This is a genomic window from Fructobacillus pseudoficulneus (genome assembly GCF_900108455.1).
GTDB classification, from domain to species: Bacteria; Bacillota; Bacilli; order Lactobacillales; family Lactobacillaceae; genus Fructobacillus; species Fructobacillus pseudoficulneus.
The window spans coordinates 55,654-112,613 of record NZ_FNWS01000003.1 but is presented as its reverse complement, the minus strand read 5'-3'; the positions used below and the strand labels follow the sequence as shown (position 1 = coordinate 112,613).

Below are 56,960 nucleotides of genomic sequence, written 5' to 3'. Positions count from 1 at the left end.
AAGAGTACTTTACCGAATCACAATTGGCTGAAGTTTACCGCGACGAAAACGGTCAAATGATTGGTGGGAAGGCCCCATCAGGTCACGAAGTCGAAAAGATTCAAGAAGAATCATACTTCTTTAAGATGTCAAAGTATGCGGATTGGTTGGTTGATTACTACAAGAGCCATCCTGACTTTGTTCAGCCCCATGCCCGCATGAATGAAATGTTGCAAAACTTCATTTTGCCTGGTTTGGAAGACTTGGCCGTGACGCGAACTTCTTCCAAATGGGGAGTGCCAGTGCCGGGTGATGAAAAGCATGTCATCTATGTTTGGATTGATGCCTTGGCCAACTATATTACGGCCCTAGGTTACGATACAGATGATGATTCATTGTTTAAGAAATTCTGGCCAGCTAATGTTCAATTAGTTGGAAAGGAAATTGTTCGTTTCCACATTATTTACTGGCCAATCATGCTTCATGCCTTGGGTCTTGAAATGCCAAAGGAAATTATCGGCCACGGTTGGTTGGTGATGAAAGACGGTAAGATGTCAAAGTCAAAGGGAAACGTGATTTACCCTGAAGATTTGACAGCCCGTTACGGCTTGGATGCTGTTCGTTACTACTTGTTGCGGTCAATGCCATTTGGAAACGACGGGGTCTTCTCACCGGAAGACTTTGTTTCACGAGTAAATTTTGACTTGGCTAATGATCTTGGAAACTTGTTGAACCGAACAGTCGCCATGATTAATAAGTATGAAGATGGCGTGATTCCAGCCTTTGCGACTGGTAAGACGGACTTTGATGAAGACCTGGACTTAGTGGTTGAAAAGCAGATTACGGAATACAACCAGCATTTGGGAGCCGTGCATACGGCCGATGCCCTCGAAGCAGTTTGGGGTGTCGTTCGCCGCGCTAACAAGTATATCGATGAAACCGAACCATGGGTATTGGCCAAGAAGGCCGATGAAGATGCAGCTGCCAAAGTGGCTTTGCAATCAGTCTTGGCTCATTTGGCTGGGGCCCTTCGGGCCGTTGCCGTGATGTTGCAACCGGTCATGACTGACGCACCTCGTCAAATCTTTGCCCAATTAGGTTTGGATTACACTGATGGTGGTGTTTCCTTGAACGGTTTGGCAATTGACCAAGTGCCTGCTGGTGCTAAGGTAGTGGCCAAGGGTGAGCCAATCTTCCCACGTTTGGACGTTGAAGAAGAAGTTGCCTACATTGCTGGCTTGGTTTCAAAGGACACCAAGGGCAAGGGCCGTGCGGCTAAGGAAGCTGCTAAGCAGGGAGCCAAGGAGCAAACAGTGAGCGAAGAAGTAGCACACAAGGACTTAATTGAATACGATGACTTTGATAAGGTAGAAATTTTGGCAGCTAAGATTACGGCCGCTGAACTCCTCGAAAAGTCAAAGAAGTTGATTAAGTTCACCTTGGATGATGGCTCAGGAAAGCCACGCCAAATCTTGTCTGGAATCCGCCAGTGGTATCCAGAACCTGAAGTCTTGCTAGGCAAGACGGTTGCCATTGTGGCGAACATGGCCCCTCGAAAGATGGCCGGTGAAATGTCTGAAGGAATGATTCTTTCGGCAGAAAAGAATGGGATTGTCACGGTCTCAGTCTTGCCAGATGTCATCGAACCTGGATCAGGAATTGAATAAATAAAGAAATAAAAAGGACAGTTGCTTAGCAACTGTCCTTTTTTGTTGGTGAGTGAACCTTACTGAAGTGGCCAAGCCCAAGGGTCTTGGTGCCACTTTGATAAGCGCTGATGGTCGTCATCTGAAATGACCTTTTGTTCGGCCAGCAGGGTGATGAGTCCGCTATAAGTTAGTAATGGCGCAAAGTCAAAGCCGGCCTTGGTAAAATTCTGGTTGGCATCCGGGAAGCCATAAGAGAAAATGGAAACGACGCCGGCCACTTGGAAGCCTTCTTTGACCACGGCTTCTGCGGCAGCGATGACAGAGCCACCGGTTGAAATCAGGTCATCAATTAAGACAACTTGGTCGTCAGGATGCAAGACACCTTCGACTTGACGACCGGTACCGTGGTCTTTTGGCTTTGATCGAACATAAACCATTGGTAGGTTTAATTCAGCGGCGACCAAAGCGGCTTGTGGAATTCCGGCAGTAGCAACGCCGGCAATGACGGTCGCATTTGGATACTGGTCTTGAATCAGCTTGGCTAAGGCCAAAGTAATGTTCTTGCGAGTTTCTGGATAAGAAATCGTTTGGCGCAAATCCGTGTAAATTGGGGACTTAATACCGGAAGCGAAGGTGAAGGTATCGTTAATTTTTAGTTGAACGATCTTGTGATCGATTAAGTCTTGGAGAATGGTGTTAGTAGTAGTCATGTGTTTATCCTTTTTGCGTTTGTTGAGATAGTGGTACTTTTAGTTGTTTTGCCAGGTTGCTTGGTAACGGTGCCAAGCGGCAACTGGGTCAGCGGCTTTGGTAATCGGGCGACCGACGACAATGGCGGATGCACCGTCCTTGGCGGCCTGGTCTGGGCTAGCGACCCGGACTTGATCACCGCTTTGGTCCGCTTTCATTCGAATGCCTGGGACGACGCAGAGGAAGTCAGGTTGTAAGTGTTGACGGAGCGTTTTTAGCTCCAAAGCTGAACAAATAACGCCATCGCAACCGGCCTGGTTAGCCATTGTGGCCAAGGCCAAGACCTGTTCTTGCATGGGGAGGGCAGCGTGTTGCTCGTTTTTCAAGACGTCATCTGAAATGGAAGTTAATTCGGTGACGGCGAGGAGGGCGGGTACCGGTTGGTTGCTTGCTGCTGATCCTTCGGCTAGTCCTGCTTTGGCGGCGCTTAACATCGCTGAACCACCGAGTGAGTGAACCGTGACGTAGTTGACGCCCAGTTGGCCGATTTGAACCATGGCCTGTTTAACGGTATTGGGGATGTCAAAGAGTTTTAGGTCTAAAAAGATTTGGCAACCACGCTTTTTCATGTCAGCAATAATTGCTGGTCCTGCCTGGTAGAAAAGTTCCATGCCGACTTTGACCGTCAACTGACTGGGGTCTGGAAAGGCGTCCAAAAAATCAGTGACGGATGAAAGATTGTCGAAATCTAAGGCAATCATTAGCGGTTTTTCCATGGTTACTCTCCTTTGTGCAAAGAAAAAAGACTATTCCCTAAAAAGTCCAGAGAATAGTCTTGTTGCGTTTAAAATAATTAGTAGTGGATCATCTGGCTTCTCTGAACCAATTAATGACTATTGAAAGTATAAACTATTGTTGGCGTTTCGACAAATTTATTTTAAAAAAGCAGGAACAAAGAACTTGTTCCTGCTGGTTCAAATTAAAGTAAGTCGCCGATGGCTGAATAACCAATCGTTGGGAAGATGGTTACTAAGCGGTTGAGTTGTGCTGGTGTGTAGCCAAATTCAATGGCTGGCAAAAGGCCGTTGATGATATCTTCAGCGTGTTCTGAAATTTCAATGGCACCAACAAGCTGATGTTGCTTGTTGTAAATAAGTGACAACTTGCCTTCCTTTTCATAGTCAACAAGGCGGTACCAATCGTCCATGATGTCTTTTTCAACGATGTCGTACTGGTCGGGGTGGGCTGCTGCTTCATCCAAAGTGACCCCGGCTTGAGCCAAACGAGGAGAAGTGAAGACGTTCGTCGCAATGGCTGGGTAGTCGATGGCAGCTGTTTCTTGACCGGTCAGCATCTTTGCCACGTATTGTGATTCGAAGGTTGCCGTTGGTGTTAACTTAGGCTGACTCTTCTTGATGGCATCACCAGTGACGTAAATATTTGAAACGGCTGTTTGCAAATACTCGTTGACCTCAATTCCGTGATCATCGAATTGGATGCCAAGCTTTTCCAAACCAAGACCGGCTGCGTTAACCACGCGACCAGTTGCGTCCAAAACGTAGTTGGCATCATAAATGCCAGTTGAGGTCTTAACGGCAAAACCGGCGGCTGTTTGTTCAACGGCGGTTGTTTCGCTGTTTTTAACGAAGGTGATGCCTTGCTTGGTCAACGATGCCAACAGGGCTTCACTATATTCTTGGTTAAATTCAGGAAGGGCACGGTCAGAACGAAGGATGACCGTAACGTCAGTGCCGGCGGCGTTCATCATGGCTGCCGTCTCCAAGCCGATGTAGCCGGCCCCGATAATCACCATTTGCTGAGGAGCTTCGTCTAATGAAAGGAAGTCCTTGGAATCGTGCATGTATTCAGCACCGGGGATGTCCAAACGGTGGGAGTGCATTCCGGTCGCAATCACGATGTTTTCAGCCGTCACCTGGCGGTCGCCAACTGTAACGGTGTGGGCGTCGGCAAAGTGACCGTCACCAAAGATAAAGTCGATACCCAAACCTTCCATACCGGATTGGATCGCATTTGGGAAAATTGAAATAATTTCTTTTTTACGGGCCATGTTTTTGGTCCAATCAATTTCACCGCTACCAGCAACGATGCCATCAGAAGCCCGCAATTCACGTTGCAGTGAAACGGCGTTTTCCAAAATCACTTTGGCATTGCAACCCCAGTTGGGACAGGTACCGCCGACCTTTTCGCGCTCAACAAAAGCGACTTTTTTACCGGCATTGGCTAAAATTGGGGCACCATCAAATGCGCCGTGACCAGCACCGAGGAATAAAACATCGTAATCATAAGTTGCCATTAATTGCAGTCCTCCTATAAACAAATTACAATCCGATTATCTCACACCAGCAGCTGAAAGAAAAGAAAATAAGGACTATACCAAAGAAAGCGTTGGTACAAAAAAAGCCCGGTTGTTACCGGGCGAAAGGCGTTAGTTTAAGGTAACGCGGTTATTCAAAGCTGGTCGAACTGCCAAAGCAATGATCAAACCAAAGGCACATTGGGCAATGTTGCCGATAATTGAAGCAAAGCCGGTGGCCCAACTGTGTGACAAGAAGGCAGTGGCAAAGAAGTAGCCAACGACCATCACGGTTGAAGCAACGACAACGGCGATTGCTTGGTTGGCAAATGGCTTCTTAGCACCAATCAATCCGGCTAGGTAACCTTCCAGGCCGTGAATGATCAAAGAGAAGGGTGCCCAGGCGGCGTAGCCGGCCAACAAGTCAAGCAATAATCCAGACAAACCACCAACAATCATTCCTGAGCGAGCGCTACCAAGCAAAGCAACTAAGAAAATGCCGGCTTCAACCAGGTTGACATAACCACCTGGCGTGGGGATGCGTACGACATATGACAATGCCAGGTTCAGGGCTGTGATCACGGCTAAAGTCGTGATGGTTTTGGTAGTGAAATATTTGTTCATTAAATTCTCTCCATTTTCCGCTAATAGTTAATAATAAGAATATTATAGTAATACAAGTTTTACAGCAAGAGTCAATTTCTTTGCAGTTATCCAACAAAAGAATGAAATGGTATGGTTAACTTTTTAAACAAATTTGCCCGAAGGGTTGCGCTGGCTTGACGGCTCTGTGTTATAATATTGGTGTTGACTTAAGTCAAAAAATTAATTGGAGGTCTACACACATGACTGTGAAGATTGGTATTAATGGATTCGGTCGGATTGGTCGTTTGGCATTCCGTCGTATCTTGGAACTTGGTGACTCAGCAGCTGATGTTGAAGTTGCAGCCATTAACGATTTAACTAGCCCATCAATGTTGGCATACTTGTTGAAGTATGACTCAACTCACGGAACTTTGGACGCTGAAGTTTCTGCTGATGAAACTGGTATCGTTGTTAACGGTAAGCACTACACTGTTTATGCAGAACGCGATGCAAAGAACATTCCTTGGGTTAAGAACGATGGTGTTGAATATGTATTGGAAGCTACTGGTTTCTATACTTCAGCCGAAAAGTCACAAGCTCACTTGGATGCAGGTGCAAAGAAGGTTTTGATTTCTGCTCCAGCTGGTGATGTTCCTACTGTTGTTTACGGTGTTAACCAAGACATCTTGAAGGCTGACGACAAGATCGTTTCAGCTGGTTCATGTACTACACAGTCATTGGCTCCAATGGCTCGTGTATTGCAAGACCAATTCGGTGTTGAAGTGGCAACGATGACAACTATCCACGCCTTTACTTCAACACAGATGATCTTGGACGGTCCTAAGTCAAAGAAGTTCCGTTCAAACCGTACTGCATCTGTTAACACAATTCCACACTCAACTGGTGCCGCTAAGGCCATCGGTTTGGTTGTGCCTGAATTGAACGGTAAGGTTGACGGTCACGCCCAACGTGTTGCTGTTGTTGATGGTTCTGTTACTGAATTGACTTCAGTTTTGTCAAAGAAGGTTTCAGCAGACGAAGTTAACGCAGCTATGAAGGCAGCCGCTTCAGACTCATTTGGTTACAACGAAGATGAAATCGTTTCATCAGACATCATTGGTGACACACACGGTGCTACTTTCGATGCCACTCAAACTCAAATCGTTGAAGCTGGTGACAAGCAGTTGGTTAAGACTGTTTCATGGTACGACAACGAATACGGTTTCACTTCAAACATGATCCGTACATTGTTGCACTTTGCACACGTATAATTCAATATTTTAAAATGAGGACGCTTCGGCGTTCTTTTTTTGTGCTGTTGAAGTGGGGTGGCCGTGTTACACTGGACTATACGAAGTAATAGAAAAGGGCACACCATGAAAGTAGCAATCTCCTCTGACAATCACCTTGATTTAAACAAGGTGGAACCGCGCTGGGCCATGACCCAGCAGGCACAATATTTAATCCAAGAAAAAATTGATGTTTATGTGATTGCTGGGGACCTGTTTAATCGCTTTGATAAGACGCTTGAGTTTGCTCGTGACCTGCAAGCAATGGTTGGAACGGCGGTCACGATTCGTTTCTTGGCTGGTAATCACGAAATGGGCACGGGCATCAGCTATGATGAATTGGAAAGCCCGGTTGATGACCTGTATTTCCACAATAAGACCCTGGATATTGGCGATGCTCGGCTGATTGGTAATAACAGTTGGTACGATTACACATTTGACGAAGGGCGCCATGATTTTGATGAAGTCCGCCGTTTTAAACGTGAATTTTGGTATGACCGGCGGATTGAGCAACCGATAACGGATCCGGAACGGCTGGCCATTAACTTAGAACAAATGCGTCAGGCAATCGTGGCGGCTAAGGAGGACCAGCGTAAAATTGTGGTGATTAACCACTTTGCTCAGGAACACGAATTCATTGACCAGATTCCTTTCCGGATGGAACGGCTGGATGTCTTGAAAGCTTTCTTGGGCAGCCAAGCGGTTGGTGATTTGATGCTTGAGCAACAGGTACAAGCGGCTGTTTCGGGTCACTTGCATTTGCACGTGCAGGCCCTGCCGTTACAGGAAACGACTTTCTATAATGCATCAGTTGGTTATCATACTCGCCGGGTCAAGGAATGGTTTAGTAATGACTTCATGACAGAATGGGCCAACCGCTTGATTGTATTAGATGTTTAGAATATGCTGCTGGCGACCCCAACTTTGGTTCGGGTCGCTTTTATTTTCGATCCGGAATTTAATGCATTATATAGGAAGAAAGTGTTAAAATGAGTTGTGACTGGGAGATAGTTTGACTATCGAAATATTTCCTGTTAAACTATTTTTATTGTGATTATCAATGAACAGGGGCCAAATAAAACGGCCATTAAGAAAGGAAACCTAATGCCAGTACTTACTACGACTGAGATTATGGACCTCATCCCAAACCGCTATCCAATTATTTATATGGACTACGTTGAAGAAATGGTTCCAGACGAGTCGATCGTTGCTGTGAAGAACGTGACGATCAACGAGCAATTTTTCCAAGGACACTTTCCAGGCAACCCAGTTATGCCTGGTGTGTTGATTATTGAATCGTTAGCACAAGCAGCTTCGATTTTGATTTTGTCTTCACCACAATTTAAGGGGAAGACGGCTTACATGACTGGAATTAACGACGCTAAGTTTAAGAAGATGGTCGTTCCTGGTGATGTGTTGAAGCTACATGCTACATTTGGCAAAGTTCGAGAGAACATGGGGACCGTTACGGTCACGGCTAAGGTAAATGATAAGGTCGCAACCAGCGCGGAACTAATGTTCGTGGTGGCGCCTGATGAGCACGAATAAGCTGGAAAACCAGCAAGTGAATTTAAGACAGGTCAATCAAGACCTGATGGAAATGTTCACAAACGTTGTTTGGGTCGAGGAATACGAGCTCAAGCAGAGCCCCTTTGCAGCTTTAACGGTTAAGGAGCTTCATACAATCTATGTCATTTCGATGTATGATGAAAAGACCGCCTCTCAGGTGGCAAAGGCCGTTCATCTGAGCCCCAGTGCGATGACGACGGCCATCGACCGTTTGGTTGATAAGGGTTATGTAGAAAGACGCCGTTCAAAAGAAGACCGCCGGGTCGTTAAGCTGGGCTTAACGCACCAAGGACGAGTTCTCTACCGGGCACATCGGCAGTTTCATTATAAGGTGACCAAGGCTTTGATGGAGGATATGTCCACTGAAGAAGCTTTGGCAATGGAACGGGCGGTGCATAACTTACAAACTTATTTGAAAGCCTTGCTTAATAGTTAGGCCTAGGGATTGTGAGAAATTATGGAAAACATTAAGATTGTCACGACGGCTATGCATGTTCCTGAGCACGTCGTTACAAATGATGATTTGGCCGAGATTATGGATACCAGTGATGAGTGGATTTATCCACGAACTGGGATTCACCAACGTCATGTTGTTACAACTGAAAATACTTCTGATTTGGCAACAAGCGTTGCCAAAAATTTGTTAGCACAAGCCGGTTGGGATGCCGCTGACTTGGACTTTATTATTGTGGGGACGATGTCTCCTGATGCTTTGTCACCACACACGGCGGCGATTGTTCAGGGAAACATTGAGGCACCAAACGCCTTTGCCTTTGATTTGAACGCAGCTTGCTCTGGCTTTGTTTACGGAATGTCGGTTGCTTCATCATTCTTGTCTTCTGGTCGCTATCAGAAGGGGATGTTTATTGGTGCAGAAGTCCTCTCAAAGCTCGTTGACTGGAAAGATCGGACTGTCTCAGTTTTGTTCGGGGACGGTGCCGGTGGGGTTTTGCTGGAAAAGACTGATGAACCGGTTGGCCTGATTGCTGAAGAATTGCAGTCGTTTGGTGACCGTGGTGAAGCTATCTTGACCGGTCGCTTTGCCAACAAGAATGCCTTTACAGGCGAGATTTCACCATTGGATCCATACTTTCACCAAGATGGTCGCAGCGTTTATGGCTTTGCCACGCGTGAAGTACCAAAGGTGATGAAGAAGGCGTTGGAAAAGGCTGGCTTAGAAGCCGGTGATGTTGACTTTTACTTGGCTCACCAAGCCAATAAGCGAATCGTTGAATCAATGGCCAAGAACTTTGGTCAATCAATGGATAAGTTCCCAACCAATATGGAAGAATATGGGAACACTTCGGCTGGATCAACTGCGATTTTGTTGGATGAACTCCGTCAAAGTGGCCAGATTAAGCCGGGAATGAAGATTGCCTTTGTTGGCTTCGGTGGTGGTTTAGCCATCGGTGTCCAAATTTGGCAGGTTTAAATTAAACATAAAACTGCGGTGTAGTAGACTGCACCGTAAAAATCTAACGTATTGCAATACGAAACACTATATAGGAGAGCATGCTCATGACTAACGAAGAAATTTTTGACAAGGTTAAGGAAATTTTGATCGACCAATTCGACTTGGAAGACTCAGAAGTTTCATTGACTACTAACATGACTGATGACATCGATGCCGACTCATTGGACTTGTTCGAAGTTTTGAACCGTGTCGAAGACGACTTTGACATCAAGTTGGAAGAAACAGAAGAAGTTAAGACTGTTCAAGACTTGGTTAACAAGATCAAGGACCAACTTGACAAGAAGTAAGCATCAGGCGGTTTTTAACCGCATACATAGTTAGAACATAGCGAAGAGGCAGATGATTATGACATTTAAAATTGATAACCCTATTTTTGATAAGTTAGGTATGAAGTACCCAATTGTTGAAGGTGGTATGACATGGGCTGGAACAGGTGCATTAGCTGCCGCTGTTTCTGAGGCTGGTTGCCTTGGTTTTATTGGAACTGGTTACTGGCATGGTGATGAAGTTCGCCGTGAAGTTCGCCGCGCGAAGGAATTGACGGACAAGCCATTTGGTGTCAACGTGATGTTGATGTCACGCCACATCCGCGAAGTCTTCGACGTCATTTTGGAAGAAGGCGTGAAGGTGGTCGCAACTGGTGCCGGTGATCCATCACCATTCTTGGAAGAATTACACGCTGCCGGTGTAACAGTTATCCCAGTTGTGCCATCTGTCTCAATGGCAAAGATGATGCAACGTAAGGGTGTTGACGCCGTGGTTGCTGAAGGTATGGAATCAGGTGGTCACATCGGTCAAATGACGACGATGGCTTTGGTACCACAAGTGGTTGACGCCGTTGATATTCCTGTTATTGCCGCTGGTGGTATTGGGGATGGCCGTGGTGTTGCTGCTGCCTTTGCCTTGGGTGCCTCAGGGGTCCAAATGGGAACTCGTTTCTTGACGGCTACTGAATCTGAAGTTCACCCAAACTACAAGGCTAAGGTCTTGAAGGCCCGTGATATCGATACGATTATCACTGGTAACATTGTTGGTTCACGTGTCCGTGTCTTGAAGAACAAGATGGCTAAGGAATACGTGAAGCGCGAAGTCGAAGAAATCGGTAAGCCAGAACCTGATTATGAAACGGTTGAAAAGCTTGAATCAGGAACCTTGCGTGCCGCCGTTGTCGACGGTGACAAGAATGGCGGAGCCTTCATGGCTGGTCAAATTTCAGGAATGGTGAACGACGAAAAGCCTGTTGCTGAAATCTTGGCTGAAATCTGGGCACAAGCAACCGACATTATGGGCATCGAAAACAAGGCAAAGTAAGCGGGGACTTCTAATGAAAGTAGGATTGTTATTCAACGGTCAAGGATCGCAGCAAGCCGGTATGGGAACTGACCTTTACGAAAACTTGTCTGGATACAAGGCTTATATCGATCGAGCTTCTGAAATTTTGGGTTACGACCTGAACGAACTTGATCAAGATGAAGAAAAAATCCGTCAAACGCAATACGCACAGCCTGCGATTGTTGCAATGGATGCAGCACTGGCCGCTTCTTTGAAGGATGCTGGTTTGACAGATGTTGTGGCTGGTTTGGGATTGTCTCTTGGGGAATACCCAGCCTTGGTTGCCACTGGTATTTTGACTTTTGACCAAGCAATTGCTTTGGTTAAAGACCGTGGCCAATACATGCAAGAAGTTGGTGACCAAAACCCTGGTAAGATGGTAGCGGTTTTGGATGACAACCAGGACATGATTGTCGAAGTCGTGGAACGTTTGCAAGAAAAAGGTTTACAAGTTTATCCCGCTAACTTTAATACTTTTTCACAGCTGGTTATCGGTGGTGTCAAAGCTGATGTTGATCAGGCAGTTGAAGCCTTAACGGATGCTGGCGTGAAGAAGCACGTGGAACTACCCGTTACGGGTGCCTTCCACACACCATTGCTGAACGAGGCAGCCGATAAGATGGCTGATCGTTTGGCCGGTGAAAGCTTCGGGGAACCGGCTTACCCGGTTTACTCAAACACAACCAAGCAGGCCTTTGCTCCTGCGGCTGTTAAGGAAACATTAACTAAGCAAATTGTCTCACCAACTTACTTTGCCCAATGTATGCAAGCTATGGTCAATGATGGTGTTGATACCTTGATTGAAATTGGCCCTGCAGCTACTTTGGTTAAGTTTGCTAAGAAAATCGCGCCAAAGGAAGTCACAAAGTACACTGTGACGGACTTGGCTTCCTATCAAAAAGTCGTTGAAGCAATCAACGCAGAGAAAGGATAATCACTCATGGACTTTACCAATCAAACTGTCTTGGTGACTGGATCATCACGGGGAATCGGTTTAGCCGTTGCCCACGCCTTTGATAACGCTGGTGCGCGTGTGATTTTGCACGGTCGCTCAGCTATCAAGGAAGAAATCATTAATTCTTTCAAGCAAAAGCCAATGACTTTGCAGTTCGATGTTGCTGACGCTGAAACAGTTGAAGCAACTTTCAAGTACTTGTACAAGCAAGAAGGCTTTGAGGGAATCGATATTCTGGTGAACAACGCCGGAATCACAAAGGACCAGTTGGTGATGGGGATGAGCCCAGCCGACTTTGCCCAAGTGGTTAATACCAATTTGAATGGAACGTTTAACGTTACGCAACCTGTCTTCAAAAAGATGATTCGTCAAAAACACGGTGTCATCTTGAACATGGCTTCGGTTGTGGGTCAAATGGGAAACGTTGGTCAAGCCAATTACGCTGCCTCAAAGGCAGGAATTATTGGTTTGACGAAGTCCTTGGCCAAAGAAGGGGCAAAACGCAATATTCGCGTGAACGCCATCGCCCCTGGGATGATCGTTTCGGATATGACTGATGAGTTGTCTGACAAGGCACGTGAAGCAATCCTAAACGAAATTCCTTTGTCACGGTTTGGTTCAATCGATGATGTAGCCGATGTTGCGCTATTCTTAGCCGGCAACGACTACATGACTGGACAAACAATCACCGTTGACGGTGGCCTTTACATCTAATCATAGATAATTTTTTTGATGTTACGTAGAAAGGAAGCGGCAATGACACGAGTCGTAATTACTGGAATGGGTGCTGTTACCCCATTAGGAAACGATACAAAGACCTTCTTGGATGGCCTTTTTGATGGAAAGTTGGGCATCAAGCCAATCACAAAGTTCGACGCAACTGAAACTGGTATTTCAGTTGCCGGACAAGTTGACGGCTTTGATCCTGCTTTGCGGGTGGGAAAGCGTGATGCACGTAAGTTGGACTTGTTCTCACAGTACGCCATCGATGCTTCATACCAAGCTTTAGACCAAGCTGGTTTGTTGCCTGATGAAGGTTCAGAGGCAAAGTCAAAGGTTGCTAACTCAGAACGTTTCGGTGTGATCTTGGGTAACGGAATTGGTGGTTTGACGACTATCCAAGAACAAGTTATCAAGATGCACGAAAAGGGACCACAACGAGTTTCACCTTTGTTCGTGCCAGAATCAATTCCAAACATGGTTTCAGGAAACGTATCATTGCGCTTTGGTGCTCGCGGTGTCAACTTTACGGTTGTGACGGCTTGTGCCTCTGCTACAAATGCGATTGGTGAAGCTTTCTGGCGTATCCAATCAGGTCGTGAAGACGTGATGTTGACGGGTGGTTCTGAAGCCACTGTTAACGAAATTGGAATTGCTGGTTTCGCTGCCTTGACTGCTTTGTCAAAGGAAGAAGATCCAGCCCAAGCTTCAAAGCCTTTTGATAAGAACCGCCATGGTTTCGTCTTGGGTGAAGGTTCAGGAGTCCTTGTTTTGGAATCTTTGGAACACGCTGAAGCACGCGGTGCTAACATTTTGGCTGAAGTCGTTGGTTACGGTGCATCGTCTGATGCCTACCACATGACTTCACCAGCTCCTGATGGTGAAGGTGCTGCCCGTGCCATGAAGGCTGCTTTGACTGATGCGAACATCAAGCCTGAAGACGTTTCTTATATTAACGCTCACGGTACTGCTACTGGTGCCAACGATTCTGGTGAAGCAGAAGCCATTTCTTCAGTCTTTGGACCAAACTCTGTTTTGGTTTCATCAACTAAGGGAATGACTGGTCACCTTTTGGGTGCCGCCGGTGCCATTGAAGCGGTTGCTTCAGTTGGTGCAATCGACCGTGGTCAATTGCCAGCAAACGTTGGATTTGACGAACCAGACGAACATACTAAGTTGGTTAACTTGGTAAATGATTCAAACAAGAACACAGCTCCTGAATATGTCTTGTCAGCCAACTATGGTTTCGGTGGACACAACGCAGCGGTTGTTTTCAAGAAGTGGTAAGAGGGAAGTTCAATAATGAATTTAAATGTAAAAGAAATTCGTGAACTAATGGCTGACTTGGAAAAGTCAACCTTGCGCGATGTTTTGATTCAAGATGGCGAATTTTCATTGCACTTGTCAAAGAATGAACAGGTACAAGGACCAGTTGCACCAGCTGCTGCTCCAAGTGCACCAGCTGCCCAACCTGTAGCTAGCCAAGCGACACCAACACCAGCTGCGGCTGCTGAAGTTGTGCCAGCACCGGTTGCTGCCGCAGGTAAGGAAATCAAGGCACCAATGGTTGGAACTGTTTACTTGCAACCAAAGCCAGGAGAACCAAACTTTAAAAACGTTGGTGATCACGTCGAAAAGGGCGAAACAGTTGCCATTATCGAAGCGATGAAGTTGATGACTGAAATCAAGTCAGACGTTTCTGGAACGATTGCTGAAGTTTTGGTTGATAACGAAGAAGTGGTTGACTTTGATAAGCCACTTTACCGCGTTACAACTGATTAAAAGATTAGACAGTCGCAAAGCGGCTGGTCGTCTTGTCCAAGCTTGGCTTGGATATACATAGACAGCTAAAAGGAGAAAAGCTATGACTCAATTGAACACAAAGGAAATTCAAGAAATCTTGCCACATCGTTACCCAATGTTAATGTTGGATACGGTTGAAGAATTGGTTCCTGGTGAGCGTTGCGTTGCCATTAAGAACGTTTCAATCAACGAAGAAATCTTCCAAGGTCACTTCCCTGGTAACCCAACTTTCCCAGGGGCTTTGACAGTTGAAGCTTTGGCTCAAGCTGGTGCAGTTGCTTTGCTTTCAATGCCAGAATTCAAGGGTAAGACGGCTTACTTTGGTGGAATCAAGAAGGCTCGTTACCGTCAAATGGTTCGTCCTGGTGACCAAATGCGTTTGGAAGTTGTTTTGGACCGTTTGCGTGGCCCTGTTGGTTCAGGTAAGGGAATTGCCTGGGTTAACGGCAAGAAGGCAACAACTGCTGAATTGACTTTTATTGTTGGAGATTAAAATGTTTAAAAAAGTATTGGTAGCCAATCGTGGCGAAATCGCCGTGCGGATTATCCGGACGTTGAAAGAAATGGGCATTGGAACGGTGGCCATTTACTCAACTGCCGACAAGGATTCTTTGCACGTTCAAGTAGCAGACGAAGCCATCTGTGTCGGTGGTCCAAAGCCTGCTGATTCTTACCTAAACATGAAAAACGTTGTGACGGCCGCTCTTTTGACGGGTGCCGAAGCAATCCATCCCGGTTATGGTTTCTTGTCAGAGAACTCTTTGTTCGCGGAAATGGTTGGCGATGTCAACATTAAATGGATTGGCCCTCGACCTGAAACAATTGATTTGATGGGAAATAAGGAACACGCCCGGGCCGAAATGACCCAAGCCGGCGTGCCCGTCATCCCTGGATCAGATGGCTATATTCACAATGTGGATGAAGCCATCGAAGTTTCAAGAAAGACCGGCTTCCCATTGTTGTTGAAGGCCGCTGCCGGTGGTGGTGGTAAGGGAATGCGTTTTGTCTATTCAGAAGATGAATTAGCAGAAAACTTCATCAACGCTCAAAGCGAAGCCAAGTTGTCATACGGCGATGATCACATGTATATTGAAAAGGTGATGACTGACGTTCGTCACATCGAAATGCAGGTTATCCGTGACCAATTTGGTAATGTGATTTGCTTGCCTGAGCGAAACTGTTCTTTGCAACGCCGTAACCAAAAGGTGATGGAAGAATCACCTGCTGCTTCTGTTACGCCAACGATGCGTGAAGAGTTGATGGATATCGTGACAAAAGCGGTTAACGCCATTGACTACGAAAACACTGGTACGATTGAATTCTTGCAAGACCAAGAAGGTAAGTTCTACTTCATGGAAATGAACACGCGAATTCAAGTTGAACACCCGGTAACCGAAATGGTGACTGGCTTGGACTTGGTTCGTTTGCAAGTTGAAGTAGCCGCTGGTGAAGAATTGAAGTTAAAGCAATCAGATGTGAAGATTAGCGGCCACGCCGTTGAAATGCGTTTGACGGCTGAAAAGCCTGAAGCAAACTTCGCACCAAGCGCTGGTAAGGTTGACTTTGTCTTCTTGCCAACTGGTGGACCTGGGGTGCGTATCGATTCTGCCCTCTACAATGGGGACACTATTCAGCCATTCTATGATTCAATGATTGCAAAGTTGATTGCGCACGATGAAACGCGTGCGGAAGCTTTGGCAAAGTTGGAACGAATGGTTGACGAAACATCCTTGGTTGGTGTTTCAACATCACAATCTTTCCAAAAAGAATTGTTGCTGGACGAAAATGTCTTGACAGACAACTTTGGGACGAAGTATCTTGAAGATACATTTATGCCAAAGTGGGAAGAAAAGATGGCTGAAACGGCTACCAAATAAATTTCTTGACGAAAGCCGCCTTTGAGCGGCTTTCAATTGCTTAAGAAACGTTAGACCCAAACGGTGATGAGGGGGAGAGGGCATAGCCCAAAATAATTATGGATTTATTTAGTTCAAAAAAACCTGAACAAAACAAAATTAAGGTAACCGATGCAATTAAAGATCGGATTCCTGACGGCTTGTTTTTGGCCTGCCCTTACTGTGGCACGCAAATTTATAACAAAGAGTTGGGCGCATACCGTGTTTGCCCGAACTGTAATTATGGTTTCCGTTTGCAGGCGCACGAACGCGTGGCCTTGTTGACAGACGACTTTGTTGAAATGAACGAAGAGTTAACCATTGACCATTCTGATTTTCCTGGTTATGAGGAAAAGTTGGCCCGGGCCAAGAAGCAAACTGAGATGAATGAATCAGTTTTGACTGGAACGGCCACAATCGAAGGTGAAAAGGTTGCCTTGGGTATCATGGATGCCTACTTTATGATGGCCTCACTTGGTTCAATGACCGGTGAAAAGATTACCCGCCTCTTTGAATATGCGACCGCCAACCGGTTGCCAGTTGTGATGTTCACGGCTTCCGGTGGTGCCCGAATGCAAGAAGGAATTAATTCTTTGATGCAGATGGCCAAGGTATCGGCGGCTGTCGCGGCTCATCAAGAAGCAGGGCTGCTCTACCTCGTTGTTTTGACTGATCCAACTACTGGTGGTGTGACCGCCTCATTTGCGATGCAGGGTGATGTGACATTGGCTGAACCACATGCCTTAGTCGGCTTTGCTGGGGCGCGTGTGATTGAATCAACCATTCATGAAAAGTTGCCAAAGGATTTCCAGCGCGTTGAAACGCTGTTGGAAAACGGCTTTGTAGATAAGATTGTGCCTCGTCAAGACATGGCTGGTATGATTGCTGCGATTGTCGGCATGCACCAACAGGAGGCTGAATAATGTTCGAATTTATCAAAACATTGTTTAAAAAAGACATCGACCCCGCTGAAGTGGTGAAAAAGTCACGTGAAGACCGCTTTATGGCTCGCGAACTCATCAATGGTATTTTCGATGACTTTATTGAATTGCACGGTGATCGTTTGTATGGTGATGACAAATCCGTCATTGGTGGCTTGGCCCGTTTGAAGGGGCAACCCGTCACGGTGATTGCCATTGACAAGGGAACCGATATCAACGATAAGTTGTCAAAGCGTAATGGTTCACCACAGCCTTGGGGTTATCGTAAGGCGCAACGTCTGATGGAACAAGCAGCTAAGTTTCACCGGCCAATCGTTACCTTTGTGAATACACCAGGGGCCTTCCCAGGGAAGGATGCCGAGGCCTTGGGCCAAGGGGAAGCGATTGCGCAATCAATTTTGAAGTCAATGAAGTTGCCTGTTCCAATCATTTCAATCATTTATGGTGAAGGTGGATCGGGTGGTGCTTTGGCATTGGCCACCGCAGACCAAGTTTGGATGTTTGAGAACGCAACTTATTCAATTCTTTCACCAGAAGGCTTTGCTTCAATCCTGTGGAAGGATTCCAAGCGGTCAAATGAGGCCGCTGGTATCATGGGCCTAACTGCTGCGGATTTGATGAAGAAGGAAGTCATCGACTTGGTGATTCCTGAAGGTCATAACCATGCGAAGATTTTTAACGGCATGAAGAATAAGTTGAGTGACGAAATCCAAGAATTGAGCGAATTGTCAGACGATGAACTGATTGCACAACGTCGCAACCGTTTCCGTAAGTTTTAATTGATTTTGCTTTAAGGATAAACAGAGATGTTTATCCTTTTTTTGTTGCTTTTAATCGATTTGTCAAAAAATCATAAAGTCTAGTTCTTCTTAATTTTACAAATGAAATAAAAGAGTCTTTTTCGAGACATGCTATTGACATAATTGAAACTTTAGAATAAAATGACAGTGAAGAAGTTTTAGATAAGAATGACTAAAACTTGAGAGGATTAATTTTTATGAGGATGCAAGTAACTTACAAACTATACAAAGCAAAGAAGATTTGGGTAACGGCTTTGGCTGCGACGGCTATTTTTGCGGTGGCCGGCATGCAGCAAAATGTGGTTCATGCAGATTCACAAACTAATGCCAGTCAAAGTACAAATAGTTCACAAAGCGTTACGGATGACAATTTAAAGGTAACGGTTGATCAGTCAAACTTTTTGCAGTACTTTAAGTTGGCGGGTACTGCCACTTATGATTCATCAAATAATTTAACTACTTTAACCACTGATGGAACTGGCGAAGACGGAAATGTGACGCTAAAGACCAAGATTAACGCTAACGATGCTTTTGTTTTGCACGGCACCATTAATATTGGGACTAAACTTGATGGTGGTGGCGGTGCCGATGGAATTGGGATTGCCTTCCATCACGGACCTGTTGGTGCGATTGGTTATGATCCCGGAGGGATTAGTGTTAAAGGTCTTCCAACATCAACTGGATTCGTTTTTGATACTTGGGTGCTGAACAATGGGGATCATCACGATGTTCGACCACAAGGGGGGAGCTATCCTTACTTGGCTGGATTCAATAGTGATGTTGATCAGACGTATCCTGATGATCCGTTCCGTTATTCAGGACAACCCTATGACATTGAGCCAACAAAAGTGAGCGGGAAAGATGTACCCTTTACGCTATCATATGATGGCAATGGTCACATGACGATGTCTTATTTGGATGCGAATATTACGATTCCAGTTACTGATTTTAAAGATCCATTGGCTCTATCGATTGGTGCTTCAACAGGTGCATTTAGTAACCTTCAGACTGTTCGGATTAACGATTTCACTTTTGATCCTGCACAGAATAATACGGTTTCGCGGACGGTTAATTACGTCGACCAGAATGGCAATAAAATTGCGCCATCAACGGTTCAATCAGCTATCTATCGTCGGCAGGGAACCTTAGTGAATGGTCAACCTACCTACACGGATTGGTATCTAGCTAGCCAAACTGGTAGTGACCAGTTTGATCAGGTTAATGCGCCAGCAATCTCTGGTTATAATCTTCAATCTGGCCAAACCACGTCTTATGCCGCCGAAACGGTGAACCAAGATTCAGGTCAAACGGAGTACAACATTGTTTACAACCGTAATACTGGTCAGAGCTTGTTGAATGTGCAGGACAGTACAATTGTAGCTGGACCAAATGCAAAATGGCAAAAGTCCGATAACTTCTTGAGTGGCTACGATCAGAATGGTAATCAGGTTAATGTTAACAGCAATGGTCTCACGGTGAGTGGCAATGTTGATCCGAAAACGCCTGGGGACTATCCGGTAACTTATAGTTACAAGGACTCTGCTGGTAATACGATTACCAAGACGGCAACAGTTCATGTGGTAGCTAGTCAAGCATCACTATCAACAAGTAATAGTACTTTATTGGTCAATTCGAAATGGAATCCGGCTGATAATGTTAGTGGAACAGATGAGAATGGTAACGGTCTCAATATGAGTAATGTTCAAGTGTCTGGAACAGTTGACACGACAAAGCCGGGTGCTTATTCCTGTTACCTACACTTATACTGATCCAAGTGGCAACGTCAAGTCTGAAACAGCTACCATTACTGTGGTTAATAATGAAACTACGTTGAATGTTAAAAATGATGTTATTACAATTGGTCACCCATGGGATCCATATAAAGAAATTACTTCCGTCACGAATTCACTAGGTCAAAAAGTTGATCCAAAGTCTGTGACCTATGCAGGTACCGTTGATACCAATAAGATTGGTACTTATAAGGTCGATTATACGTATCAAGATCAAGGACAAACGGTTCATGGAACATCAAACATTCAGGTGGTTGGTAGTCAAAGTGTGATTAATGCCAATAGCACAACCATTAACCAGGGTGATAAGTGGAATAAGTATGATAATTTCGTTTCCGCTAAGAATGTTGATGGCTCTCCAGTAGACAAATCAATGGTTACTGAGACGGGCGATGTTGATACATCACGCCCTGGGCAATATGTTGTCGAGTATTCGTTTGATGATATGAATCATCAACCAATCACTAAGCGAGTTCTGGTAACAGTTTTGGCTCCTAAGCCAGCCGCTACAACACCAACCAACCAAAACAATGGTACTAATGGTGGTGCAAGTAATGGTACAACAAGTACGAACACTAATACTGCGAATACCGCAAATACTGCAAATAGTACAAATCGTGTAAGCAAGTATGATGATACGCCGGTAAAGGCAAAGAGCAAGGTGATGTTGCCAACGACAGCTGCACAGGTCGTTAAGTCGCCAATCTTCTCATACATTGTTGCTGGCGTTCTAGCTATCGTAACGTTGGGTGTCATTGATTTGTGGCGCGAAAAGAAGAATCGTCAATAATCGCTGATAGGGCGAGACGAATTTGGAAGATAATTTGTTATAATAGAAGTCGGGGAAAGTGTTCCTCGATTTTTATTTTGGGTCTGTTTATGGAATTCGACAGGCTGTTACGAGCATTAGCTGCATTCCGCCGTCCGGGCGTTAAGCGGGCAGACATTTAACTGCAAAAAACAATAACTCTTACGCAGTCGCTGCCTAAAAACCAGTGATTCGTAGGCAAAGCCGTTAGGCTGACATGGTGGTTTTGTCTTAATAAATGGTCAGATCGAAATAGTGACGATGCCTGCGCGACTATTTTTAAATCAATTAGGTTCCCAGTCAAAGTCAAGTTCTGGACAATGACTGCTTTGGCTGTGGTAATAATCATTGCCCTATGAATGTAGACGCTAGTGTGGCGGGCGGTTTGGACAGGGGTTCGACTCCCCTCAGATCCATTTAGGCCTGCAATAGCAGGCATTAGCGGTTAAAAACTGATAAAAGTACCACTTTAGTACCAAGGGAAATCGCTGACAAGTGACAAAAAAGCTTACGATGTATAAAATCGTAAGCTTTTTTTGTTAAAAATGATTATTTTTATATTTTGTTATGAGGTATTGTTTACAAGGATAATCTTTTTTTGTTATTGTGGAAGGAATTAGAGGCAGAAATTAGAAGAAAAAGGAAAAAATATAAGATGTTCCCTTTGCTATTGGTTTTACTAACCATCGTATTTTTTATATTAGATGTGAAGTTTAAAAATAGAAAATATTATATTTGGATTTTTACAATGCAGACTAGCATTGGATTATGGATAATCATAAACGGTATTGTTTCTGATGTTAATCCCAAAAATTCATTGGTAATGGGTATTCTAATTATTGCAACTGGTGTAACCAATTCTGTTCATAAGATAAAATCAACTAATAATTAGTCCGATTTCTATTTTTTTTGATCCAATGTTAGTAGTTACTATAATTCTTTTGTTCTGTCATATTTTTTGTGGGGAAAGGGACTCAACAATACACTTTAGCGGATTAAACAGATTTTTCACTATTACAATGCCAAACAAATTAAGAGCAAAAAAAGGACTGACACCGATTGAATATCGGGTGCCAGTCCTCAAGACCGTTCAATGACCTGTCCCAATTTTCGGGTTCATATCATTTTAGGGATAGTTTTCTACTTTGACTAAAGTACATTATAACGAACAGATCTCAATTTTTGATATAAAATAAAAGGGAAGAATACGCCCATCGATATAAAGGGGAATTATTGATACCAACTCTTCGTTTAATTTGTCGAAACAGATTTATTATTTCTTCGTATGCTGAACTTTTTTCAACATCTTGCTTACTTAAGTTTAAGACAAATAGTCTATTCGGCTTTGACCATTCAACAAAAGCAATACGATAAAATTCGTTTGTTTCAATAAGTCCCCATATCAAATAAGTTTTTTTTATTCTGGACAAAAAAGGAAATTTTTTATTTTTTTGTGGTTTGAGTAATCGTTGGAAAAACTCGTATTCTTTGTCAGAACGATATAAATTTTCGGCTGAATTGTTGCAGGCTGTTTTAATTGATTGAGCAATGTGATTATAGTACTTTAGCCAAAACAGCAGCAGTATGGTCATAGCCATCAAAAAAACTAGGCAAGAGAATATTATAGTACTATAAATAGTATTGTCGCGGGAAACAGTATAGATAATAGCCACGCAAGTAACGTAAACAATAAAACTAATCATTACGACGAACTGCCATTTTTTATTTTTTTGAGCCTTAACGGCAAATTTTTTTTGTATTTTTATAATATCATCCATACTAAGAATCATCTCCGGAACGAAAACGCTACTATAATGCCAAAGATTCCCGTCTAATAAAGCAGCAAACGTAATAGTTAATAATAAAAATACCTACTATCTATCAGAGCGGGATCGACAACAGTGGCGACAGCTAAAATTTGTTTAGGCACTTATCTTACCATATCTAACAATTCAGCAATAGCGCTAGCTATAGCCAATAAAATTTAATTCATGATATTAAGCCCATTTTTTACCAATCAATAATAATCATTTGTGATAACCTAATGGTCATCTGGGCCATTTAATTCACCTAAATTAGTTGTTTTTCAGCAGGAATAAGTTCACCGAGAACTCTCTCCGAACAGGTCATTTACATGAAGAATCCTGCTAAATATATAAAGCCTTATATTAATAACATTAAGAAATTGGCAAAAGAGATCTTACCTATTTTCCGTACTATTTTAAAGTTAATAGAAGCTAGGCTTATCCATCGTTTCACTACCTGGTTCGTAAAGGCCAACACTAGCTTTGATATCACGGTCTGGATGAGCTAGCAAATCCAGTACATACTGAACAATGGCTTGCCGAGTAATTTGAGCCCCGATAAAAGGTTCGCCCTTTTGTGTCGTAGCATAGGAGATATTACCCGGTTGATTATATAACCAAGTCATCCGCATATAGGTATAGTCCAGCCCAGATTGTTCAATATTTTTAAGATTGTTGCGTCGCTGAGTCGAAACATCGCCAATCATTGAGCGATCCCATTGACCAAATTTACCGCCGACTTCGCCATAAACGCCCAGTACACCGGCAATGATGATTCGTTTAGTACCGGTTACTTTCATCGCCGTGATGATGGAATTTGTGTCATGGTCAGAATCAACAAAAACGGCATCTTGTCCAGGCATTACCCGTTCAAGCAGTGCCTCGTCGGTAAAGTCACCGTCAATTATTTGCACACGGTCATTGTTGGTGTACTGATTCAAACGTGTATGCGCATTACGGGCATACAAGGTTAGATGTTTGTTACTTTCTTTTAACAAACGTTCAGTTAATTGGCTGGCAATCTGTCCAGCTGCTCCTAAAATTAAAATATTCATTAGTTCTCACCTTCTTGCTGATTTAAACGTTTTTCCGCATTTAGCATATGACTGTTATAATTATCGATTTTATACAGCAGATGGTCATGAGCGGCTTGCATTTTATTAATCCGTTCTTGCATTTCGTTCGCTTGTTCTCTTAACAATGTGGTCCGCGCTGGAATTGTTTTATCATCATCGTCAAAGGCCATCTTTACATATTCATGTAATCGTTCAACTGACATGCCTGCAGTGCGCATCGTTTTGACAAAATTTAATTGGTTGAGATTTCGTTCATTGAAATCGCGCAATTGGTTTTCTTTACGTGCTGCCGGTATAATCAATCCGGTTCGCTCATAATAACGAATGGTGTCATTGGATAGTCCAGTCCGTTTGTATGATTCAAGATACTCAAATCATTTTTTATTTCGTTACTATTGAACACCTTGGAGTTCACTTCAAGTCAAGAATGATTTACAAAAAGTAAAAAGCTTTAGCAGGAAATTTATTAAAATGAACTTTAGAAGTAAGAAAAATTGATAAGAGGTAAACAGTGTTTTCACAATTTCTATCAAGACGAAAAAAAGGAGAACTTTTTCAGTTCTCCTTTTTATTTTGAAATTTAATTGGTTCGACTGTAGTGCTCAAGTAATTCAGCCATGAAGGCTGATCCCTCGACGAAGTCTTGGATACGAATGTGTTCATTAGGGGCGTGAGGACCACTGCCCGCGTAATGAACACCCACCATGATAATAGCATCGTTTAAGACATCATAAAATGGAAAGGCGGGGCCGCCGCCGGCCATATTTGGGACAAGAGCGACGTGGTCACCGTAGACCTCGTTGGCAACCGACTGAGCTAATTTCACAAACGAATCATCAAGATTCGTTCTGAACGGCTGGACGCTGGCAGTCTTTGTTAGCTTAATATCGTTAAAACCGTTTCGGTCCAGGTGTTTGCGAACAAGGTCGAAAATTTCATCGGGATCCTGATCAGGAACTAAACGGCAATCCACCTTTGCAGATGCGGTTTTTGGAATGATGGTCTTGACGCCTGCTCCTTGATAGCCACTTGAAAGTCCATTGATGGTCATGGTTGTTCCATTCACCAAGTCGTATTCTGGTTGATCTGAGACTAATTCGGCTTTGATGCCGGCATTTTCAATTGCTTTTTGCCGATTAAAAGTTGTCTCTTGTACAACATTTTGTGTAGCGGCTGGCAGTTCTTTGACTTCGTCATAGAAGCCATCAACCAAGACATCACCATCAAATGATTTCATTGAGTTCAAGGCTTGAACGAGACGCCAGGCGGCATTTGGTGCGTAGGCTGCTAATGAAGAATGGATATCTCTTGCAGCAGTAGTTACTTCCAAATCAAAGGCAATGATTCCTTTGAGGCCGCAGGTAATTTGAAAGTCTTCATTTTCATCTTTACCGCCACCTTCCCAGATGCAGACATCTGAGGTGAGTTTATCTTGATGGGCCTTGACGTAATCACCAACTTTGGGGCTACCGATTTCTTCGGCGCCCTCAACGAAAAACTTGAGATTGACTGGCAGGCCGCCGTTTTCCATAAAGTATTTTACGACAGTCAGGCGGGAAATCAGCTCACCCTTATCGTCGCAAATACCGCGGGCATAGATTTTGTCGTCCTTGACGGTTGCTTGAAATGGGTCTGTGTGCCATTCTGGCAGGGGATCAGAGGGTTGGACATCATAATGGTTATAGAATAGAACGGTCTTATCACTGTTACCTTTAAAATAAGCGTAAACAACGGGATTAGCACCTTGATCATGCCAAACTTCAGTTTCTGTAGCGCCTAATTGATCAAACTGTTCTTGTAACCATGCTGCGGTTTCTGGGATGTTTTTATTCTGAGTCGAGATACTTTCAAGGGCTAAATAAGGAAAGTAATCGGTCAAATGTTGATTAACGTAGTTATCAAATTTTTCTCTATTCATAAGTTCTCCCATTTACAGCAACTTGATGAATACTGAAGCAATGATGACGGAGGCAACTGAAACGGTTGCAAAACCACCAACCAACATCTTTGGCATCATCTTGTTCAAGAGGTAATTTCTTTCTTCTTCAGTGTTGGACATGTTATGAGCAACTTCGCTGGTCATAATGTAATCCGCTGGGAAACCAAACAAGGCAGTCAAAGCACAGGCGAAGGCCATTTGCCATGACATGCCAAATGGCTTAGCCAAGGCCCAAGAAGCCAGGAACATACCAAGCATTCCAAGAGCAATCAAGACAATGATTTCAACAATGATTGAAAGCATTCCGTTTGGAGTGACAACGCTCAATTGTGAGAAGACGAAGGCAATCAAACCATACATCAACCAGTTGGCAACGCCGGCCTTTTCCAAGACCTTGTCTTCCAAGAAACCAAGTTGGTGAGCCAAAACACCAAAAATCAAATAAACGACGTTCACGTTTAAGAAGTTGTGAGTCAACATACCAAAGAGTTGCGCTAACAAAGCAACGGCAGCAACCTTGGTAATCATGTAGGCTGAAGTGCGGTAAGAGTCAGGAACAATTGACTTTTTCTCGACTTGGTTTTCGTCTTCTTCACGAACAATTAGGTCAGGGTTTTCCTTCTTTTCTTGATCGAAGTTTTTAAGCAATCGCTTACTTTCAGACTTTAACAAAGCTGATGTTAGTGGGTACCCGAAAATTGAATGGGTAACAAACATTGTCACTGGCAAAGCGATGAAAGCCGTTAGGCCCTGTGCCTTTAAACCAGTAATCATCAATGTGGCAGAAACTAATCCTCCAGTTAGTGGTGGGATAGCGGCGATAACTGATTGCCAGTTGAAGAAGAAGCGACCAACGATCATTGTCAGTGCGATGGTTCCACAGACTCCCAAAAGTAAGATACAAACAGCCTTCCATTGCTTCAGCAATTGGGTAAGACTCATTAGAGTCCCTAAGTGAACCAGCAATAATGCAATACAGATTGGGGCAAATTGTGCTCCAAAAGAAGCGGATGCTACAAACGTCTTTGGGAGGAAAGTCCAAAAGCCAAGCACGAACAAGATTGCTGTGACAAAGACAGAAGGAATGTAGGCATGACTCGCTTTTGATACCCATTCACCAATGAAGATGAACAGCATCACCATGAAAATTGAAAATACAAAAACCATTTAACGCACCTCTTTTTTTCTTTTTTATTTGCCAAACAACAAAAGAAAAATCCGTACAAACAAGAGGTTTGCACGGATTGATAAAAAAATATCCGTACAGGAGATTCACTCTGCCTGTACGGATGGTTAAGCTAACGATGAAAAAACTAGCTAAGCGTTCGTACACGAAACCAAATGATAATTGACAAAATCGCAATAATCAAAATGATTTGCAAGACGACGACAGCTAGAGCAGCAATCAATTGAATTTGAAGGCTAGATTTTCGTAGCATAGCTTTTTCCTTTTCGTTATTTTTTAAATTGTAATCATGATAGAACGATTATAAAACAATTGCAAGTATTTAATCTAAAAAAGTCTGAAAAAACTAATTTAGAATATTTTCTTACATTAATGGCACTAATAACTTTTAAATAAACAAAAATAAGGGGTTTACAAAAATATAATTAAGAATTATCATGTGCGAAGTATTAAAAAATAATTAGAAAGAGGGCGATTGCATGACGGAAGTTAGTTTTAAGAACTTTAATTTATTTGATGGTGAAACGGACAAAGTGACTGAAAATAGTTGGTTAACTGTCGACCAGGATACGGGAAAGATTGTTGATATGGGGACCGGTAAGGCACCGGAAGACGCAGTCGATTTTCAGGGGAAATATATAATGCCCGGTTTGATGAATTGTCATACTCATATTGTGGCTGACCCAACTCAGGGGAGTGGTGGATCAAACACAAATGAAACGGAAATTGCTGTTCGAGCAGTTGACAGTTTGCGGACGTTGTTAAAGTCAGGGGTTACCTACATTCGTGAGTGTGGTAGTGCTTATGATGTTGATATTACTTTCAACCGAATGAGCCGAGAGGGTAAGTTGAAGAAGGTACCACACATTTTGCCATCAGGTGGGGCATTTTCAATGACTGGTGGCCATGGTGATATGCCCAATATGGGAACTTTGGTTGACTCACCAGATGCAATGCGCCATGAAATCCGGGTTGGTTTGAAAAAAGGTATTAAAGCTGTTAAGTTGATTGCTACTGGCGGTGTTATGACCGAAGGTGATGATATGCCTAGCACTCAATTAAGTGTTGAAGAAATGCGGACCGCAGTTGTCGAATCCCACCACCAAGGTGTGCCAGTTGGTGCTCATGCCGAAGGGAATCTAGGGATCATGAACGCCTTGGAAGCAGGGGTGGACTCAATCGAACACGGTTTTTATGTTAACGATGAGGAAGCCGACATGATGGTCAAGAACGGGACCTATTTGACGCCAACCTTGACTGCCGCATGGGGAGTTGGTGTCTTGGCCAAGGGCAAAATTCCTGAATGGGAAACTAAAAAGATGGAGGTAGCCTTGGAAGATGGCTTTGCCAACATTAAAAATGCCTGGAAAAAGGGCGTTAAGGTAACACTTGGAACCGATGCAGGAACACCTTTTAATGACTTTACATTGACACCGGTGGAACTTGAATTAATGGTTGAACATGAGGATGCAACGCCATTTGAAGCATTGAGAACTTCATGGAATGCCGCTGAATTGATGAAAGTTTCAAACGAATATGGTTCACTAAAAGTTGGAAAGTATGCTGATTTCTTGGTCTTGGATGACAATCCATTGGAAAACATCAAGGCTGTGCAGCAAGAAGATAAGCAAGTTTACTTATCTGGAGCCCGTCAGTTTTAATTGAATTAGCCAATTAAAAAAGCCAAAAATTCTGATTGAATTTTGGCTTTTTTGTCAGGCACTAAAAAGCACTGGAAGATTGGTCAAAAATAGGCTAGAATAAAATAATATAAAAATGAAATTTATACAGTGACGCTGCTGTTTTGTGATGAAAATGAAAAAACCGACCAATCTTATTAAAAGGGTTAATCGGCAAACAGTTAAAATCATGGTTGTTTTCGCCCTGCTTTTATTGTTGCCCTACGCCTTTCATAAACTTTATGTTCCGCCAAACTACTATGCAGCATATGAAAGAGCCAAAAAATATAATGATAAGCAGTATCTATCAAGGCAAGAACTTTATGATCGTCTAACGGTCGAATCAGACCGTTACCATTATTCATCTAATGCGGCTAATTATGCGATTGATCGTTTACACTTGAACTGTAAGGCAAATGCGCTTCGGCGAGCCAAGCAATATCCATTTGATGGAACTTCGGAATCATTAACGAATATTCGCTGGCGTCTGTCGGTGAACGTCAATGGTGATCAATTTACAAACGATGAAATTGATTATGCGATTGCGCATTTGGATACGAAGGATGCCAAGGTAGAAGAGTTAACTGCACCAAATAAGTAAATCAAAAGTAAAAGGCACAACCCCAATCGGGGTTGCGCCTTTTTTATTATATTACTTAATTTAATGACCCACGACTTGTTTGAAAACATGGTAGTCGTAATTTGATTCGGTAAGAGGGTCTTCTTCGTGATTGGTGGTTGTTTGGGTTGGATAACCATCTTCGCGTTCGATTTGGAAGAGAGGACGTTGCTTGACTTCGGTAAAGATCTTACCAATGTAAGTTCCAACAACGCCAAGTGCAATCAAGTTTAATCCGCCTAACAACCAAATGGAGATCATGAGCGATGACCAGCCGGCAGTGGGGTTACCGACAAGTTTTTCAAAGAGGGTGTAGAGAATTTCGACGCCGGCAAAGCCGAGAACTAAAATACCAAGGTGGAGCAGCAACCTAATCGGTTGGATACTGAAACTGGTAATGCCATCAATGGCAAATGAGAGCATTTTCTTCAATGGGTACTTGGACTTACCAGCCTGACGTTCACCACGTTCGTAGTAGACCTTATCTGATTGGAAGCCAACCAGGGGAACCATCGCCCTTAGGAAGACATTCCTTTCGGGCATTTTGAGCAAGGCCTGAACAGCCACTCGACTCATTAGACGAAAATCAGCGTGGTTAGGGACTAGTTTAACCCCGAGCCAACCAGCGACCCTGTAAAAGGCCATGGCGGAATTCCGCTTAAACCAAGTATCGGTTTTCCGGCTGGAGCGAACGGCATAGACGATTTCATTACCATTTAGGTACTTTTGTACCATTTGACTGATAACGTCGGGATTGTCTTGCATATCAGCATCGAGGGTGATGACGATGTCTGCTAGCTTGATGCTTTCGGTCATACCGGCTAATAGAGCAGATTGGTGACCAAAGTTTTTGGAAAGCTTGACGCCAACTACGTCCCGATTTTGTTGTTCTTGTTGTTGAATCAGCGACCAAGTTTTGTCTTTTGAACCGTCATCAACAATTAAAATGAAACTGTCGGAACGGACCATTTGCTGTTCGATTAATTCAGCCTTTATTTTGCGTAAAACGTCTAATGTCGTTGGCAAAACTTCTTCTTCGTTATAGGCCGGTAAAATCAGGCCAAGTCTTGGAATTCTTGTTCTTGAAAGCAACATTTGGCACTCCTTTCGTCTACGGTGTGGGTTAATGATTAATGATTAGTAAATGGATGATAGGTCATAAAGAGTAGAGCTTGTATTGCCGCCCATACCACCGGCACCCATTGTACGAGTACCCATGCCTCGTCCGGTTTGAGTAGTTTGCTTTGTGCTAGTTGAGCTGGTTGATTGAGATGAGTCATAGGTAACGGTCTTTCCGTTTGCCTTGACCCAAGCCAAGATCTTCTTGATTTGGCCATCAGAACTCTTACTACGGTCACTCATGACAAAGTACTTCAATTGACCACTCTTAACCAGGTTCTTGAACTGCTTAAAGGTCATGGTTGGATCAGTTCCGTTATAACCACCAAGGGCCATGACGGCTTTACCAGACTTAATGATGTAGCCTGAGGCTGAGTTTGAATCAGTTGTAGCAAACAGGTACTTGGCTGAACCTTGATTCTTCTCGGTATAAGCCAAGAGCTTCTTGTTAACTGAGCCACCCATATCCGTGCCACCCTTAGAAAGTAGTGATGGACCAGCTGCTGGGATGGCGGCTGACGTGTGTGAGATTGTTGGTGTTAAGGCCCAGAAGCCACCCATTGCTAGAACTGCAACGGTTGTCAGGATTGCCTTGATTTTGTTTGCTACAAGCTTTGGGAAGAGCCAAAGAGCGGAGAGTGCAATTGCAGCAATAATCAAGATAACGGTGATGACTGGGTAGTAGGATGAAACATAGTAGGCTTGCAGCAAGAGTGTTGCTAAGACGGTCAAGCTAATGAGAATACGTCCGACAAATGGTTGAGTCTTATCAACGGTTTCGTCTTCAGTTTCAACATCAACCTTGAGCATCTTGTGAACAGCTGCGACACCAATTGCTGCCAAAGCGGCAATGGCTGGTGCCAACATAATCGTGTAGTAAGGATGGAAGAAGGAAGCGACGGAGAAGAATCCGTAAACTGGGACGAACCAGCCGGCCCAGAGTAAAACATCTTCTTGTTCGGCGCTAACGTGGTACCACTTGCTACCCTTCTTACGGAAGCCAAGCCAACCGGCAATCATTCCAAGAATGGCAAATGGTAAGTACCAACCAATTTGTGATCCCAAATCGACACCGAAGAGTCGGAATGGGCCAGCAGTTCCAATAGCAAATGCGCTACCGACACCGCCGCCGCCCATTTTACCGTTCTTACCGCCCATCTTACCGGTTGGTTTCTGACCAGTCATGCCTTTACCAGTAGGAGCTTGTCCCTTTTGTCCAGTTGGCATTGTTGGTGCATTACCGTTCTTACCAGTAGGGGCTTGTCCGGTTGGTGCCTGACCGGTAGGAGCTTGTCCACCGGCCTGAGTAGTGTTTCCTTGAGTGGTGTTGGTGTTGGTATTACCAGTTTGACCACCAGGTTGTTGCATTTGTTGGTTCTTTGTACCACCGGTACTCTTGGAACTCTTTTTGTTACCCATTCCGGCAAAAGTTCCACCAGTACCTGTAGATTGTCCAAGCAAACGTTGAGTTCCGTTATAACCAAAGGCTAATTCGAGAAGAGAGTTTGTTTGTGAACTACCAATATAAGGACGAGAATTCTTGTTGACTGAGTCAACAGCGGTTGGATAAGCGAGGGTAAAAACGGCTAGGGAAATTAATCCAAGACCAAACCAGCCAAGCTTTTTCTTCCAAGGAACTTTGATGGCAAACCAGTAATAAACAAACATTGCTGGTAGGATCATAAAGGCTTGGAGCATTTTGATGTTAAAGGCAACACCGATCAGGCCAAAGCTGACCAGAACGAGCCAGAGTTTTTGTTTTGTAACGGCCTTTTGTAACAAGAAGACAGCTAATAGTAGGAAGAAAACAAGGATAGCATCCATGTTGTTTGTTCGACTATTGGCTACAACTGTTGGTGTCAAAGTCATCACGAGGGCGGCAACACGGCCAGCCCAAGGGCCAAACTTTGGTGTCAAAAGTCGATACATTAAGTAAACGGAAGCAATTCCAGCCAAGACACTTTGTAGAACAACGGACCAGCCGTGGACACCAAAGATTTTAGCAGAAATGGCCATGAACCAGAGGGCTACTGGTGGCTTATCAACTGTAATAAAGCCGGCGGGATCAAATGCCCCGTACCAGAAGTTTGACCATGATTTGGTCATTGAAGTGATGGCTGCTGTATAGAAACTGTTGGCGCTGCCAGCATCCCAAATGCCCCAGCCATAAAGAAAGGCGCTGAGCACGAGGATACCAACGAGGTACCAATCGAGTTTTTTAATCCTAAAGTTTCGCAAAAGCGAGGACCTCCTTGTAATGAATAAACATAGCTTAAACCCGGTTGCCTATATAAAAATTAACTGAGCATCAAGTGAATATTAAATTACTAGGCAACAACGGGGTGCCCCTGGCACCTTCATTGTAGTTTATTTGTCTTGAAAATGCTTTGATTTGTGACAAATCGATTGCTTTTTACATCCTCTTGTCAAATTTGTATATAATTAGAAGAAAGTAAACTTTGCTTTTCAGCTTGTCCGAAATTGGCCTTGCTTAAGAGCTAGTCAAAGGGGGAAACAACATGAAGATGTTAATTATTCAAGGTCACCCTGACCAAGAATCATTTACCCATGCTAATGCGATGAGCTTTGCGGCTGTGGCGAAGGAAAAGGGCCATGAAGTTGAGGTTGTTGATTTGGCCACCGCCAAATTTGATAGTGTCTTGCGCTTTGGTTACCGTCAACATATGGAAGACGAGACTTTCCCAAAGAAAGTTCAGGAAAAGATTGCTTGGGCCGACCGGATTTCATTTTTCTTCCCAGTCTGGTGGTCAGCTGAACCTTCTGTTTTGAAGGGGATGATTGACCGCGTCTTTACTCCGGGATTTGCTTACAACCGCCGTAACGGTAAGATTGTGAAGCATTTGACCGGTAAAAAGGCAGATGTCTTCACTAGCTCGAACTTTGGTGGCTGGTACTACAAGATGTTTGGTAATTTGGTTAGTCGCTACAAGCTGGGAATTTTTGCTTACACGGGGATTAAGTTGAATAAGGCTTACGTTTTGGGACACATGGATTCAGGTGTGACACAAAAAGACCGTGAAGCTTACATTGAAAAATGCGCTGCAACAATTAATTAAAACAAAAAAGGACTTGTGCTTCGCTATGGAGCACAGGCCCTTTTTACTTATTGTTTTTGTAGCTTTGAGTGGTGCACGCTGTAGACAAAGTAGAAGATGACACCAATGACTAGCCAGATTCCAACGGAAATTTTGGTGATATTTGGCAACATAACGATAAAGAAGATGCTGCATAGTCCGGCAATGATTGGCAAGAATGGGTACCAGGGCATTTTAAAACCGGTGTTTTTGATGTCTTTACGTTGACGTAGCTTAATAATACCAAATGATATGAATGTAAAGGCAATCAGTGTTCCGGCATTAATTAAAGAAGCGAGTTGCGTCAATGGTACTAAGCCGGCAAAGATTGCTTGAACGACGGTGGCAATTATGATGGCATTAGTTGGCACGGCATGCTTTTGACTGACGTTGCCAAGTTTTTTTGGCAACAGACCATCACGACCGAGGGCATAAACCAAGCGAGAGCCACCGATAAACATGGTGACCATGGCGGTAAAGATACCAAAGAGGGCCCCAATGGTGATGAGTTTATTCCAAGCAGTCAAATGAATCAGTTGCAAAGCGTAGGCGGCGGGATCATCGACGTTTAAGTCTTTGTAATTGACAATTCCGGTTAAGACGAATGAAAAAGCGACATATAAGACAACAGCGATAATAACTGTCCCTAAAATTCCCTTAATAACATTTTTACCAGGGTTAATAGTTTCGGCAGAGTTTGATGCTAGCGCGTCAAAACCGATAAAGGCAAAGAAGACGGTTGCGGCCGCGGTGAAAATACCACCCATGCCAAAGGGAACACTATGAAACTCCTTTGGATAGAAAGGAACATAGTTGCTGGTTTTAACATAGAAAAAACCAACACCAATAAAGAGAATAATAATCGCAACTTTGACGATGACGGCAAAATTTTCAACTCGTTTTGATAATTCAGTTCCAACCATCAAGATAGCAGCAATTACTAAAACAACGATAACCGCTGTCAAATTGATCAAGCCACCTTCCATCGGACTGGCCTGTAAGGCTTTGGGCAAGTTGATACCCAAGCCAGCCAAAATATTGTTATTAAAATAGGCGGCAAAACCGGTGGCTTCGGCGGAAACAGCCAAGAAGTATTCCAAAATTAATGACCAGCCTAAGATCCAGCCAATGAACTCCCCATAAATAACAGATCCAAATGAGTAGGCAGAACCAGCAATCGGCATTGCTGAGGAGAATTCAGCATAGGCCATGCCGACCAGTCCTGATACCAAAGCGGCAATCAAAAAGGCGATAGCCACTGCGGGACCGGCATGGCTAGCTGCTTCGTGACCGGGCAAAATGAAGATTCCGGTTCCAATCACGGCACCAATGCCCAGGGCTACCAAGTCTTTGGCGGTCAGTGTTTTTGCCAAACGTGAATCGGCCTGCATAAAGTTCGCGACAGATTCTTTTTTAAAGATGTCCATATTTATACCTCGAATGATTTATTTCTATATTTATTACTATAGAAGAGATGGTAAAATAAGTACAATTAATAAATGAGATACTTGCATAAGGAAAAACGATTTATGAACCGCTTACTTGTTCTTGAAAAAATCCTACAAATGAATAGTTTTACCAAGGCCGCTGCAGCTTTAGGCTACACGCAATCATCCGTTAGCCAGATGGTGACGAGTTTGGAAAAGGATTTTGGCATTCAATTACTAAAACGTTCAAGGCAGGGTGTTTCATTAACGCCAGAAGGACAAAAACTCTACCCTTATATTGAACAGTCGCTTCGGCAATACCAAACGCTACAAGAAACAGCGGGGGCTATTCGCGGCTTGAAAACAGGGACAGTACGAATTGGGGCGATTACGAGCGTTAGTTGTTATTGGTTACCCGACCTTTTTAAACGTTTTCAAGAAAAGTACCCGGCCATCGAATTTGTGTTGCAGCAGGGGGATTATGGCACAATCGTCAACTGGATTCGAAATGGCACGGTTGACTTTGGTTTGATGACCGCTGACTATGGGGATGGTTTTGCTAAACAAATTATTCACACGACAGAAATGAAAGCTTTTGTCGCAAAAAGCCACCCGTTGGCAAAGTTAGAGAAGATACCAATCGCTGCATTGGCGGAGGATCCGTTCATTTTGGTCGAGGGTGGCGGTTATAGTGAACCCTTAGAATCCTTTAAAGAGGCTGGGCTTCAGCCAAATGTGCGTTATCGCATTCAAGACGACTACACAATTATGGCGATGGTCGAGGCGGGTTTGGGCGTGAGCATGTTATCCGAACTGGTTGCGACTCGAACGGATTTTAATGTGGTGACCAAGTCAATCGATCCTGTGGTCAAACGTCCCGTTGCCATTGTTTATCGGGAAAAGGAAGCGTTGCCAATTGCCAGTCAGTACTTTATTGATTTTCTAGTGGCTAATCAAAATGAGTTAATTTAAAAAGGCCCCACTAGGCAGTGGGGCCTTTTTTATGTGAATTATTCTTTGTCAAAAAAATTATCTGGCATCGTATTGACCAAAAAGTCAGCCATTTCTTCTGGGCTTTCCTTAGCCCCGTTTTGCAACCAGGCCATCATAACGTGAAAGGAAGCACCAAAAACAAAGATATGTTTATAATTAAAGCCATGCTTTTTTTCAGGATGTTTAGCCTTGATAATTTCGCCAAAGTTGACAAAAAATTCATAAATATGGCTGGAAAGCCCTCTGTCGATTAACAGCATAAAGCGTTCTTCCTGGCTTTTAAATGCAACAAAAGAATCAGTAAAGCGCATCTTCATGGTTTCCCGGGTGCGATTATGGGGGATTGAACTTTGTTTCTCTTGCTCATGGTGTTGGGTAACCAAACAGGTTAAATAAAAGGTGAGAATATCCTCAATACTATCAAAGTTGCGATAGTAACTGACCCGGGCGACTCCCGCTGACTTAATGAGTTGAGCAACACGAATTTCTGAAAAGGGTTGTTCTTTCAATTGATCAAAAAAGCCGTCAACGATTTGTTGCTTTACTCGGATGTTTTCTTGTTGACCAAATTTCATATTTTTCCTCCACGACAAGAGTGCCGTTTTGTGATTAAAATCGTTTATTACTAGGAATAGTATAGCAGATAAATTATTTTAGTGAAACAGGTTGACTCAGTTAAAATTAACTGTTACACTATGTTCCACAAAGTAACTGGTACAAATTGTACCACGAAAGGAAATAACGATGGAAGCAGTTCAAACAAATAATCGAACTTACAATCGAACACTTGTCGTCGTCGTCATGATGATTGCCATGGCGGCTGGTGCTTTGATGCAAACATCATTAGGGACGGCTATTCCTTCCCTAATGAAGGCTTTTGATATTAACCTGTCAACTGCCCAGCAAGCAACAACATGGTTCCTTCTCTTTAACGGAATGATGGTCCCATTGTCTGCTTACTTAGCAAACCGAATTCCAACAACGGTTTTGCACATGATTGCCTATGCCTTACTTTTTGTAGGGGTTTTGGTCACAATGTCAACGCCAGAAAATAGTGGATCTTGGTGGATCTTCATTGTTGGTCGGATTATCTCAGCCATGGCATTTGGAATTATGATGCCAATGATGCAAATTGTTATCTTGAACATGTATGCCCCCGAAGAACGAGGAGCAGCCATGGGAGCGATGGGATTGGTCATTGGAATGGTTCCTGCCATTGGTCCAACATTGTCTGGCTGGATTTTGAAGCAAGACCACACTTTCTGGGGCTTCACTTTGTCAGATAGTTGGCGCTCAACTTTCCTAATTCCTTTGGTAATTACTGGAATCGCCTTAGTTCTAACACCATTTTTGATGCGCAACGTTGTGCCAACCAAGAAGGTTAAGTTGGACTTCTTATCACTATTCCTCTCAACCATTGGTTTTGGTTTGTTCTTGTGGGGCTTCACCAACGTCGGCTCACACGGATGGGGTAACGTGCCAAATGTGCTTGTGCCAATCTTTGCCGGGGTATTCCTCATCGTCATCTTTGTTTGGCGTCAGTTGAAGTTGTCAAACCCATTCTTGGACGTGAAGGTTTTCTTGACGAAGGACTTTACTATTCCATCTGTTGTCGGAATTTTGGCAATGATGGCCATGTTTGGTGTTGAAATGATGTTGCCAACGTACTTGCAAAACGTGCGTGGCTTGTCAGCCTTTGATTCTGGATTGACTTTGCTTTGGGGAGCTTTGTTGATGGGAGTCTTCAGTGCCATCTCTGGAGCCTTGTACAACAAGGTTGGGGCAAAGGTATTGGGAATGGTTGGTTTTGCCATCCTTGGTTTGGGAACTTTCCCATTCTTGTTCCTAACACCTGAAACACCAACGATTATCATTAGTGTCTTGTATGGTGTCCGAATGGCTGGAATTGCCATGGCCATGATGCCAATGACGACCAAGGCGATGGCTGCTTTGCCTGATGCAAAGACATCTCATGGTACTGCCGCTAACAACACTTTGCGTCAGGTTGCCAACTCAGTGGTTGTGGCTTTGTTGACTTCTGTTGTTCAAAACGTGATTAACAACAACACACCAAGCAACCACATGAAGGTGACGGAACCATTGCGTTATGCAAGCAAGATGCTCGATGCTTCTTTGGACGGTTTCAAGATTGCCTTTTTGATCAGTCTTGGCTTTGCCGTTCTTGGTTTCATCTTGGCATTCTTTGTTAAGTCAGAAAAGGAGGAAGCTTAATCATGATTTTAGTAATTATTCCGATTTTTGTTGTCTTAGCTGCTGCTAGTTGGTTCTTAATTTCTTCAAAGGTTTTAAAGTCAATTTTTGGAACTATTTTCACCATTGGCGCTGTTGCTTCAATCGGCTTGCTATCGGCTAACATGGATAGCCATTATGGAATGAAGAAGGAAACGACCGTTACGACCACACAAGTTTATTCAGCTGCACCAGCACAAATGCCAATTGGCATGGCAGCTGCTAAAAAGATTGGTACGGACGACTATGTTCTTGTTTATAAGGACAAGCCTTCTGATGCACAGGCAACGGCTCACTTTGCTCCTGATACGAGCGATATCGTGAAGTCAGTCAAGTCATCGGCAACCTTCAAGAAGACCGATACAACAACTGCTCAAGTTAAGACAAGCACGACGAAGTGGGTTTATAAGAATGACACTTACAAGTGGCTCTTTAAGCAAGATAAGGAAGATAACTTGGTTAAGGCAGTCCATACTTTGGAAGTGCCAGCCACTTGGCAAGTTGCTATCAAATAACATACGTTAAGACAATTTTGCTTATTTATTCTTCTTTCTCCAAAACACCCGGGTTCTGCTTCCCGGGTGTTTTTATGTGTAATGAAAGTGTCTTTGCTATAATCGAGATAAGAAAACCTGATTGGGGGAGCTGCAATGTTGACACCATTGGCTTATTTTTTAATTGTGATGATCTTGGTGGCTGCCGGTGCAGTGGTATTAGATCAACGAAATTTTATTTTTGGTAGCTTGTTGATTTTTTCGATGATTTTGGGGGTGTTGGCAGCTTACCTGAAATTGACTGGTTATGTGATTGATCAACATTGGACCGCCTTGGCTTTGGCTTTGCTGGCTTTTCCGGTTGTTGCGTTACTGGCCATTATTGTTTGGTTAGTTCACAATACCAACATTATTTCGCACCGGGAAGGAAAGAGTTTTACGGCTAAGCTTTCCTTATTTTTGGCGCTGACGCTGGGCTTGGACTTCTACCTGTTATTCCTAGTGGGTAACGTTCATGGTGCTTACGCACGCTTTGCCTACATTTCGGGCTTGGGCGTCTATAATACCTTCCTGCTGTTGTTTATCAGCTACTTACTGTATTCCTTTGTTTACCAAATTTGGCCAACGCCAAAAAAGGCCGATTACATCATTGTGTTAGGAAGTTATATTCACAACGGCCGGGTTACACCCCTGCTCCAAAGTCGTGTAGATAAGGCATTGGCATATTATCGGGCGGCCGCTGCAGACCACCGTCCAAAGCTCGTGGTTTCTGGTGGCCAGGGTGCTGATGAAAGTACTTCTGAAGCCAACGCGATGAAAGAATATCTCTTGTCAGTTGGGGTGCCTGACCAGGATATTATTGTCGAAGACCAGTCGCGCAATACTTTTGAGAATTTTATGTTCTCCAAGGAAAAGATTTTACAAGATTGGCAGGGCCAGAATGGGCAACAGCCGGTCATTTTGTTTGCCACAAGTAACTACCACGTGATGCGGGCCAGCCTTTACTCCAAGAGAATTGGATTTCGGGCTAGAGGGATTGGGGCACCAACATCCTTTTATTTCTTGCCAACGGCTTTAATTCGAGAATACGTTGGTATTTTATCTTACTATCGCATTATTGCCTTTATGCTCTTTGTTTTTGAGGCTTTCTTAGCCTATCTACTTGCATTTTAAAAGGACGGCCCAAGCGGACCGTCCTTTTTATTAGGCGATTAAATTGTAAATGATAAAGACGAGGCCGATTAAGAAAAGAAAACCGGCAATCATTAGCAGTGGAAACATGCTGGTATCGCCTTCTTTTAAGAGTTTAAAGCCGTGAGCGGCGGCAAAAGCGATAATCAGTAGGGCAAAAGCAACAACGAATAGTCCAACCAAGGCCATGATGGTCTCCCTTAAAAAATATAATTATAGTCAATATTATAGCGCGTTTGCCGGGCTCATTTCGCATCATTAGTTAAAAAAGTTAGCGAAAAATGGACCAATTTGCTAATAACTGTACGGTAATAATCCAAAACGGCAGTGCTAGGGTGGCAAAAATGGTGGAAATCAGGGATGCGTTTGAGGCCAGTAAACTTTGGTGATTAAAGGCGATGGCATAATTGACGGCCACTGTCGCGACGGGAGTAGCCATCATGATAACCATCGTGGCAAAGGCCACGTGATCAATCGTTAGTAGATGAGTAGCTGAGCCAGCGGCTAAGAGGGCAATCATGATGATTGGCACCAAGATAATCTTATTAGTAGAGTAGTACCAAGCGGTTTTGTTTTTTAGCGCAGCAGATAGCGGCATTTGAGCTAAGTTAGCGCCAATGGCAAGCCAGGCTAGGGGAGAAGCTAGTCCAGCTAAGAGTTTGAACCAATTAAAAAGCCAGGGCCAGGTCACGTCGATTCGATAAAAAGCAACGGATTGGGAGGGAACATGAATGGTGGGAACATTGTTTTGAAGCAACCACAGAACTAAGCCAATTAAGGTAGCTAAGACAATCGGGTTCACAAACATCTTTTTGATGTGTTCGCCTCGCATCTTTTCACCAGACATTTTGATATAAGCGTATGAATAAAGAAAGACCCGGTAGCCAATATTAAAGACGGATGCATACATTATGCCTCGGCTGCCATAGATAGCTCCAGCAATTGGCAGGCCAAAGAAGGTTGTTGAGCCAAAACTAGTCAGTATACCTAAAACGCTTTGCTCATCCTTTGAATAGCGTCGATAAAAAAGAAAGGGCAAAGTTGGAATTAAGATTGGATAAATCGCCAGTCCCCAAAACAAAACGGCAAAACTTTGTACCATGGTTTGATGGTCTAAGGGAGTCATAAAGGCAGTCAGGGCTAATAAGGGCAAAGCGACGGTCATGGTGATGGTTGTTAGCGCTTAGACCGCATGCTCGTTGATTTTTCCTTTCTTGCGCAGCCAAAAACCTAGTAAGATAGTCCCTAGGGTTTCTAAGATTGCGGTTAAAATTTGTGAATCTGTTAGTGTTTTATTGAGAACATGTGTTAAATTCATATTTTCTCCCTAATTAGAATCGTTTTATTATTTGAATAATAATGTACCACTCTTTTCAGGGGAGGTTGATAATTTGGTTACCATCTTGGGCCTTTGTAACAATTTGTAATATTAAAAAGCAAGCGAAAACTTGTTCGATTATCGAAATTCTTGTATAATTAACTTATTCTTCATGAGCGACATAAAAGCCCCAACCAGCTAGGTTGGGGCTTTTCTTTTACTTACTAAAATCAACAGTTGGATTACTCTGAGCAGAACTATCTGCGGCGAAGTAATTTAACTTGTGATGATTTGTCATCGATGCCACTAAGGAACCTGGAAATGAAACAACTTTATTATTGTAGTCTTGAACAGCTTGGTTGTAGACCTTGCGTTCATAGGTGACGCGGTTGTTGACGCCTTCCAGTTGGGCCATCAAAGTTTGCATCTGATCAGCAGACTTCAAGGTTGGATAGTTTTCATTAATGGTTGAAACCATCAAGTTAAAGGCCTTATCTTGACTCTGCATGGCAGATGTTTTTTGATCTTGGCTGTTAGCGGAATCGTAGCTTTGCTTTGCTTGATTATACTGAGTCCGGGCTTCAGCAATCTTGCCATAAATGGCAGATTCTTGTCCCTGAGACCCCTTAACAGCGTTGACCAAATTGGGAATTAGATCTGCTCGATTTTGTAAGGCAGTCTGGATGCCACCGGTGGCGGCATCAACTTGCTGCTCTTTACGAGATAGTCCATTAGCGGAACTAATAAAGCCGCCAATCAGCAAGATGAAAACGAGGACGACTGCCCCGGTTACCTGCCAAGAACGCTTCCTATAAAAGGGCGTCGTTTCATTAATGATTGTCATGGTTGTTATCCTTTGCTATGATTAGCATCATTTTACTGGGCTTCAGTGCAAGTTGCAAGCGGCACTTTAAAAATCAGAACCACCACCACCAAAATCACCGCCGCCACCGGAGTCGTTCCCGCCGCCAAAGTCGGAGCCACCATCAAAGCCATCAAAACTATCGAATTGATTTGGGTTTTGATAGTCATCACGGTAAGAGCGCGGACCAGAAAAGAGGTCTGATAAAAACCAGCCTCCTAAGAGCCAGTTCCAGGGTGAAAAACCGCGGCCTGGCCGGTAGTGGACGTTTGGACGTTGCCCTTGATAACTAGCACTGGCTTGTCCGTTCATTCGCCGCATTGATAACCAAACAAAGCAGATGATGGTCAACAAAACGAGAACAAGGATGCTGGCAACTAGTAGGCTGGAACCACTGTTTTGGCTACTTGCTTGCTTTGTCGTCGCTGTTGTTGGCAAGGTGGCCGCTACTTCCGTAAAGAGTTGGCGGATACCAAGGTCCACAGCGGTTGAATCTGACGACTTAAGCTGGTCTTTATGAGCTTGAAGTAGCTGATAAATTTTACCATCGGGTAAGACAGATTCGGCGCCGGTTCCGGTCACGACGCGGACATTGTTTTGCCCGTTGTTTTTAGCAAAGACAATAATGACGCCGTTGTCTTGGCCTTTTTTACCGGCATGCCAAATTTGCCGTAAGGTTAAGTCGTTGGTGAAATCACGGATGGACTGACCATCGGTATTATTGACCGTTAGGACCGCAACTTGTGGCTGTTCTTTGGTCTGCTTGAAGGTCTGTTCTTGCTTCAAAATGGTTTGCTTGGTCTGCTCGGATAAAATGTGGGCAGAATCAGTGACAACAAAGTTAGCACTCGGTTTGATTTGGTGGGGGTCTTCAGCCGCAGCGTGGAGATTGTTGGCACCAAAGAGCATCAGCAAGAGGGCTGTTAAGAAAAGTAAGCCAGTTTTTGTTTTGGAAAGAGCCATTTGTATTACCTTTTTACCTTATTAGAAGCTTAACGTTTGATGCCGGTACTATTATTTTTTGCTTGTTTTGGTGCCAATCGATCACCGTTGTTCGAGTTTTCCAAAACAAGTTCGCGAATTAAGTTAATTACTTCTGGGTTTTCTGGCAACTTGGAGTGGCCCGCATTGTCTCCAGAAACGGTGGTTTGCGTATATTTGGCCACGTTCTTTTGGAAGATGTATTTACCAGAAAGTACGGACTGGACAGGGACGGTTCCGTCATCTGTATAATCTTCTGAACCGGCAACCGAATAAACGACCAAGTCACTTGGTAGGTTATCGGCGTTATCAATCATATCCGATAACATCGTTGTTTGACGGGTAGTTGACGTTTCAGAGAAGTTGTATGGCGTACCAAGCGTCATTAAAGTCCGAATGTGGAAGTTTGATGAATTATAGTAGTTTTCCAAATAATCCGTCCAAATTAAGCCACCGTTAGAGTGGCCAACGGATGAGAATGTCCGGAAATGGTACTTGCTTTGCAAATCAGTCATGACCTTTGAAAGGGCTTCTGAATCTGCTTGAATGGTTGGATAATTATCTTGGTTCCGTTCAAAACCAACGACAATAAATGGTCGACGGTTATCGGTAGAAAGGTGACCTGAATAAGTCAGGCTACCATCCTTATTAACCTGTACCTTCAAAACGGAGTGAGTACCCTTATCGCGGTCTTCTGCGTTGATAGTGGCAAAGAGGTCGTCAAAGCGACGAACGGTCGCACCAGAACCAGGAACGAAAATGACCGGTTCGATTCGTGACCGCTGAATTGCTCGGTCGTTATGGTGTTCTGATTGCATCCAAACGCGGCCAAAAAGAGCCATTACTACCGTCACCAGTACCGTCAGGAAGAGCATAAATTTTGCACTTTTAGTCATTTTCTTCCTCCTCTACTAGCATATCTTTGACAAAGGGCCAGTAAATGGCGATTGATCCGGCAACAACTAGCAAGGACACAATAAGTGACCGCCAAGGAGTTTGACTGGCTAAAAAGCCAAGAAGGAGGTGGGGGGTTCCATTTGGCGTACTAAAGACAACTGGTCGGATAAAGTTTAACTTAATGGCTAGGCCAGCGGCTGTGGCGCCCCAAAGGGAACTCAAAATCATTGGCACCAATGTTAGTGGCCGGAAAAACAATGGTAATCCGTAAGCTAAAATACGATTGCTATCAAATAAGGCAGGGAGTAGCGCCCACAAACCAAGACGCCGTGTTTTCTTTGCCTTAGCAAAAATTAACAGCAAAGCCAATCCAAGTGTGGCACCAACACCACCAATTAAGGCTGCGGCAGTCAGAACTGAATATGGGTTTTGTGGTTGTGGCAATGTTGCCATCACTGATTGATAAACGGCATTCAGGTTCGTGTTGAACTGGGCCAAATCAGTAACCCCGGTGGTCAAGTCTAGGGGAATGCTAATACCTAAGACCATCAAAATTGGTGCAAGTACCGCTACTAAAGCCAAACTATAAAAGTGAGCAAAGAAATCAGACGAAAAGAAGGTCGTGTATGTTCCTTGGGTCACGAGATTTGGTAAGAAAGAGTAAAAAACAGTCACGGCAACACTAATGATTGCTGCCCAAACCAGGTAAGCAAAGCCCATGTCTTGTAATCGGTTTTTACTAATCTTAGTTAATCCTAAGTATGAAAGATTAATCAGGTAGGCAACTAAAAGCGAAAGGCCAAGGTGAATCGTTAGTTGTCCTTGGCTTGAAACGGTTGAAAAAGTTTGAACCAAAACAAGGCCAAAGTTGACTGTGACCGGAAGAATTGTATCTCGATTGGCTGACAAATGAGCGGTCAGATACTTTTTGGTCCATAAAGCCACCACAAAAGCGACGATTAGGTAGTCAAGAATGTTGGTGATGCCTTGTGAAAACTGAGGGCTGTTAAAAACGTGCACCTTATAATGAAAGATGGCAGCAAATAATGCGCCGGGGTCTAAAAATAATCGAGTAATCAAACGCCAATAAACATCAATAATTACCAAAGGTAATACAAGTTTAAATGAAGAAAATAGATTTTTAACGGGTAATAAGTTAACCCAAGCTCGATCCCATTTTTGAACTTTCACTAGGATCTTTGCGAACATATGCTGAATGCCTCCAAACTTTCCCAAAAATTTGGGTAGTATTGTCAAAATTGATATTGTGCTATAATAGTAAAAGTGTTTTACTAGTTAACACTGATAATATGCCAATAATTATAACACTAACCGAACAATTTTGGGGGCGTCACGCGATGTTCAAGCGTTTTATTAGCAGGCCCTGGGTGGCATTTCTTGCCAAGACCTTGGCCTATTTTTTAATCATTTTAGCCTTGATTTACCTGTACGGCTATTCCGGCGTCACCGGGGGCCACTTCATTTATAACGAATTTTAATATAATAAGAGGAAGCGACAAATGATTGATAACATTTACAAGAATATTGATGCCTACGCAGTTGAGCATCCTGATGCGGTTGCTTACGATGGCCTAGGTCATACTTATACTTATGGTGACTTGAAGTCTTATTCAGATTCATTGGCAGCATTTTTGGACGAGCAAAACTTGCCAGAAAAGGCACCAATTATGGTTTTTGGTGGGCACCAATTTGAAATGGTTGCCTCATTCTTAGCTGCGGTCAAGTCTGGTCACGCTTATGCGCCAGTTGATAAGGATTCAGCGAAGGATCGAATTGAAAACATTTTAGAGATTGGTCAACCAGCAGCGGTAATTGCACTGGATGAATTGCCATTGGCAATCGATTCAGTACCAGTCTTTCAAGGTGACGAGTTGCAAGCAGCCTTTACTGCTAAGCGCTCTTACGAATTAACGCACCCAGTATTGGGCGATGATAATTACTACATCATCTTTACTTCTGGAACGACTGGAAAGCCAAAGGGTGTTCAAATTTCACACAAGAATGCCTTGTCATACTTGAACTGGTTGTTCTCTGATGAATTTGATTTGCACCGTGGTGACAATGTCTTGACGCAGACACCATTCTCATTTGACGTTTCTGTGATGTCATGGGGTGGTTCACTGTTGATGGGTGGTGTAATGAAGCCATTGTCAAAGGAAATTGCCGATGACTTCAAGCAACTCTTTACGGTCTTGCCTGAAATGGACTTGGACTTGTGGGTTTCAACGCCTTCATTTGCCAACGTTGCTCTTTTGAGCCCTGACTTTAAGCAAGAAAATTACCCTCGTTTGAAGAAGTTCTTGTTCTGTGGTGAAGTTTTGACTGCCACAACGTCAAAGAAGTTGCGTGAACGCTTCCCTGACGCGCGAATCTTCAACACTTACGGACCAACGGAAGCAACTGTTGCCGTTTCAGCCATTGAAATTACTGATGAAGTCTTGGCGAAGTACGACAAGTTGCCTATCGGTTACATGCAACCAGAAATGAAGGCAACCATTATGGACCAAGATGGTTCAGTCTTGCCTGCTGGTGAAGCCGGTGAAATCGTTTTGTCAGGAGCTGCTGTTTCAAAGGGTTACTTGAACAACCCCGAAAAGACGAAGGCGGCCTTCTTGACGGTTGATGGTGAACCTGGTTACCGGACTGGTGACTTGGGTTACGCCGATGAAGATGGCCTTTTGCACTACAAGGGCCGAGTTGATTTCCAAATCAAGTTGCACGGTTTCCGGATTGAATTGGAAGAAGTTGCCCAACACTTCTTGAAGTCAAAGTGGGTTGAACAGGCTGCTGCCGTTCCTCGCTATGATGCTGATGGAGAAGTTAAGCAGCTCTTGGCCATTGTGGTTCCAAAGGAAAACAACTTTGAAAAGCCAATGGACTTGACCAATGCCATCAAAAATGACTTGAAGGATATCATCATGCCTTACATGATGCCATCACGCTTTATTTACCGTGACGCAATGCCTTTGACACCAAACGGCAAAGTCAACCTTAAGGGCTTGATTGCCGAGGTGAATGGTAATGCCTAATTTACAACCCTATGCCGATCCGACCTATTTCTTTTACCTCTTAGTGGCCTTAGCGCCATTAGCCATTGGGCTTTACTTTGGTAAGCGCTTTGTCTGGTATGAGATTTTGGTCTCATTGGCTTTTATCTTTTTAATTTTCGATACAGGTCAGTACGTTAAACAGGGTGTAGCCATTCTGGTTTATAGTATTTGGCAGTTCTTGCTGGTTACCTTTTATTCGGCTTACCGCAAGAACAGAAATGCTAACTGGGTCTTCTATTTGATGGTTGCCTTATCAATTCTGCCAATTACTTTGGTCCGGTTTGGGGCCATTGGTGTCTATAAGCCAGAATTCACCCTGCTTGGTTTCTTAGGAATTTCTTATTTGACTTTCCGGTCAACTGGGATGATTATTGAGACACGGGATGGTGCGATTAAAGAGTTTAAGCCAGTAATGTTCTTGCGCTTCATGCTCTTCATGCCAACCCTGTCATCAGGACCAATTGACCGCTATACCCGTTTTGCGGGGGATGCGGGTTCAGTTCCTGACCGTGCCGACTATATTGAAATGTTGGCATATGCCGTTAAGTCTTACTTCTTGGGCTTTGTTTATAAGTTCATTTTGTCTTACTACTTCGGCCAAATCGTCTATCCTTTCTTCCAAAGTTTGGCAATGGGCGATAACCACCACGGCTTTTCTTGGTGGTTAGTAGCAGTGGCTTATTCCTACGGAATGTACTTGTTCTTTGACTTTGCGGGTTATTCTCGCTTCGCCATAGCAACATCTTATCTGATGGGGATTAAATCACCAATAAACTTTAACCAACCTTACCGTGCTCACAACATTAAAGATTTCTGGAATCGTTGGCACATGTCTTTGTCATTTTGGTTCCGTGATTTCGTCTTCATGCGCTTCTCATTTTTGGTAATGCGTAAGAAGTGGATTAAGAGCCGTAACGCGGTGTCAAATGTGGGTTACTTGGTCAACATGATGGTCATGGGACTCTGGCACGGTTTGACTTGGTACTATATCCTCTATGCTTTGATGCATGGAACTGGAATGATTGTTAACGATGCTTGGTTACGCTACAAGAAAAAGCATCGCGATCAGATTCCTCACAACAAATTCACGGAAGTGTTTGCCATCTTCTTGACCTTCAACTTCGTGATGTTAACATTCTTGGTATTTTGTGGATTCTTGGACAAATTCTGGTTCCACCATTAATAAAGGAGAAATACAATGGACGTAAAAGCAGGCGTATTAGAAGTTTTGAACAACATCATTGGCGAAGACATGTCTTCACAAATGGATGAAAACTTGTTTGATTCAGGTTTGTTGGACTCAATGGCAACAGTTGAATTGTTGCTTGATTTGGAAAACAAGTTTGGTATCCAAGCACCTGTTTCAGAATTCAACCGTGAAGACTGGGACTCAGCTAACAAGATTATTGCTAAAGTAGAAGCATTGATGGGATAAAACCTCATGTCTAACAAGAAAAAATTGTGGCAGATCTTTGGCCCGGTGCTAGCTGCGCTGGTGCTTATCGGCCTGGTCTTTTTTCTGCCCTTCCCGTTGACCCACTATAGTCAACAAGACTTGCGGGAAGCATCCGTTTCTTTCTCAAGTCAGATTGTTAAGGGTGAGGCGGTTAAAAACGCTGCCTTTAATGATAAAAAAGTAAATTATATTCCGTTCTTTGGTTCTTCAGAATTGTCTCGTTTTGATTCATTACACCCTTCTGTCTTGGCAGAAAAGTATAACCGCTCTTACCGACCATTTATGCTCGGTAAGGCTGGTTCTGAATCAATGGTTCATTTCTTGGATATGCAAGAAATGCCTAAGGCCTTGGACCACAAGAAGGCTGTCTTTGTGATTTCACCACAGTGGTTTACGGAAAAGGGATCGACTGGTGCCTTTTCAATCTTCTATTCACCATTACAAGTGGTGGATTGGTTGTTGAACATGGACAAGCCAAGTCAGACTGACCAATTTATGGCTAAGTCATTGTTGAAGCAGTCACTTGTGCGTGATAAGCCAATGTTTAACCGGATGCTGCATAATGTTGAAAATGCTCAAGGCCCAAGTGACGCTGACCGTTCAGCATTACGGATTCAACACCAATTGTTGTCACGACAGGATGCTTTGTTCTCAAACTTCCAGACTAGCAGCAACTATCGCGACAAGGTATTGAAGTACGCGAAGGACTTGCCAGCCCAGTACCAAGAACAGCCTTTGAGCCAACTTGGTTATGAACAAGGTGAGAAGAATACCGGTTCAAACCGCTTTCGCATCAAGAACTCGTTCTACCGGACTCGTGTTTGGGCAGAAGAAAAGATGCTAAAGGACTCACAAGTCGACTATGACTACCGTCAGTCCGTTGAGTACTCTTACTTCCAAGCAGTTCTTGAGAACTTTGCTAAGCAGCATACTGATGTTGAATTTGTGATTACGCCCGTTAACCAACGTTGGGTAGCTTATACAGGCTTGTCTGATCAAATGTATTATCAGGCAGTTGATAAGATTAAGTATCAGTTGCAAAGCCAAGGATTCAACAACATTGCCGACTTGTCACACCGTGGTGGTGAAAACTTCTTTATGCAAGACACCATTCATATTGGTTGGCGTGGTTGGTTAGCCTTGGATCAGTACTTGAACCCATTCTTGTCTGGTTCTTACCAGGATAACGACTATAAGATTAACAATCGTTTCTTGTCAAAGGAATGGCAAAACTTTAAGCCGCAAGATCAGGCATTAGATACATTTTCATAAAAAATAAACCGATTTGAACAATTTCTGTTCGGTCGGTTTTTTTTTATTTATTTTGTTAAAATAAAGCTATGATTATTGGAATTGGAAATGACATGGAATCAATTAGCCGGATTGAAAAGGTATTAGAACGCCGGCCCAATTTCTTGTCAACAATCTTAACACCGGCTGAAGAAGCGGCAGCGCGCGAACGCACTGGGAAACATTATCTAGAGTTTGTGGCGGGCCGTTTTTCAGCCAAGGAGGCTTATGCCAAGGCTTTGGGAACTGGAATTGGTCATGCGGTTTCCTGGCAGGACATCAGTATTTTAAATGTGCCTTCTGGTCGGCCGGTCATGACCGTTTCTGGACAGAAAAACCGCATTGCGGTGGCGATTACTCACAGTGGTGACTATGTTAATACCGTGGTGACCATTGAAAAATGGTCATTGTGGCAGCGCTTATTTGCCGGGGATAATCACAAAGAGGGATAAAAATGACAAAAGAAGATGCTTATTCTGAGCGCGGAGCTGCTTTTTTTCGTTCCAGTTCCGCTTTAGTGGCCAATGCCAAAGCAATTATGGCCCACACTGGTGCCAAGCGCTTAATTGCTGTGATTAAGGCCGATGCCTATGGTCACGGTGCAACTTGGGCGGCCACCACTTTAGCAAAGCAGGCAGCCGTTCATGACTTTGCTGTGGCAACGGTCGTTGAAGGGGAAGAGGTTCGTTCAGCCTTACCGGATGATTCTTACCATATTATCCTGTTGGGCGTGCAAAATGTGGCCTTGGCTGCCAGAATGGCCAACCAACATTTGGAACCGGCAGTCGGCTCGCTTGATTGGCTCTTAACTGCCCGTGATAACCTGGTCGATAGCGCAGCAACCTTGCGCGTTCATTTGGCCGTTGACACAGGCATGGGTCGGATGGGTGCGAAGAGTAAGGCTGAATTATCATCCATGTACCAGTTGGTGATGGCAGACCCACACTTTGAACTAGCTGGTGTCTTTACCCACTTTGCCACGGCAGACGATGCCAACCAGGCCTATTACGACCAACAAAAGGCCGACTTTTTGTCAGTTGTCCAGGCGTTGGGCATCGACCAAAAGTATTGGCACTTAGCTAATTCTGGTTCGGCCTTGTTGCATCATGATGAAATTCCAACTGAGACAATTCGAGTTGGTTCCGTTTTGTATGGCTATAATCCGGCCTATCCAGCTTATGAGTCACCAATCAAATTAGAGCCGGTCGGACAGTTTGTTGGTAAAATTTGGGGTGTTCACCAATTGCTGGCAGGTGAGGCAGTGTCCTATGGTGCCACCTATGTCGCCAAAGAAGATGAGTGGGTGGGAACGGTCCCCGTTGGCTATGCCGACGGTTACCGGCGGACTTTGTCAGGAATGTCCGTTTTGATTAACGGCCAACGTCAAAAGATTTTAGGCCGGGTCACTATGGATCAAGTGGTGGTTTCCTTACCAGGACCGGTGCCAATTAATACGGATGTCACGTTTATTGGTCAAGATGGGGCAGAGAGAATCTCGGTGGAAGAACTAGCAGAGTATGGTCAAACTATTCCCCACGAGATTTTAACCGGTATTGGTCGGCGAATTCCTAGAATTGATGTCAAATAAGAAAAATAGCGGTAAAATAGAAGTAATATACGGGCAATTGCCCATACATAAGAGGTTAATATGGTAGCAGATTACGAAAACGTTCGCCGTGGCGATGTTTTTTATGCCGACTTGAAGCAAGGGATTGGTTCAGAACAGTCAGGCCTACGGCCGGTTTTGGTCGTGCAAAACGATATTGGTAACAAAAATTCACCAACCACGATTGTGGTGGCAATTACTTCCAAGATGGCGAAGCCAAAATTGCCCACTCACATCCTACTGCCCGCAGAATTTAGTGGTATTAAGCGGGATTCAATCATTTTAGCGGAGCAAATTCGGACAATCGATAAGCATCGCTTACGAGATCGAATTGCTCACATCGAGCCAAACTCACCGCTTTTGCAAGATATCGCAAAAGCCCTTAAAATCAGCGTTGGAATCTCCTAAAGACCCGGCGCATTATTTTTAATATGACCTTAATCTATTCTTGATAAAGTAACTTTACTGAAAAACTTTACAAGTCATGCAAGCACTAAAGGAGAAGGACCATGGCCAAAGCAATCAAAATTCTATTAATTGAAGATGATAAAAACCTGGCCGATAACGTTGTCGGCTTCTTGGAAGACTTTGCCGATGTCACTGCTGTGACGGATGGGCAAGATGGTGAATACGAGGGGAAAGAAGTTCCCTATGATCTCATTATCTCGGACTTAATGTTGCCAGGCGAAAATGGTTTGGAAATCATTAAAAATCTGCGTGAAGATAAGGTGGATACGCCCGTTTTGATTTTAACGGCGAAAGCCTCTTTGGATGATAAAATCGAAGGCTTTAACGTTGGGGCCGATGACTATTTGACCAAGCCATTTCACCGTGAAGAATTGTTAGTGCGGGTGAAGGCCCTGCTGAGGCGGACAGGTGTCTACTCAGAAGATAACATGATTACGGTTGGTGAATTGACCATTAATCTGGAAAATCGTGGTGTCCAAGTTCACGGGCAAAGCGTCAAATTGGTCGGAAAAGAATTTGATATTCTGACTTACTTAGGCCAGAACAAAAACATTATCGTCACTCGTGATCAAATTTTTGACCGGGTCTGGGGAATTGATTCGGATACAACCATTAACGTGGTGAACATCTACCTCAACAATCTACGACGTAAGCTAGAAGCGGTTGGTCAGGGTGGCTTAATTAAGACACTCCGAAACATCGGCTTTATTCTTGAGGTACCGGATGCCAAGACTGATTAATCGTAAGCAACAATTAGATAATTTTTCGACCTTGGCCTTAGGCCTGATGGTGATTTTTGGATTTTTGGCTGGGGTTATCTTTTGGGTCTATACCTTTACGATTTATGATAGCTCTGACCGGGTAATCAACCAGTACGTTGAGTATTATCAACGAAATGGTTGGTTGGACGGTGGTGTCTCGGCAAAGCAAAAGGAAGCATCGATGCGCCGGTTGACCGATGATTTTCGTGGAAATTTCTTATACTTTGATGAAAAGGGTAAGCAAATTGAAAATCAAACCAACAATAATGGGTCCAAAAATGTTTTAACCCGTCGTTTTGGTCTTACATTTGATTCAAGCGACTTAGATTTGGCGCCGCGAACGGTCCACGTCAAAAAGACTTACCTGCGGATACAGGCAGTACGCTTTAAGCCAAATACTGTCCTAGTACCTGATGGGCAGGGATTAAAGTCAGCCACCTACGGTTACGTCTTCGTCGATGTGACGGATACGGTTGTCAATTTGAAAAAGTTCCAAGACGTGATGATTTGGTCCTTTGTTTTCGCCTTTACCTTTGCGCTCTTCTTTGCCTTCTTTGTCTCTCGCCAGAGTATGAAACCAATCTTGCGCGCCTGGGATCAGCAGCAAGACTTTGTCAACAATGCGGCCCACGAATTGCGGACACCGATGTCAGTTATTCAGGGTAAGCTGGAAACAATGCTGACCAAACCGACTTCGACCATTCGGGATCAATCGGAAGCGATTATTCTGTCCTTGTCAGAAGTGCGGCGGCTTAATTCTTTAACCAATAATATGTTAACGTTGGCCAAAACTGGTTCGAACATGACGACGATTGAAAAAGAAGAAACGGACATTGGTGACTTCTTGCGTGGCATTTTAACACCATATGTTGAAATGGGTGAAATCTCCGACAAAACCGTGTCCATCAACAATGATGTGCACCAAAAGGTTTCGGTTGATCAAAAGCGATTGCATCAGCTATTGGTCCTGTTGCTGGATAACGCGTTGAAGTATTCGGATACCGGTGACAAGGTTGTCGTTTCAGCTGCCATTGAGAAAAAGCGCTTAATCTTAGCAGTGGCCGACACTGGTCGCGGTATTTCAGATGAAGCTAAGAAGCATATCTTTGACCGTTTCTATCGAGAAGACAAGACAGGAAACCGCGAAACTGGGGGAACTGGTCTGGGACTCTCAATCGCGGAATGGATAGTCCAGGCTCATAATGGTAAGATAACGGTGAGTGATAACGAACCAAAGGGAACGATTTTTAAGGTCAGTCTTCCAATTTAGTTTGAAAAAGATTTTGAAAGGGTATTGGCGATGCCAAAGAGAATACCAAAAAAAATACATGCCATCACCTTAATGATGCTGGTCGCCTGCTTATTTGGTGCTGCCTTAGTCTTTGCTGGCTCGATGCCTAATTCTTGGTACCAAACGAAGTTAGCCCAGGCAACGCACACGAATGCAGCCGGAACGGCAACGGTTGCCGCAACGGCCTATCAAAGTTCGGACCAAGCCATCAGTGCCTATAACAAGGTCAAAGATGCCGTGGTGACGGTGCAGAATTTGCAAAAATCAGCATCGTTGAGCGATGGTGCTTCGGCCTTTGATGATCAGAGTAAGGATAAGCAGCAAGACCAGTACCAGAAAGCCTCACAAGGCTCTGGTGTGGTGGTTAAAATCAGCAATAACACCGCTGATATCGTGACCAATTATCACGTGATTGAAGGATCAGCGGCGATTCAGGTTGTGGATGCAGATGGGAAAAAAACCGAAGCAACAGTGATCAAGACGGATAACGCCAAAGATCTGGCCTTGATTCGGGTAAAGTCATCGGCCTTCAAGCAGGTGGCTAAGCTTGGAAACAGTTCGAATTTGAAGTCTGGTCAAACGATCTTGGCGTTGGGTTCACCGCTTGGAGCGGCTTACGCCTCAACGATGACTAAGGGAATCGTTTCAGCACCAAATCGGACGCTTTCAATCTCACAGACTAATAATCAAAACGTCCAAGTTATTCAAACCGACGCGGCGATTAACCCCGGTAATTCCGGTGGTGCCTTGATTGATTTATCAGGAGAAGTAGTTGGAATTAGCTCTGCTAAGATTTCAGCCGGCGCTTCTGATACAACTAATATTGAAGGGATGGGCTTTGGTATCCCGGCAAATACCGTGGCTGCCTTTATTAAATAAATTAATGCAAAAGAAAAAGCAGGCTAAATGCCTGCTTTTTTTTGTTAAAATAAAATAGTCTTAAGCCAAAGTAGCTTCGTACCAGTCGGTAATCTGCTTTGGTGTCAAACGTTCACCGTGACCGATTTGGTCAACCTTCTTGCCATCTTCGAAGAGGACAAATGAAGGAATGCCGCGCAAACCATAGTTCGTAGCGAGGTCCAAGTTGTCATCGCGGTCTGCATCAATCCAGCCAGCAGTCTTGCTGACTTCATCTTTGATGCCTTGAACAAAGGGCTTGATTACTTTACAATCGCCGCACCAGTCGGCTGACAAAAACATCAGTTGACGACCTGGTTGGTCGATGAAAGCTTGAATTTCATCGTTAGTGTGCTTTTCTGGTTGGTACATAATTGACCTCCAATTCTTTTCTCAAATTATAGCACATTTGCCGTCAATAAAAAATTGGCCTAGTTGTCATTCTCTAACAATCAGAGGAAACAAATGCAAAAAATTTTAGATGATTACCGTGAACAAAAGCAAACAGTCATTTCACAAGAGTTGATTGGGGATGAAAAGAATCGGCCCCGAGCCGCCTATTATTCTCTAGTGAACCACAGCCAAGATGCAGCAGCCTTTGAACAGTTGTTGCAACGAGCCGAGAAGTTGCAGGAGGAAAGTCAGCAGCAGATTTTACTGCATTTGCGGGCATCAGATATTGGTCGAAAGACGGTGGCTGCTGACTTTGCTCAGCTAAAGCAACACGGCTTGGCGTCCTTTTTAGTAGTGGGTGGCGACCGGCAGGCGGGCAGCGATACTTTCAGTAGTTCACTGGACCTGCTCCGGGCAGTCCAGGCAGTGGGCTTGTCGGCTGATTTTTTGTTGGCTAGCACGCTTGATGTCAACTTGTCGTCAAAAAAAAACGTCGAGATGGTTGTCGACCAGGCACTGGCAAAGGAAGCGGCCGGGGCTAAAATTTTAATCACTCAAGTTTTCTTGTCGGCGAATGATTTTTTGCGGGTTCGCCAGGCCTTAAAAGAAGTAGGATCAAATTTGATTTTGGTAGCGGGGGTCATGGCCAATCCCAGCCAGCAACAATTAAACTGGGTTGAAAAGCAGCTTGGCTTGGCCGTTTCTGACCAGTGGCGGGAAAATCCAGGGCAAGCCAGTCAAGATTTGGTGGCGACTTTACAAGCACAGCAAGTTGCGGGCATTCACTATTTTGCGGCGCCAAAAGTAGTACGGCAAAGATAAAATTTGGCATAACTCGTCTTGAACGGCTTGTTTGCTTTTTTTATCCAGTCATTCGCGTTACAATGGATTGACTATAAAAATCACGGAGCACAAAAATGTTTAGAAACTTGAAGCGGTTCATCATTGGAAAGCCGCTGAAAACACTAGAAGCATCAGACCAGGCACTGTCAAAGTCAAAAGCCTTAGCCCTGCTATCTTCAGATGCACTTTCTTCCGTTGCCTATGGTACGGAATCAATCACAGCCGTCCTATTGGCCGGCGGTGCTGCGGCCCTGTGGTTGCAATTGCCAATTGCCTGCTTAATTTTGGTTTTGTTAGCAGCAATTGTTTTATCCTACCGGCAAATTATTCATGCCTATCCCAACGGGGGTGGGGCTTATACGGTGGCCAGCCAAAATTGGGGCGCTAATGTTGGCCTGGTGGCTGGTGGTTCACTCTTGGTTGACTACATGTTGACGGTGGCCGTTTCAGCTTCGGCTGCGGCAGATGCGATTACGGCAGCAATCCCATCGCTGTTACACTTCGCGGTGCCAATGTCGATCGTGATTATCTTGATTTTGACCTCGATGAACCTTCGTGGTTTGCGTGAATCGGCTAACTTCTTGATGGTGCCGGTTTACTTCTTTATCGTTGTGATGGCGGTGACGGTTGCCTATGGTGTTTACCAGGCAGCCACGGGGGCGATTCCTTACCATGCCGCTGCGCGAATCGGGACAGACTTTTCCGGGCTCAGCTTGATTTTCTTTTTGCGAGCCTTTTCATCAGGTTCTTCTTCCCTGACAGGGGTTGAAGCAATTTCAAATGCGGTGCCAAACTTTAAAGCGCCAAAAGAAAAGCATGCCGCTAGCACCTTGACGATGATGGCCATTATCTTAGCGAGCTTCTTCTTTGGGATTACTTTCTTGTCTTATTGGGACGGCATTCGACCAAATGCCAGTTCAACCGTTTTGTCACAGATTGCTTCCATCACCTACGGTGGCCATGGCTTTGGCTTTTACATGGTCCAACTGGCAACAACGTTGATTTTAGCCGTTGCGGCCAATACAGGCTTTTCTGCCTTTCCGGTGCTAGCCGTTAATTTGGCTAAGGACAAATACTTACCACACCTGTTTATGGACCGTGGTGACCGCTTGGGCTATTCCAACGGAATCTTGTCATTGTCAATTGGTGCGATTATTCTGACTGTGATTTTCCATGGTTCAACCGATAATTTGATTCCGCTATATGCGGTCGGGGTCTTTGTACCGTTTACGTTGTCGCAGTCGGGAATGATTATCCACTGGTACCGCAATCGACCAAAGTTCTGGTTGGGCAAGGCAACGATTAACTTTGTTGGGGCCTTCATGTCGGCCGCCTTGGTCCTCGTACTCTTCTTCACCCG

The 56,960-nt window shown here is 44.0% G+C and carries 58 protein-coding genes, 1 other RNA gene and 1 pseudogene (2 of these 60 only partly in view); 39 read left to right on the top strand and 21 right to left on the bottom strand.

What is annotated here, in order from left to right; translation table 11 throughout:
* On the top strand, window positions 1-1,646 hold the 3' portion of the coding sequence (gene metG, locus BLW39_RS04050) for a methionine--tRNA ligase (RefSeq protein WP_059378337.1). Its footprint begins 397 nt before the window's first position; only the last 1,646 of its 2,043 coding nucleotides appear in the window; the start codon falls outside the window, past its left edge; its stop codon occupies window positions 1,644-1,646.
* A gap of 59 nt (window positions 1,647-1,705) precedes the next feature.
* On the opposite strand, the gene pyrE is transcribed toward metG, so the two are convergent.
* From pyrE to BLW39_RS04030, 4 genes are all read right to left on the bottom strand, one after another.
* Window positions 1,706-2,338, bottom strand: coding sequence for an orotate phosphoribosyltransferase (gene pyrE, locus BLW39_RS04045; protein WP_059378338.1), 633 nt, complete (start codon window positions 2,336-2,338; stop codon window positions 1,706-1,708).
* Between the two features lie 39 nt (window positions 2,339-2,377).
* Window positions 2,378-3,094: an orotidine-5'-phosphate decarboxylase gene (pyrF, locus tag BLW39_RS04040; protein ID WP_059378340.1), complete on the bottom strand. Its 717-nt coding sequence runs from the start codon at window positions 3,092-3,094 to the stop codon at window positions 2,378-2,380.
* A 203-nt stretch (window positions 3,095-3,297) separates the two neighbouring features.
* Entirely contained in the window at window positions 3,298-4,632 is a 1,335-nt protein-coding gene (locus BLW39_RS04035) for a dihydrolipoyl dehydrogenase family protein (RefSeq protein WP_059378343.1), read from the bottom strand.
* 132 nt (window positions 4,633-4,764) lie between these two features.
* Window positions 4,765-5,256, bottom strand: a complete 492-nt coding sequence (locus tag BLW39_RS04030) for an ECF transporter S component (RefSeq protein ID WP_059378345.1) — start codon at window positions 5,254-5,256, stop codon at window positions 4,765-4,767.
* Between the two features lie 221 nt (window positions 5,257-5,477).
* Between BLW39_RS04030 and gap the strand changes: the two genes are divergently transcribed.
* The 18 genes from gap to ssrA all read left to right on the top strand — a co-directional run bounded on the left by gap (window position 5,478) and on the right by ssrA (window position 21,012).
* A complete protein-coding gene (gap, locus tag BLW39_RS04025) occupies window positions 5,478-6,488 on the top strand; it encodes a type I glyceraldehyde-3-phosphate dehydrogenase (RefSeq protein WP_059378346.1) in 1,011 nt (336 codons plus the stop codon).
* A 105-nt stretch (window positions 6,489-6,593) separates the two neighbouring features.
* Entirely contained in the window at window positions 6,594-7,406 is an 813-nt protein-coding gene (locus BLW39_RS04020) for a metallophosphoesterase (protein WP_059378348.1), read from the top strand.
* A gap of 204 nt (window positions 7,407-7,610) precedes the next feature.
* Window positions 7,611-8,054: a 3-hydroxyacyl-ACP dehydratase FabZ gene (fabZ, locus tag BLW39_RS04015; protein WP_059378350.1), complete on the top strand. Its 444-nt coding sequence runs from the start codon at window positions 7,611-7,613 to the stop codon at window positions 8,052-8,054.
* Window positions 8,041-8,511, top strand: a complete 471-nt coding sequence (locus BLW39_RS04010; protein WP_059378354.1) for a MarR family winged helix-turn-helix transcriptional regulator — start codon at window positions 8,041-8,043, stop codon at window positions 8,509-8,511. Before fabZ (BLW39_RS04015) ends, BLW39_RS04010 begins: the two co-directional genes overlap by 14 nt.
* A 21-nt stretch (window positions 8,512-8,532) precedes the next feature.
* A complete protein-coding gene (locus tag BLW39_RS04005) occupies window positions 8,533-9,507 on the top strand; it encodes a beta-ketoacyl-ACP synthase III (protein ID WP_059378357.1) in 975 nt (324 codons plus the stop codon).
* A gap of 86 nt (window positions 9,508-9,593) precedes the next feature.
* Window positions 9,594-9,836: an acyl carrier protein gene (locus BLW39_RS04000; protein WP_047974605.1), complete on the top strand. Its 243-nt coding sequence runs from the start codon at window positions 9,594-9,596 to the stop codon at window positions 9,834-9,836.
* Between the two features lie 58 nt (window positions 9,837-9,894).
* The gene (locus tag BLW39_RS03995; protein WP_059378360.1) at window positions 9,895-10,860 is read left to right on the top strand and encodes a DUF561 domain-containing protein; all 966 of its coding nucleotides are present in this window, start codon (window positions 9,895-9,897) and stop codon (window positions 10,858-10,860) included.
* 13 nt (window positions 10,861-10,873) lie between these two features.
* Entirely contained in the window at window positions 10,874-11,815 is a 942-nt protein-coding gene (locus tag BLW39_RS03990; protein WP_059378361.1) for an ACP S-malonyltransferase, read from the top strand.
* A 6-nt stretch (window positions 11,816-11,821) separates the two neighbouring features.
* Window positions 11,822-12,550, top strand: coding sequence for a beta-ketoacyl-ACP reductase (locus tag BLW39_RS03985; protein ID WP_059378363.1), 729 nt, complete (start codon window positions 11,822-11,824; stop codon window positions 12,548-12,550).
* A gap of 42 nt (window positions 12,551-12,592) precedes the next feature.
* The gene (gene fabF, locus BLW39_RS03980) at window positions 12,593-13,843 is read left to right on the top strand and encodes a beta-ketoacyl-ACP synthase II (RefSeq protein ID WP_059378364.1); all 1,251 of its coding nucleotides are present in this window, start codon (window positions 12,593-12,595) and stop codon (window positions 13,841-13,843) included.
* A gap of 15 nt (window positions 13,844-13,858) precedes the next feature.
* Entirely contained in the window at window positions 13,859-14,338 is a 480-nt protein-coding gene (accB, locus tag BLW39_RS03975; RefSeq protein ID WP_059378365.1) for an acetyl-CoA carboxylase biotin carboxyl carrier protein, read from the top strand.
* 82 nt (window positions 14,339-14,420) lie between these two features.
* Window positions 14,421-14,852, top strand: coding sequence for a 3-hydroxyacyl-ACP dehydratase FabZ (gene fabZ / locus BLW39_RS03970; protein WP_059378367.1), 432 nt, complete (start codon window positions 14,421-14,423; stop codon window positions 14,850-14,852).
* Window position 14,853: 1 nt separating this feature from the next.
* Window positions 14,854-16,236 carry an acetyl-CoA carboxylase biotin carboxylase subunit gene (locus BLW39_RS03965; protein ID WP_059378368.1) on the top strand — a complete coding sequence of 461 codons (1,383 nt, stop codon included), beginning with the start codon at window positions 14,854-14,856 and terminating at the stop codon, window positions 16,234-16,236.
* Window positions 16,237-16,334: 98 nt separating this feature from the next.
* Window positions 16,335-17,177, top strand: coding sequence for an acetyl-CoA carboxylase, carboxyltransferase subunit beta (accD, locus tag BLW39_RS03960; RefSeq protein WP_059378370.1), 843 nt, complete (start codon window positions 16,335-16,337; stop codon window positions 17,175-17,177).
* Entirely contained in the window at window positions 17,177-17,974 is a 798-nt protein-coding gene (gene accA, locus BLW39_RS03955; protein WP_059378372.1) for a carboxyltransferase subunit alpha, read from the top strand. The genes accD and accA overlap by 1 nt, the downstream gene beginning before the upstream one ends.
* Window positions 17,975-18,192: 218 nt before the next feature.
* A complete protein-coding gene (locus BLW39_RS03950) occupies window positions 18,193-19,764 on the top strand; it encodes a lectin-like domain-containing protein (RefSeq protein ID WP_074717762.1) in 1,572 nt (523 codons plus the stop codon).
* The gene (locus BLW39_RS03945; protein ID WP_082138839.1) at window positions 19,694-20,575 is read left to right on the top strand and encodes a bacterial Ig-like domain-containing protein; all 882 of its coding nucleotides are present in this window, start codon (window positions 19,694-19,696) and stop codon (window positions 20,573-20,575) included. Before BLW39_RS03950 ends, BLW39_RS03945 begins: the two co-directional genes overlap by 71 nt.
* Window positions 20,576-20,654: 79 nt before the next feature.
* Window positions 20,655-21,012, top strand: a transfer-messenger RNA (tmRNA) gene (gene ssrA, locus BLW39_RS03940).
* A 756-nt stretch (window positions 21,013-21,768) separates the two neighbouring features.
* On the opposite strand, the gene BLW39_RS03930 is transcribed toward ssrA, so the two are convergent.
* From BLW39_RS03930 to BLW39_RS07155, 6 genes and pseudogenes are all read right to left on the bottom strand, one after another.
* Window positions 21,769-22,371, bottom strand: a complete 603-nt coding sequence (locus tag BLW39_RS03930; RefSeq protein ID WP_059378378.1) for a hypothetical protein — start codon at window positions 22,369-22,371, stop codon at window positions 21,769-21,771.
* A gap of 449 nt (window positions 22,372-22,820) precedes the next feature.
* Complete coding sequence (locus BLW39_RS03925; protein ID WP_059378379.1) at window positions 22,821-23,453, bottom strand: NAD(P)H-binding protein; 633 nt, start codon at window positions 23,451-23,453, stop codon at window positions 22,821-22,823.
* Window positions 23,453-23,815, bottom strand: a pseudogene (locus BLW39_RS03920) (MerR family transcriptional regulator); the annotation flags it as partial. The pseudogene BLW39_RS03920 and the gene BLW39_RS03925, both read right to left, overlap by 1 nt.
* A gap of 239 nt (window positions 23,816-24,054) precedes the next feature.
* Window positions 24,055-25,392: a M20/M25/M40 family metallo-hydrolase gene (locus tag BLW39_RS03915; RefSeq protein ID WP_059378385.1), complete on the bottom strand. Its 1,338-nt coding sequence runs from the start codon at window positions 25,390-25,392 to the stop codon at window positions 24,055-24,057.
* A 12-nt stretch (window positions 25,393-25,404) separates the two neighbouring features.
* Window positions 25,405-26,580: a hypothetical protein gene (locus BLW39_RS03910; RefSeq protein WP_059378386.1), complete on the bottom strand. Its 1,176-nt coding sequence runs from the start codon at window positions 26,578-26,580 to the stop codon at window positions 25,405-25,407.
* Window positions 26,581-26,726: 146 nt separating this feature from the next.
* On the bottom strand, window positions 26,727-26,852 hold the full coding sequence (locus BLW39_RS07155) for a hypothetical protein (protein ID WP_275936412.1): 126 nt from the start codon (window positions 26,850-26,852) through the stop codon (window positions 26,727-26,729).
* Window positions 26,853-27,078: 226 nt separating this feature from the next.
* Between BLW39_RS07155 and BLW39_RS03905 the strand changes: the two genes are divergently transcribed.
* Both BLW39_RS03905 and BLW39_RS03900 read left to right on the top strand, forming a co-directional pair.
* Entirely contained in the window at window positions 27,079-28,260 is a 1,182-nt protein-coding gene (locus tag BLW39_RS03905) for a metal-dependent hydrolase family protein (protein ID WP_059378390.1), read from the top strand.
* A 154-nt stretch (window positions 28,261-28,414) separates the two neighbouring features.
* The gene (locus BLW39_RS03900; RefSeq protein ID WP_158705826.1) at window positions 28,415-28,879 is read left to right on the top strand and encodes an Ltp family lipoprotein; all 465 of its coding nucleotides are present in this window, start codon (window positions 28,415-28,417) and stop codon (window positions 28,877-28,879) included.
* Window positions 28,880-28,939: 60 nt separating this feature from the next.
* Here the strand turns inward: BLW39_RS03900 and BLW39_RS03895 are convergent, their stop codons facing one another.
* Together BLW39_RS03895 and BLW39_RS03890 are read right to left on the bottom strand one after the other, a co-directional pair.
* Window positions 28,940-29,992 carry a glycosyltransferase family 2 protein gene (locus BLW39_RS03895; RefSeq protein WP_409360008.1) on the bottom strand — a complete coding sequence of 351 codons (1,053 nt, stop codon included), beginning with the start codon at window positions 29,990-29,992 and terminating at the stop codon, window positions 28,940-28,942.
* A 42-nt stretch (window positions 29,993-30,034) separates the two neighbouring features.
* Complete coding sequence (locus BLW39_RS03890) at window positions 30,035-32,254, bottom strand: glycosyltransferase family 39 protein (protein WP_059378398.1); 2,220 nt, start codon at window positions 32,252-32,254, stop codon at window positions 30,035-30,037.
* A 281-nt stretch (window positions 32,255-32,535) separates the two neighbouring features.
* Between BLW39_RS03890 and BLW39_RS03885 the strand changes: the two genes are divergently transcribed.
* Window positions 32,536-33,093 (top strand): NAD(P)H-dependent oxidoreductase, encoded by a 558-nt coding sequence (locus tag BLW39_RS03885; RefSeq protein ID WP_059378401.1) that lies wholly within the window; start codon window positions 32,536-32,538, stop codon window positions 33,091-33,093.
* A 47-nt stretch (window positions 33,094-33,140) separates the two neighbouring features.
* Here the strand turns inward: BLW39_RS03885 and BLW39_RS03880 are convergent, their stop codons facing one another.
* Window positions 33,141-34,538 carry an APC family permease gene (locus BLW39_RS03880; protein ID WP_059378403.1) on the bottom strand — a complete coding sequence of 466 codons (1,398 nt, stop codon included), beginning with the start codon at window positions 34,536-34,538 and terminating at the stop codon, window positions 33,141-33,143.
* A gap of 102 nt (window positions 34,539-34,640) precedes the next feature.
* Between BLW39_RS03880 and BLW39_RS03875 the strand changes: the two genes are divergently transcribed.
* Window positions 34,641-35,510: a LysR family transcriptional regulator gene (locus tag BLW39_RS03875; RefSeq protein ID WP_059378406.1), complete on the top strand. Its 870-nt coding sequence runs from the start codon at window positions 34,641-34,643 to the stop codon at window positions 35,508-35,510.
* Window positions 35,511-35,548: 38 nt separating this feature from the next.
* Here the strand turns inward: BLW39_RS03875 and BLW39_RS03870 are convergent, their stop codons facing one another.
* On the bottom strand, window positions 35,549-36,106 hold the full coding sequence (locus tag BLW39_RS03870) for a TetR/AcrR family transcriptional regulator (RefSeq protein ID WP_059378408.1): 558 nt from the start codon (window positions 36,104-36,106) through the stop codon (window positions 35,549-35,551).
* Between the two features lie 163 nt (window positions 36,107-36,269).
* On the opposite strand from BLW39_RS03870, the gene BLW39_RS03865 reads away from it, so the two are divergent.
* The 3 genes from BLW39_RS03865 (at window position 36,270) to BLW39_RS03855 (ending at window position 39,448) form a co-directional block, all read left to right on the top strand.
* A complete protein-coding gene (locus BLW39_RS03865; protein WP_409360009.1) occupies window positions 36,270-37,763 on the top strand; it encodes an MDR family MFS transporter in 1,494 nt (497 codons plus the stop codon).
* Window positions 37,764-37,765: 2 nt separating this feature from the next.
* Window positions 37,766-38,296 (top strand): DUF4811 domain-containing protein, encoded by a 531-nt coding sequence (locus BLW39_RS03860; RefSeq protein WP_059378417.1) that lies wholly within the window; start codon window positions 37,766-37,768, stop codon window positions 38,294-38,296.
* 135 nt (window positions 38,297-38,431) lie between these two features.
* A complete protein-coding gene (locus tag BLW39_RS03855; RefSeq protein ID WP_059378419.1) occupies window positions 38,432-39,448 on the top strand; it encodes a YdcF family protein in 1,017 nt (338 codons plus the stop codon).
* 30 nt (window positions 39,449-39,478) lie between these two features.
* On the opposite strand, the gene BLW39_RS07020 is transcribed toward BLW39_RS03855, so the two are convergent.
* The 6 genes from BLW39_RS07020 to BLW39_RS03830 all read right to left on the bottom strand — a co-directional run bounded on the left by BLW39_RS07020 (window position 39,479) and on the right by BLW39_RS03830 (window position 44,733).
* On the bottom strand, window positions 39,479-39,655 hold the full coding sequence (locus BLW39_RS07020; protein WP_158705827.1) for a hypothetical protein: 177 nt from the start codon (window positions 39,653-39,655) through the stop codon (window positions 39,479-39,481).
* A gap of 82 nt (window positions 39,656-39,737) precedes the next feature.
* Complete coding sequence (locus BLW39_RS03850; RefSeq protein WP_322788007.1) at window positions 39,738-40,631, bottom strand: AEC family transporter; 894 nt, start codon at window positions 40,629-40,631, stop codon at window positions 39,738-39,740.
* A 370-nt stretch (window positions 40,632-41,001) separates the two neighbouring features.
* Window positions 41,002-41,628, bottom strand: a complete 627-nt coding sequence (locus BLW39_RS03845) for a LemA family protein (RefSeq protein WP_059378421.1) — start codon at window positions 41,626-41,628, stop codon at window positions 41,002-41,004.
* A 66-nt stretch (window positions 41,629-41,694) separates the two neighbouring features.
* Window positions 41,695-42,609, bottom strand: coding sequence for a TPM domain-containing protein (locus tag BLW39_RS03840; protein ID WP_059378424.1), 915 nt, complete (start codon window positions 42,607-42,609; stop codon window positions 41,695-41,697).
* Window positions 42,610-42,638: 29 nt separating this feature from the next.
* Window positions 42,639-43,523, bottom strand: a complete 885-nt coding sequence (locus tag BLW39_RS03835) for an alpha/beta hydrolase (RefSeq protein ID WP_059378426.1) — start codon at window positions 43,521-43,523, stop codon at window positions 42,639-42,641.
* Window positions 43,516-44,733 (bottom strand): hypothetical protein, encoded by a 1,218-nt coding sequence (locus tag BLW39_RS03830; protein WP_059378431.1) that lies wholly within the window; start codon window positions 44,731-44,733, stop codon window positions 43,516-43,518. The genes BLW39_RS03835 and BLW39_RS03830 overlap by 8 nt, the downstream gene beginning before the upstream one ends.
* A 149-nt stretch (window positions 44,734-44,882) precedes the next feature.
* Here BLW39_RS03830 and BLW39_RS03825 point away from each other — a divergent pair, with 149 nt between their 5' ends.
* From BLW39_RS03825 to BLW39_RS03775, 11 genes are all read left to right on the top strand, one after another.
* Window positions 44,883-45,023, top strand: a complete 141-nt coding sequence (locus BLW39_RS03825) for a teichoic acid D-Ala incorporation-associated protein DltX (protein ID WP_059378432.1) — start codon at window positions 44,883-44,885, stop codon at window positions 45,021-45,023.
* Between the two features lie 21 nt (window positions 45,024-45,044).
* On the top strand, window positions 45,045-46,574 hold the full coding sequence (gene dltA / locus BLW39_RS03820; protein WP_059378434.1) for a D-alanine--poly(phosphoribitol) ligase subunit DltA: 1,530 nt from the start codon (window positions 45,045-45,047) through the stop codon (window positions 46,572-46,574).
* Complete coding sequence (gene dltB, locus BLW39_RS03815; protein ID WP_059378435.1) at window positions 46,567-47,778, top strand: D-alanyl-lipoteichoic acid biosynthesis protein DltB; 1,212 nt, start codon at window positions 46,567-46,569, stop codon at window positions 47,776-47,778. The genes dltA and dltB overlap by 8 nt, the downstream gene beginning before the upstream one ends.
* A 15-nt stretch (window positions 47,779-47,793) precedes the next feature.
* Window positions 47,794-48,030, top strand: a complete 237-nt coding sequence (gene dltC, locus BLW39_RS03810) for a D-alanine--poly(phosphoribitol) ligase subunit DltC (protein WP_059378436.1) — start codon at window positions 47,794-47,796, stop codon at window positions 48,028-48,030.
* A 6-nt stretch (window positions 48,031-48,036) separates the two neighbouring features.
* The gene (gene dltD, locus BLW39_RS03805; protein WP_059378437.1) at window positions 48,037-49,323 is read left to right on the top strand and encodes a D-alanyl-lipoteichoic acid biosynthesis protein DltD; all 1,287 of its coding nucleotides are present in this window, start codon (window positions 48,037-48,039) and stop codon (window positions 49,321-49,323) included.
* 68 nt (window positions 49,324-49,391) lie between these two features.
* Entirely contained in the window at window positions 49,392-49,793 is a 402-nt protein-coding gene (gene acpS, locus BLW39_RS03800) for a holo-ACP synthase (RefSeq protein ID WP_059378438.1), read from the top strand.
* A 2-nt stretch (window positions 49,794-49,795) separates the two neighbouring features.
* Window positions 49,796-50,929 carry an alanine racemase gene (alr, locus tag BLW39_RS03795; protein WP_059378441.1) on the top strand — a complete coding sequence of 378 codons (1,134 nt, stop codon included), beginning with the start codon at window positions 49,796-49,798 and terminating at the stop codon, window positions 50,927-50,929.
* A gap of 60 nt (window positions 50,930-50,989) precedes the next feature.
* Entirely contained in the window at window positions 50,990-51,355 is a 366-nt protein-coding gene (locus BLW39_RS03790) for a type II toxin-antitoxin system PemK/MazF family toxin (protein WP_059378446.1), read from the top strand.
* A 101-nt stretch (window positions 51,356-51,456) separates the two neighbouring features.
* Window positions 51,457-52,155, top strand: a complete 699-nt coding sequence (locus BLW39_RS03785; RefSeq protein WP_059378450.1) for a response regulator transcription factor — start codon at window positions 51,457-51,459, stop codon at window positions 52,153-52,155.
* Window positions 52,139-53,446, top strand: a complete 1,308-nt coding sequence (locus BLW39_RS03780) for a sensor histidine kinase (RefSeq protein WP_059378454.1) — start codon at window positions 52,139-52,141, stop codon at window positions 53,444-53,446. Before BLW39_RS03785 ends, BLW39_RS03780 begins: the two co-directional genes overlap by 17 nt.
* Window positions 53,447-53,476: 30 nt before the next feature.
* Window positions 53,477-54,346, top strand: coding sequence for a S1C family serine protease (locus BLW39_RS03775; RefSeq protein ID WP_059378460.1), 870 nt, complete (start codon window positions 53,477-53,479; stop codon window positions 54,344-54,346).
* Between the two features lie 60 nt (window positions 54,347-54,406).
* Here the strand turns inward: BLW39_RS03775 and BLW39_RS03770 are convergent, their stop codons facing one another.
* A complete protein-coding gene (locus tag BLW39_RS03770; RefSeq protein ID WP_059378464.1) occupies window positions 54,407-54,736 on the bottom strand; it encodes a thioredoxin family protein in 330 nt (109 codons plus the stop codon).
* Window positions 54,737-54,829: 93 nt separating this feature from the next.
* Between BLW39_RS03770 and BLW39_RS03765 the strand changes: the two genes are divergently transcribed.
* A complete protein-coding gene (locus BLW39_RS03765) occupies window positions 54,830-55,579 on the top strand; it encodes a methylenetetrahydrofolate reductase (protein ID WP_059378466.1) in 750 nt (249 codons plus the stop codon).
* 95 nt (window positions 55,580-55,674) lie between these two features.
* On the top strand, window positions 55,675-56,960 hold the 5' portion of the coding sequence (locus tag BLW39_RS03760) for an APC family permease (protein WP_059378467.1). Its footprint extends 559 nt past the window's final position; only the first 1,286 of its 1,845 coding nucleotides appear in the window; its start codon is at window positions 55,675-55,677; its stop codon lies beyond the right edge, outside the window.

Bases quoted from the DNA above. Each gene is read 5' to 3' on its own strand.
- pyrE (WP_059378338.1), bottom strand. From the start codon at position 2,338: ATGACTACTACTAACACCATTCTCCAAGACTTAATCGATCACAAGATC.
- pyrF (WP_059378340.1), bottom strand. From the start codon at position 3,094: ATGGAAAAACCGCTAATGATTGCCTTAGATTTCGACAATCTTTCATCC.
- BLW39_RS04035 (WP_059378343.1), bottom strand. From the start codon at position 4,632: ATGGCAACTTATGATTACGATGTTTTATTCCTCGGTGCTGGTCACGGC.
- BLW39_RS04030 (WP_059378345.1), bottom strand. From the start codon at position 5,256: ATGAACAAATATTTCACTACCAAAACCATCACGACTTTAGCCGTGATC.
- gap (WP_059378346.1), top strand. From the start codon at position 5,478: ATGACTGTGAAGATTGGTATTAATGGATTCGGTCGGATTGGTCGTTTG.
- BLW39_RS04020 (WP_059378348.1), top strand. From the start codon at position 6,594: ATGAAAGTAGCAATCTCCTCTGACAATCACCTTGATTTAAACAAGGTG.
- fabZ (WP_059378350.1), top strand. From the start codon at position 7,611: ATGCCAGTACTTACTACGACTGAGATTATGGACCTCATCCCAAACCGC.
- BLW39_RS04010 (WP_059378354.1), top strand. From the start codon at position 8,041: ATGAGCACGAATAAGCTGGAAAACCAGCAAGTGAATTTAAGACAGGTC.
- BLW39_RS04005 (WP_059378357.1), top strand. From the start codon at position 8,533: ATGGAAAACATTAAGATTGTCACGACGGCTATGCATGTTCCTGAGCAC.
- BLW39_RS04000 (WP_047974605.1), top strand. From the start codon at position 9,594: ATGACTAACGAAGAAATTTTTGACAAGGTTAAGGAAATTTTGATCGAC.
- BLW39_RS03995 (WP_059378360.1), top strand. From the start codon at position 9,895: ATGACATTTAAAATTGATAACCCTATTTTTGATAAGTTAGGTATGAAG.
- BLW39_RS03990 (WP_059378361.1), top strand. From the start codon at position 10,874: ATGAAAGTAGGATTGTTATTCAACGGTCAAGGATCGCAGCAAGCCGGT.
- BLW39_RS03985 (WP_059378363.1), top strand. From the start codon at position 11,822: ATGGACTTTACCAATCAAACTGTCTTGGTGACTGGATCATCACGGGGA.
- fabF (WP_059378364.1), top strand. From the start codon at position 12,593: ATGACACGAGTCGTAATTACTGGAATGGGTGCTGTTACCCCATTAGGA.
- accB (WP_059378365.1), top strand. From the start codon at position 13,859: ATGAATTTAAATGTAAAAGAAATTCGTGAACTAATGGCTGACTTGGAA.
- fabZ (WP_059378367.1), top strand. From the start codon at position 14,421: ATGACTCAATTGAACACAAAGGAAATTCAAGAAATCTTGCCACATCGT.
- BLW39_RS03965 (WP_059378368.1), top strand. From the start codon at position 14,854: ATGTTTAAAAAAGTATTGGTAGCCAATCGTGGCGAAATCGCCGTGCGG.
- accD (WP_059378370.1), top strand. From the start codon at position 16,335: ATGGATTTATTTAGTTCAAAAAAACCTGAACAAAACAAAATTAAGGTA.
- accA (WP_059378372.1), top strand. From the start codon at position 17,177: ATGTTCGAATTTATCAAAACATTGTTTAAAAAAGACATCGACCCCGCT.
- BLW39_RS03950 (WP_074717762.1), top strand. From the start codon at position 18,193: ATGAGGATGCAAGTAACTTACAAACTATACAAAGCAAAGAAGATTTGG.
- BLW39_RS03945 (WP_082138839.1), top strand. From the start codon at position 19,694: ATGTTCAAGTGTCTGGAACAGTTGACACGACAAAGCCGGGTGCTTATT.
- BLW39_RS03930 (WP_059378378.1), bottom strand. From the start codon at position 22,371: ATGGATGATATTATAAAAATACAAAAAAAATTTGCCGTTAAGGCTCAA.
- BLW39_RS03925 (WP_059378379.1), bottom strand. From the start codon at position 23,453: ATGAATATTTTAATTTTAGGAGCAGCTGGACAGATTGCCAGCCAATTA.
- BLW39_RS03915 (WP_059378385.1), bottom strand. From the start codon at position 25,392: ATGAATAGAGAAAAATTTGATAACTACGTTAATCAACATTTGACCGAT.
- BLW39_RS03910 (WP_059378386.1), bottom strand. From the start codon at position 26,580: ATGGTTTTTGTATTTTCAATTTTCATGGTGATGCTGTTCATCTTCATT.
- BLW39_RS07155 (WP_275936412.1), bottom strand. From the start codon at position 26,852: ATGCTACGAAAATCTAGCCTTCAAATTCAATTGATTGCTGCTCTAGCT.
- BLW39_RS03905 (WP_059378390.1), top strand. From the start codon at position 27,079: ATGACGGAAGTTAGTTTTAAGAACTTTAATTTATTTGATGGTGAAACG.
- BLW39_RS03900 (WP_158705826.1), top strand. From the start codon at position 28,415: ATGAAAAAACCGACCAATCTTATTAAAAGGGTTAATCGGCAAACAGTT.
- BLW39_RS03895 (WP_409360008.1), bottom strand. From the start codon at position 29,992: ATGTTGCTTTCAAGAACAAGAATTCCAAGACTTGGCCTGATTTTACCG.
- BLW39_RS03885 (WP_059378401.1), top strand. From the start codon at position 32,536: ATGAAGATGTTAATTATTCAAGGTCACCCTGACCAAGAATCATTTACC.
- BLW39_RS03880 (WP_059378403.1), bottom strand. From the start codon at position 34,538: ATGGACATCTTTAAAAAAGAATCTGTCGCGAACTTTATGCAGGCCGAT.
- BLW39_RS03875 (WP_059378406.1), top strand. From the start codon at position 34,641: ATGAACCGCTTACTTGTTCTTGAAAAAATCCTACAAATGAATAGTTTT.
- BLW39_RS03870 (WP_059378408.1), bottom strand. From the start codon at position 36,106: ATGAAATTTGGTCAACAAGAAAACATCCGAGTAAAGCAACAAATCGTT.
- BLW39_RS03860 (WP_059378417.1), top strand. From the start codon at position 37,766: ATGATTTTAGTAATTATTCCGATTTTTGTTGTCTTAGCTGCTGCTAGT.
- BLW39_RS03855 (WP_059378419.1), top strand. From the start codon at position 38,432: ATGTTGACACCATTGGCTTATTTTTTAATTGTGATGATCTTGGTGGCT.
- BLW39_RS07020 (WP_158705827.1), bottom strand. From the start codon at position 39,655: ATGGCCTTGGTTGGACTATTCGTTGTTGCTTTTGCCCTACTGATTATC.
- BLW39_RS03850 (WP_322788007.1), bottom strand. From the start codon at position 40,631: ATGACCGTCGCTTTGCCCTTATTAGCCCTGACTGCCTTTATGACTCCC.
- BLW39_RS03845 (WP_059378421.1), bottom strand. From the start codon at position 41,628: ATGACAATCATTAATGAAACGACGCCCTTTTATAGGAAGCGTTCTTGG.
- BLW39_RS03840 (WP_059378424.1), bottom strand. From the start codon at position 42,609: ATGGCTCTTTCCAAAACAAAAACTGGCTTACTTTTCTTAACAGCCCTC.
- BLW39_RS03835 (WP_059378426.1), bottom strand. From the start codon at position 43,523: ATGACTAAAAGTGCAAAATTTATGCTCTTCCTGACGGTACTGGTGACG.
- BLW39_RS03830 (WP_059378431.1), bottom strand. From the start codon at position 44,733: ATGTTCGCAAAGATCCTAGTGAAAGTTCAAAAATGGGATCGAGCTTGG.
- BLW39_RS03825 (WP_059378432.1), top strand. From the start codon at position 44,883: ATGTTCAAGCGTTTTATTAGCAGGCCCTGGGTGGCATTTCTTGCCAAG.
- dltA (WP_059378434.1), top strand. From the start codon at position 45,045: ATGATTGATAACATTTACAAGAATATTGATGCCTACGCAGTTGAGCAT.
- dltB (WP_059378435.1), top strand. From the start codon at position 46,567: ATGCCTAATTTACAACCCTATGCCGATCCGACCTATTTCTTTTACCTC.
- dltC (WP_059378436.1), top strand. From the start codon at position 47,794: ATGGACGTAAAAGCAGGCGTATTAGAAGTTTTGAACAACATCATTGGC.
- dltD (WP_059378437.1), top strand. From the start codon at position 48,037: ATGTCTAACAAGAAAAAATTGTGGCAGATCTTTGGCCCGGTGCTAGCT.
- acpS (WP_059378438.1), top strand. From the start codon at position 49,392: ATGATTATTGGAATTGGAAATGACATGGAATCAATTAGCCGGATTGAA.
- alr (WP_059378441.1), top strand. From the start codon at position 49,796: ATGACAAAAGAAGATGCTTATTCTGAGCGCGGAGCTGCTTTTTTTCGT.
- BLW39_RS03790 (WP_059378446.1), top strand. From the start codon at position 50,990: ATGGTAGCAGATTACGAAAACGTTCGCCGTGGCGATGTTTTTTATGCC.
- BLW39_RS03785 (WP_059378450.1), top strand. From the start codon at position 51,457: ATGGCCAAAGCAATCAAAATTCTATTAATTGAAGATGATAAAAACCTG.
- BLW39_RS03780 (WP_059378454.1), top strand. From the start codon at position 52,139: ATGCCAAGACTGATTAATCGTAAGCAACAATTAGATAATTTTTCGACC.
- BLW39_RS03775 (WP_059378460.1), top strand. From the start codon at position 53,477: ATGCCAAAGAGAATACCAAAAAAAATACATGCCATCACCTTAATGATG.
- BLW39_RS03770 (WP_059378464.1), bottom strand. From the start codon at position 54,736: ATGTACCAACCAGAAAAGCACACTAACGATGAAATTCAAGCTTTCATC.
- BLW39_RS03765 (WP_059378466.1), top strand. From the start codon at position 54,830: ATGCAAAAAATTTTAGATGATTACCGTGAACAAAAGCAAACAGTCATT.